The organism is Rhodobacter maritimus, from assembly GCF_058747975.1.
Window position 1 is genome coordinate 2162450 of sequence record NZ_CM179095.1, and the last position, 55994, is coordinate 2218443.

Annotated in this window: 54 protein-coding genes and 1 tRNA gene (2 of these 55 running past the window's edge); 27 read left to right on the forward strand and 28 right to left on the reverse strand. The window is 65.7% G+C overall.

What is annotated here, in order from left to right; all coding sequences use genetic code 11:
* Window positions 1-492, forward strand: partial view of a phospholipase D-like domain-containing protein gene (locus AC4PTO_RS11095; RefSeq protein ID WP_492728439.1) — the end only. The gene continues 867 nt to the left of window position 1, outside the view; the window shows 492 of its 1359 coding nt (coding positions 868-1359); its start codon lies beyond the left edge, outside the window; its stop codon occupies window positions 490-492.
* Between the two features lie 177 nt (window positions 493-669).
* On the opposite strand, the gene AC4PTO_RS11100 is transcribed toward AC4PTO_RS11095, so the two are convergent.
* The 6 genes from AC4PTO_RS11100 to pdxH all read right to left on the reverse strand — a co-directional run bounded on the left by AC4PTO_RS11100 (window position 670) and on the right by pdxH (window position 7845).
* Complete coding sequence (locus AC4PTO_RS11100) at window positions 670-4362, reverse strand: vitamin B12-dependent ribonucleotide reductase (RefSeq protein ID WP_492728441.1); 3693 nt, start codon at window positions 4360-4362, stop codon at window positions 670-672.
* A 686-nt stretch (window positions 4363-5048) separates the two neighbouring features.
* Window positions 5049-5786, reverse strand: a complete 738-nt coding sequence (locus AC4PTO_RS11105; RefSeq protein ID WP_492728442.1) for a class I SAM-dependent methyltransferase — start codon at window positions 5784-5786, stop codon at window positions 5049-5051.
* Window positions 5787-5988: 202 nt separating this feature from the next.
* Window positions 5989-6065, reverse strand: a tRNA-Pro gene (locus AC4PTO_RS11110).
* A 41-nt stretch (window positions 6066-6106) separates the two neighbouring features.
* The gene (locus tag AC4PTO_RS11115; RefSeq protein ID WP_492728444.1) at window positions 6107-6568 is read right to left on the reverse strand and encodes a DUF192 domain-containing protein; all 462 of its coding nucleotides are present in this window, start codon (window positions 6566-6568) and stop codon (window positions 6107-6109) included.
* The gene (locus AC4PTO_RS11120) at window positions 6568-7104 is read right to left on the reverse strand and encodes a cold-shock protein (protein ID WP_492733603.1); all 537 of its coding nucleotides are present in this window, start codon (window positions 7102-7104) and stop codon (window positions 6568-6570) included. Before AC4PTO_RS11120 ends, AC4PTO_RS11115 begins: the two co-directional genes overlap by 1 nt.
* Before the next feature lie 117 nt (window positions 7105-7221).
* Window positions 7222-7845: a pyridoxamine 5'-phosphate oxidase gene (pdxH, locus tag AC4PTO_RS11125; RefSeq protein ID WP_492728446.1), complete on the reverse strand. Its 624-nt coding sequence runs from the start codon at window positions 7843-7845 to the stop codon at window positions 7222-7224.
* A 136-nt stretch (window positions 7846-7981) separates the two neighbouring features.
* Here pdxH and fabI point away from each other — a divergent pair, with 136 nt between their 5' ends.
* The 6 genes from fabI to trpE all read left to right on the forward strand — a co-directional run bounded on the left by fabI (window position 7982) and on the right by trpE (window position 14630).
* The gene (gene fabI / locus AC4PTO_RS11130; protein WP_492728447.1) at window positions 7982-8803 is read left to right on the forward strand and encodes an enoyl-ACP reductase FabI; all 822 of its coding nucleotides are present in this window, start codon (window positions 7982-7984) and stop codon (window positions 8801-8803) included.
* 1 nt (window position 8804) lies between these two features.
* On the forward strand, window positions 8805-9422 hold the full coding sequence (locus AC4PTO_RS11135) for a LysE family translocator (protein WP_492728449.1): 618 nt from the start codon (window positions 8805-8807) through the stop codon (window positions 9420-9422).
* 10 nt (window positions 9423-9432) lie between these two features.
* Window positions 9433-9936, forward strand: a complete 504-nt coding sequence (gene gpt / locus AC4PTO_RS11140) for a xanthine phosphoribosyltransferase (RefSeq protein WP_492728451.1) — start codon at window positions 9433-9435, stop codon at window positions 9934-9936.
* Between the two features lie 69 nt (window positions 9937-10005).
* Entirely contained in the window at window positions 10006-11187 is a 1182-nt protein-coding gene (locus tag AC4PTO_RS11145; protein WP_492728453.1) for an aminotransferase, read from the forward strand.
* Between the two features lie 66 nt (window positions 11188-11253).
* On the forward strand, window positions 11254-13104 hold the full coding sequence (locus AC4PTO_RS11150; protein ID WP_492728454.1) for a peptidyl-prolyl cis-trans isomerase: 1851 nt from the start codon (window positions 11254-11256) through the stop codon (window positions 13102-13104).
* An 11-nt stretch (window positions 13105-13115) separates the two neighbouring features.
* Window positions 13116-14630, forward strand: coding sequence for an anthranilate synthase component I (gene trpE, locus AC4PTO_RS11155; RefSeq protein WP_492728456.1), 1515 nt, complete (start codon window positions 13116-13118; stop codon window positions 14628-14630).
* 18 nt (window positions 14631-14648) lie between these two features.
* Here trpE and AC4PTO_RS11160 read toward each other — a convergent pair whose 3' ends face one another.
* Window positions 14649-16640, reverse strand: a complete 1992-nt coding sequence (locus AC4PTO_RS11160; protein WP_492728458.1) for a divergent polysaccharide deacetylase family protein — start codon at window positions 16638-16640, stop codon at window positions 14649-14651.
* Window positions 16641-16840: 200 nt separating this feature from the next.
* On the opposite strand from AC4PTO_RS11160, the gene AC4PTO_RS11165 reads away from it, so the two are divergent.
* The 6 genes from AC4PTO_RS11165 (at window position 16841) to lexA (ending at window position 21637) form a co-directional block, all read left to right on the forward strand.
* The gene (locus tag AC4PTO_RS11165) at window positions 16841-17434 is read left to right on the forward strand and encodes an anthranilate synthase component II (RefSeq protein WP_492728461.1); all 594 of its coding nucleotides are present in this window, start codon (window positions 16841-16843) and stop codon (window positions 17432-17434) included.
* Window positions 17431-18441 carry an anthranilate phosphoribosyltransferase gene (gene trpD / locus AC4PTO_RS11170; protein ID WP_492728463.1) on the forward strand — a complete coding sequence of 337 codons (1011 nt, stop codon included), beginning with the start codon at window positions 17431-17433 and terminating at the stop codon, window positions 18439-18441. Before AC4PTO_RS11165 ends, trpD begins: the two co-directional genes overlap by 4 nt.
* Window positions 18438-19229: an indole-3-glycerol phosphate synthase TrpC gene (gene trpC, locus AC4PTO_RS11175; protein ID WP_492728465.1), complete on the forward strand. Its 792-nt coding sequence runs from the start codon at window positions 18438-18440 to the stop codon at window positions 19227-19229. Before trpD ends, trpC begins: the two co-directional genes overlap by 4 nt.
* Window positions 19226-19702, forward strand: coding sequence for a cyclic pyranopterin monophosphate synthase MoaC (moaC, locus tag AC4PTO_RS11180; protein WP_492728467.1), 477 nt, complete (start codon window positions 19226-19228; stop codon window positions 19700-19702). The genes trpC and moaC overlap by 4 nt, the downstream gene beginning before the upstream one ends.
* Window positions 19699-20880 (forward strand): molybdopterin molybdotransferase MoeA, encoded by a 1182-nt coding sequence (locus AC4PTO_RS11185; protein WP_492728469.1) that lies wholly within the window; start codon window positions 19699-19701, stop codon window positions 20878-20880. The genes moaC and AC4PTO_RS11185 overlap by 4 nt, the downstream gene beginning before the upstream one ends.
* A gap of 70 nt (window positions 20881-20950) precedes the next feature.
* The gene (gene lexA / locus AC4PTO_RS11190; protein ID WP_492728471.1) at window positions 20951-21637 is read left to right on the forward strand and encodes a transcriptional repressor LexA; all 687 of its coding nucleotides are present in this window, start codon (window positions 20951-20953) and stop codon (window positions 21635-21637) included.
* Here the strand turns inward: lexA and AC4PTO_RS11195 are convergent.
* On the reverse strand, window positions 21631-23760 hold the full coding sequence (locus AC4PTO_RS11195) for a ComEC/Rec2 family competence protein (RefSeq protein ID WP_492728473.1): 2130 nt from the start codon (window positions 23758-23760) through the stop codon (window positions 21631-21633). The genes lexA and AC4PTO_RS11195 overlap by 7 nt on opposite strands.
* A gap of 81 nt (window positions 23761-23841) precedes the next feature.
* On the opposite strand from AC4PTO_RS11195, the gene gltX reads away from it, so the two are divergent.
* From gltX to AC4PTO_RS11210, 3 genes are all read left to right on the forward strand, one after another.
* Window positions 23842-25242 (forward strand): glutamate--tRNA ligase, encoded by a 1401-nt coding sequence (gene gltX / locus AC4PTO_RS11200; protein WP_492728475.1) that lies wholly within the window; start codon window positions 23842-23844, stop codon window positions 25240-25242.
* An 80-nt stretch (window positions 25243-25322) separates the two neighbouring features.
* The gene (locus tag AC4PTO_RS11205) at window positions 25323-26618 is read left to right on the forward strand and encodes a citrate synthase (protein WP_492728477.1); all 1296 of its coding nucleotides are present in this window, start codon (window positions 25323-25325) and stop codon (window positions 26616-26618) included.
* A gap of 99 nt (window positions 26619-26717) precedes the next feature.
* Entirely contained in the window at window positions 26718-27137 is a 420-nt protein-coding gene (locus AC4PTO_RS11210; protein WP_492728479.1) for a DUF1284 domain-containing protein, read from the forward strand.
* Between the two features lie 48 nt (window positions 27138-27185).
* Here the strand turns inward: AC4PTO_RS11210 and AC4PTO_RS11215 are convergent, their stop codons facing one another.
* Complete coding sequence (locus AC4PTO_RS11215; protein ID WP_492728484.1) at window positions 27186-27749, reverse strand: biotin transporter BioY; 564 nt, start codon at window positions 27747-27749, stop codon at window positions 27186-27188.
* 218 nt (window positions 27750-27967) lie between these two features.
* On the opposite strand from AC4PTO_RS11215, the gene AC4PTO_RS11220 reads away from it, so the two are divergent.
* From AC4PTO_RS11220 to AC4PTO_RS11235, 4 genes are all read left to right on the forward strand, one after another.
* Window positions 27968-28645, forward strand: a complete 678-nt coding sequence (locus tag AC4PTO_RS11220) for an SDR family NAD(P)-dependent oxidoreductase (RefSeq protein WP_492728486.1) — start codon at window positions 27968-27970, stop codon at window positions 28643-28645.
* Window positions 28646-28742: 97 nt separating this feature from the next.
* Window positions 28743-29528, forward strand: a complete 786-nt coding sequence (surE, locus tag AC4PTO_RS11225; protein WP_492728488.1) for a 5'/3'-nucleotidase SurE — start codon at window positions 28743-28745, stop codon at window positions 29526-29528.
* Window positions 29525-30187 (forward strand): protein-L-isoaspartate(D-aspartate) O-methyltransferase, encoded by a 663-nt coding sequence (locus tag AC4PTO_RS11230; RefSeq protein WP_492728490.1) that lies wholly within the window; start codon window positions 29525-29527, stop codon window positions 30185-30187. The genes surE and AC4PTO_RS11230 overlap by 4 nt, the downstream gene beginning before the upstream one ends.
* A 66-nt stretch (window positions 30188-30253) precedes the next feature.
* Window positions 30254-31438: a peptidoglycan DD-metalloendopeptidase family protein gene (locus tag AC4PTO_RS11235; RefSeq protein ID WP_492728493.1), complete on the forward strand. Its 1185-nt coding sequence runs from the start codon at window positions 30254-30256 to the stop codon at window positions 31436-31438.
* A 40-nt stretch (window positions 31439-31478) separates the two neighbouring features.
* Here the strand turns inward: AC4PTO_RS11235 and AC4PTO_RS11240 are convergent, their stop codons facing one another.
* Genes AC4PTO_RS11240 through AC4PTO_RS11255 form a run of 4 tightly spaced genes read right to left on the reverse strand, consistent with a single transcriptional unit; the run spans window position 31479 to window position 33984 of the window.
* The gene (locus AC4PTO_RS11240; protein WP_492728495.1) at window positions 31479-32318 is read right to left on the reverse strand and encodes an ATP-binding protein; all 840 of its coding nucleotides are present in this window, start codon (window positions 32316-32318) and stop codon (window positions 31479-31481) included.
* Window positions 32315-33181 (reverse strand): twin-arginine translocase subunit TatC, encoded by an 867-nt coding sequence (gene tatC / locus AC4PTO_RS11245; protein WP_492728497.1) that lies wholly within the window; start codon window positions 33179-33181, stop codon window positions 32315-32317. The genes AC4PTO_RS11240 and tatC overlap by 4 nt, the downstream gene beginning before the upstream one ends.
* Window positions 33178-33717: a Sec-independent protein translocase protein TatB gene (tatB, locus tag AC4PTO_RS11250; RefSeq protein WP_492728499.1), complete on the reverse strand. Its 540-nt coding sequence runs from the start codon at window positions 33715-33717 to the stop codon at window positions 33178-33180. Before tatB ends, tatC begins: the two co-directional genes overlap by 4 nt.
* 51 nt (window positions 33718-33768) lie before the next feature.
* Entirely contained in the window at window positions 33769-33984 is a 216-nt protein-coding gene (locus AC4PTO_RS11255) for a twin-arginine translocase TatA/TatE family subunit (RefSeq protein ID WP_492728501.1), read from the reverse strand.
* A 177-nt stretch (window positions 33985-34161) separates the two neighbouring features.
* Between AC4PTO_RS11255 and AC4PTO_RS11260 the strand changes: the two genes are divergently transcribed.
* The 3 genes from AC4PTO_RS11260 to AC4PTO_RS11270 all read left to right on the forward strand — a co-directional run bounded on the left by AC4PTO_RS11260 (window position 34162) and on the right by AC4PTO_RS11270 (window position 35649).
* Entirely contained in the window at window positions 34162-34782 is a 621-nt protein-coding gene (locus AC4PTO_RS11260; RefSeq protein WP_492728503.1) for a MarC family protein, read from the forward strand.
* Window positions 34783-34849: 67 nt separating this feature from the next.
* Window positions 34850-35428, forward strand: a complete 579-nt coding sequence (locus AC4PTO_RS11265; RefSeq protein ID WP_492728505.1) for a retropepsin-like aspartic protease family protein — start codon at window positions 34850-34852, stop codon at window positions 35426-35428.
* Between the two features lie 86 nt (window positions 35429-35514).
* Window positions 35515-35649 (forward strand): hypothetical protein, encoded by a 135-nt coding sequence (locus AC4PTO_RS11270; RefSeq protein WP_492728507.1) that lies wholly within the window; start codon window positions 35515-35517, stop codon window positions 35647-35649.
* A gap of 184 nt (window positions 35650-35833) precedes the next feature.
* On the opposite strand, the gene AC4PTO_RS11275 is transcribed toward AC4PTO_RS11270, so the two are convergent.
* From AC4PTO_RS11275 to AC4PTO_RS11325, 11 genes are all read right to left on the reverse strand, one after another.
* Complete coding sequence (locus tag AC4PTO_RS11275) at window positions 35834-37096, reverse strand: FCSD flavin-binding domain-containing protein (RefSeq protein WP_492728510.1); 1263 nt, start codon at window positions 37094-37096, stop codon at window positions 35834-35836.
* A gap of 33 nt (window positions 37097-37129) precedes the next feature.
* Window positions 37130-37870, reverse strand: a complete 741-nt coding sequence (locus AC4PTO_RS11280; protein WP_492728511.1) for a c-type cytochrome — start codon at window positions 37868-37870, stop codon at window positions 37130-37132.
* Window position 37871: 1 nt separating this feature from the next.
* On the reverse strand, window positions 37872-38972 hold the full coding sequence (locus tag AC4PTO_RS11285) for a c-type cytochrome (protein WP_492728514.1): 1101 nt from the start codon (window positions 38970-38972) through the stop codon (window positions 37872-37874).
* Complete coding sequence (gene soxC / locus AC4PTO_RS11290) at window positions 38956-40239, reverse strand: sulfite dehydrogenase (RefSeq protein ID WP_492728518.1); 1284 nt, start codon at window positions 40237-40239, stop codon at window positions 38956-38958. The genes AC4PTO_RS11285 and soxC overlap by 17 nt, the downstream gene beginning before the upstream one ends.
* Window positions 40240-40288: 49 nt before the next feature.
* Window positions 40289-41980 (reverse strand): thiosulfohydrolase SoxB, encoded by a 1692-nt coding sequence (gene soxB, locus AC4PTO_RS11295; RefSeq protein WP_492728520.1) that lies wholly within the window; start codon window positions 41978-41980, stop codon window positions 40289-40291.
* 146 nt (window positions 41981-42126) lie between these two features.
* Window positions 42127-42987, reverse strand: a complete 861-nt coding sequence (soxA, locus tag AC4PTO_RS11300; protein ID WP_492728523.1) for a sulfur oxidation c-type cytochrome SoxA — start codon at window positions 42985-42987, stop codon at window positions 42127-42129.
* A gap of 96 nt (window positions 42988-43083) precedes the next feature.
* Window positions 43084-43413: a thiosulfate oxidation carrier complex protein SoxZ gene (soxZ, locus tag AC4PTO_RS11305; RefSeq protein ID WP_492728525.1), complete on the reverse strand. Its 330-nt coding sequence runs from the start codon at window positions 43411-43413 to the stop codon at window positions 43084-43086.
* Between the two features lie 25 nt (window positions 43414-43438).
* On the reverse strand, window positions 43439-43858 hold the full coding sequence (soxY, locus tag AC4PTO_RS11310) for a thiosulfate oxidation carrier protein SoxY (protein ID WP_492728527.1): 420 nt from the start codon (window positions 43856-43858) through the stop codon (window positions 43439-43441).
* A 31-nt stretch (window positions 43859-43889) separates the two neighbouring features.
* Window positions 43890-44366: a sulfur oxidation c-type cytochrome SoxX gene (gene soxX / locus AC4PTO_RS11315; protein ID WP_492728529.1), complete on the reverse strand. Its 477-nt coding sequence runs from the start codon at window positions 44364-44366 to the stop codon at window positions 43890-43892.
* A 112-nt stretch (window positions 44367-44478) separates the two neighbouring features.
* Window positions 44479-45036, reverse strand: a complete 558-nt coding sequence (locus AC4PTO_RS11320) for a thioredoxin family protein (RefSeq protein ID WP_492728531.1) — start codon at window positions 45034-45036, stop codon at window positions 44479-44481.
* A 21-nt stretch (window positions 45037-45057) separates the two neighbouring features.
* Complete coding sequence (locus AC4PTO_RS11325) at window positions 45058-45795, reverse strand: cytochrome c biogenesis CcdA family protein (RefSeq protein WP_492733605.1); 738 nt, start codon at window positions 45793-45795, stop codon at window positions 45058-45060.
* 86 nt (window positions 45796-45881) lie between these two features.
* Between AC4PTO_RS11325 and AC4PTO_RS11330 the strand changes: the two genes are divergently transcribed.
* From AC4PTO_RS11330 to AC4PTO_RS11340, 3 genes are all read left to right on the forward strand, one after another.
* Window positions 45882-46256, forward strand: coding sequence for a hypothetical protein (locus AC4PTO_RS11330; RefSeq protein WP_492728533.1), 375 nt, complete (start codon window positions 45882-45884; stop codon window positions 46254-46256).
* Between the two features lie 78 nt (window positions 46257-46334).
* Window positions 46335-46727, forward strand: a complete 393-nt coding sequence (locus AC4PTO_RS11335) for an ArsR/SmtB family transcription factor (RefSeq protein WP_492728535.1) — start codon at window positions 46335-46337, stop codon at window positions 46725-46727.
* Window positions 46728-46773: 46 nt separating this feature from the next.
* Window positions 46774-47820 carry a YeeE/YedE family protein gene (locus AC4PTO_RS11340; RefSeq protein ID WP_492728537.1) on the forward strand — a complete coding sequence of 349 codons (1047 nt, stop codon included), beginning with the start codon at window positions 46774-46776 and terminating at the stop codon, window positions 47818-47820.
* A gap of 76 nt (window positions 47821-47896) precedes the next feature.
* Here AC4PTO_RS11340 and AC4PTO_RS11345 read toward each other — a convergent pair whose 3' ends face one another.
* Together AC4PTO_RS11345 and AC4PTO_RS11350 are read right to left on the reverse strand one after the other, a co-directional pair.
* Window positions 47897-51100 (reverse strand): efflux RND transporter permease subunit, encoded by a 3204-nt coding sequence (locus AC4PTO_RS11345; protein ID WP_492728539.1) that lies wholly within the window; start codon window positions 51098-51100, stop codon window positions 47897-47899.
* The gene (locus AC4PTO_RS11350; RefSeq protein WP_492728541.1) at window positions 51090-52070 is read right to left on the reverse strand and encodes an efflux RND transporter periplasmic adaptor subunit; all 981 of its coding nucleotides are present in this window, start codon (window positions 52068-52070) and stop codon (window positions 51090-51092) included. Before AC4PTO_RS11350 ends, AC4PTO_RS11345 begins: the two co-directional genes overlap by 11 nt.
* Window positions 52071-52268: 198 nt before the next feature.
* Between AC4PTO_RS11350 and serS the strand changes: the two genes are divergently transcribed.
* On the forward strand, window positions 52269-53558 hold the full coding sequence (serS, locus tag AC4PTO_RS11355) for a serine--tRNA ligase (protein ID WP_492728543.1): 1290 nt from the start codon (window positions 52269-52271) through the stop codon (window positions 53556-53558).
* Window positions 53559-53685: 127 nt separating this feature from the next.
* Here the strand turns inward: serS and der are convergent, their stop codons facing one another.
* Entirely contained in the window at window positions 53686-55185 is a 1500-nt protein-coding gene (gene der / locus AC4PTO_RS11360; RefSeq protein WP_492728545.1) for a ribosome biogenesis GTPase Der, read from the reverse strand.
* 49 nt (window positions 55186-55234) lie between these two features.
* Window positions 55235-55994, reverse strand: partial view of an outer membrane protein assembly factor BamB family protein gene (locus AC4PTO_RS11365; RefSeq protein WP_492728547.1) — the 3' portion only. 557 nt of this gene lie beyond the right edge of the window; the window shows 760 of its 1317 coding nt (coding positions 558-1317); its start codon lies off the right edge, out of view; its stop codon occupies window positions 55235-55237.

Here is a 55994-nt window from a genome sequence, read left to right on the forward strand (position 1 = left end):
GACGATCCGCTGCATGACGCACTGGTCCATAGCTGCCATACCGCGCGCGAGAGGATCTGGATCGTCACCCCCTACTTCATCCCGACCGAGGGACTGATTGCCGCGCTGTCCATGGCCGCGCGCCGCGGTGTCGACGTGCGCATCGCGCTGCCCGCAACCTCGAACCAGCGGCTGGCCGACCTTGCGCGTGGCGCCTATATGCGCGCGCTTGCGGCCGACGGCTGCCGCTTCTTCATGATTGGGGGCACGATGGTGCACGCCAAGGCCGTTCTGACGGACGCACGAGCTTTCGTAGGTTCGGCCAATTTCGATGCACGCTCGCTTTTGCTAAATTTCGAACTCATGGTGCTGCTGGAGAGCGCCGAACATCTGGTCGAGCTGGAAGGCTGGGCTGCCGACCTGATGGCCACGGCAGACCAGACCATCCCGCAAAGCCACGGCCTGCGTCGCCTCGCAGAAGCGATCTTCCGCCTGACCTCGCCTATCTTGTGAAGCCCCTCGCGGCGCAGCCGGCCGAAGCCTGCCCGCAAGGCTTTCAATAAAATTGGCCCCCTCCGCGATGGAGGGGGCCAGTTTCGCCGATCAGGCTCATTCGTTGACCGCCCGAGCTTTCTCGTTTCACCTGGGCCTTCTCGGCGTCAGGGGCGAGCGCACCCGCCCCGGATAGGATCAGCTGCAACCGCTCGTGGCGCCGCAGGTATTGCATTTCATGCAGGTGCCGTTGCGCACCAGCGTGTAGTTGCCGCATTCGCCGCAGGGATCGCCTTCATAGCCCTGCATCTTGGCCTTGGCGCGCGCGTCCATCGTCACCGTGCCCGAGCCAAGCGCGGTCGAGCTGCCGCCGCCCGCGGCCGCCATCGCGGTTTCCGGCACCAGCGTGCTCAGCGCCGCGACCGGGTCTTCGGCACCGGCGAAGGCCGTGGCCCCCACGCCGCCCTGCAACACCACAAGCTCTTGCGGCAGCCGCTTGCGCAGATAGCCGGTCGAAGAGATCTGGCGCAGCACCTCAAGCGATTTCGACGCGGCGCTTTCGCTGACGGGTTCCAGGTTGCGCTTGCCCTCGTCGGCACCGCCGCCCAGATCGTCGAAGCTTGCGCCTTGCGGCTTCACATGGGCCAGATCGGTGCGGTCGAGATAGCTGACCGCCAGTTCGCGGAAGACGTAATCGAGGATCGAGGTCGCGTTCTTGATCGAGTCGTTGCCCTGCACCATGCCGGCGGGCTCGAACTTGGTGAAGGTGAAGGCATCCACGAACTCTTCCAGCGGCACGCCGTATTGCAGGCCCACGGACACGGCGATGGCGAAGTTGTTCATCATCGCGCGGAAACCCGCACCTTCCTTGTGCATGTCGATGAAGATCTCGCCCAAGGTGCCGTCGCGGTATTCGCCGGTGCGCAGATAGACCTTGTGCCCGCCCACGACCGCCTTCTGGGTATAGCCCTTGCGGCGTTCGGGCAGCTTTTCGCGGTGCGAGCGCACGATCTCCTTGACGATGACCTTCTCGATCACCTTCTCGGCCAGCATCGCGGCCTTTTCCTGCTGCGAGCCGGTGGCAAGGATTTCCTCGGCCTCCTCGTCATCCTCGACCAGCGCGGATGCCAGCGGCTGGCTGAGCTTGGAGCCGTCGCGGTAAAGCGCGTTGGCCTTGATGCCAAGGCTCCAGGACAGTTCATAGGCCGCCAGCGTTTCCTCGATCGTGGCCGCGTTCGGCATGTTGATCGTCTTCGAGATCGCCCCCGAGATGAAGGACTGCGCAGCCGCCATCATGCGGATGTGGCTTTCCACCGAAAGATAGCGCTTGCCCTTCTTGCCGCAGGCATTGGCGCAGTCGAACACGGCGTAATGCTCGGCCTTGAGGAACGGCGCGCCCTCAAGCGTCATCGTGCCGCAAACATGGTCATTGGCCGCGTCGATCTGCGCGCGGGTAAAGCCCAGGTGGCGCAGCATGTCGAAGGTGGGATCGCTCAGCTTCTCGGCGGGAATGCCAAGGGTTCTGGTGCAGAACTCCTCACCCAGCGTCCACTGGTTGAACACGAAGCGGATGTCGAAGGCCGAGGGCAGCGCCGCCTCGATCTTCTCGATCTCGCGCGGGCCGAAGCCGTGGCCGATCAGCGCGGTGTGATTGATGCCCGCGCAGTTGCCAAGGCTGCCATGGCCCACGGCATAGGCGATGATCTCTTCGATCTGGGCCGAGCCGTAACCAAGCTGTTCCAGCGCGGCGGGAACCGAGCGGTTGATAATCTTGAAGTAGCCCCCACCCGCAAGCTTCTTGAACTTGACCAGGGCGAAGTCGGGCTCGATCCCGGTCGTGTCGCAATCCATCACGAGGCCGATCGTGCCGGTCGGCGCGATGACCGAAACCTGCGCATTTCGGAAGCCGTTTTTGGCGCCCAGTTCCAGCGCATCGTCCCAGGCCGATTTCGCAAGGGAAACAAGCCCCTGGTCGGGACAGTTTGCGTGATCCAGCGCTACGGGAAGCACTTCGAGCGCCTCGTAGCCGTCGGTCTTGCCATAGGCCGCGTTGCGGTGGTTGCGGATCACCCGCAGCATGTGTTCGGCGTTGCGCGCATAGCCCGGAAAGGCGCCCAGCTCCCCCGCCATCTCGGCCGAGGTGGCATAGGACACGCCGGTCATCACCGCCGTCAGCGCGCCGCAGAAGGCGCGGCCTTCGTCGCTGTCATAGCCAAGGCCCATGTTCATCAGAAGGCCGCCGATATTGGCATAGCCAAGGCCGAGGGTGCGGAAATCATAGGAGCGCTGCGCGATCTCCTGGCTGGGGAACTGCGCCATCAGCACCGAGATTTCCAGCGTCACGGTCCACAGGCGGGTCGCATGCACATAGGCCTCGGCGTCGAACTTGCCGTCCTTGTGGAAGGTCAGCAGGTTCATCGAGGCAAGGTTACATGCCGTGTCGTCAAGGAACATGTATTCCGAGCACGGGTTCGAGCCCCGGATCGGCCCGTCCGCCGGGCAGGTATGCCATTCGTTGACGGTATCGTGGAACTGGATGCCCGGATCGGCGCAGGCCCAGGCGGCATGGCCCACCTGCTCCCACAGCTCGCGCGCCTTCACGGTCTTGGCGACCTTGCCATCGGTGCGGCGCACCAGTTCCCAGTCGGCATCGTCCTTCACCGCCTTGAGGAAGGCGTTGGTCACCCGCACCGAGTTGTTCGAGTTCTGGCCCGAAACCGAGATATAGGCATCCGAATCCCAGTCGGTGTCGTAGGTGGGAAATTCGATGCTGGCATAGCCCTGGCGCGCATATTGCAGCACGCGGTTGATATAGGTCTCGGGGATCATCACGCGCTTGGCGGATTTGATCGCCTCTTTCAGCGCAACGTTGGCGGCGGGATCGACCGCCCCTTCTTCAGAGCCGTCGAACAGGCGGATCGCCTCGAAGATCCCGTTCAGCTCGCGCTCATGCAGCTTGGAGCCGGCCACGAGGCTTGCGACCTTCTGCTCTTCGATGACCTTCCAGTTGATGAATTCCTCGATGTCGGGGTGATCCATGTCGCAGATCACCATCTTGGCCGCGCGGCGCGTGGTGCCGCCCGACTTGATCGCGCCGGCCGCGCGGTCGCCGATCTTGAGGAACCCCATCAGCCCCGAGGACTTGCCGCCGCCCGAAAGCTTTTCGCCCTCGCCCCGCAGCGAGGAAAAGTTGGTGCCGGTGCCCGAGCCGTATTTGAACAGCCGCGCCTCGCGCACCCACAGGTCCATGATGCCGCCATCGCCCACCAGGTCGTCCCTGACCGACTGGATGAAGCAGGCATGCGGCTGCGGATGCTCATAGGCCGAGGCGGATTTGGTCAGTTCGCCCGTCTTGAAATCGACATAGTAGTGCCCTTGCGACGGGCCGTCGATGCCATAGGCCCAGTGCAGCCCGGTGTTGAACCACTGGGGCGAGTTCGGCGCGGCCATCTGTTCGGCCAGCATGAAGCGCATCTCGTCGTAATAGGCGCGCGCATCTTCCTCGGTCGAGAAATAGCCGCCCTTCCAGCCCCAGTAGCACCAGGCACCGGCCAGACGGTCGAACACCTGTTTGGCCGAACTTTCGCCCGTAAAGCGCTGATCTTCCGGTAGTTTCTCAAGTTCTGCCTGATCGGGAACCGAACGCCACAGGAAAGAGGGCACGCCCTTTTCACGCACGCTCTTGACCCGCGCCGGAACGCCTGCCTTGCGGAAATACTTCTGCGCCAGAACGTCCGAGGCGACCTGGCTCCAGCCCTCCGGAACCTCGACCGCCTCGTTGCGGAACACGATCTTGCCGTCAGGATTGCGAATCTCGGAAACGGTGGTGGTGAAGGAAAGCTCACCATAGGCCCCGGTTTTCGCCTTCGTGAACTTGCGTTCGATTTTCATATCTGCCCCTGCCTCGTAACGTTTTTGACCAAGCGCCTTGGGGCATGCGATGGGCAAAACTTCTCCGGCCCGCGAAATTGCGGGGTATTGGCCCGACACGGCCATCCCATCCGGAGTATTTCGCCCTGCACGCTAACCACTATATCTGGTGGACCCGCGGCCGACCTGCACAAACTGACGTATGAACGCCCCTTCCGTCAACGGAATTTTCACGCGCCGGTGATCGTTTTTCCAGTTGACTGCGCATGGCGCAAGGCAGGGCCGACGCAGGGGATGATTCATCCACAAGCTGAACCGGCGGCAGCGCCGCAAACGGGCATCGCGTTTTCTGCTGTTATCCGGCCATTTTGCAACATGTAGATGACAATCCGGTTTAATTTCATCCACAGCCTACCAGATGTAGTAGATCGTCATCCTGCCTCCGGGCTGTTGCCAAACTGTCGCAGAAGCGGCCCGCGCCAAATCGTCAGGCGCTGCGGCGCGCTGCCGCCAGGGTTGTTCACCCCGCGCCGACAAACCCTGTGGATGTGGCGAACTGTTTCCCCACAAGGCCCACGATCCCCAGCCGAACCAATGACGGTTTCGACTTGGGTAAGCCACGGGACCGGGGGGAACAGGAAGCGACTTCACCGGCCTAGCAGTCTGTTGCGAAAGCCTGTCGAATATCTGCTATCGCAGCGGTCCCGTTAACTTTGCTGAACCACAACCAGCCTGTATCCGCAGTCACGCTCATCGAGGTCAAACACGTCCCCATATTGCCTTTTCCAGGCACCGGTTTCGAGATCGCGCTTCAGACGTTCCAGACCCGGAGTGACATCGCCCACCTTCCAAAACGAAGAAATCGCGGCACGAACGCGAGGATCAAGATATGCAGCGGGACGTCGCCAGTAGGCAGCCAGGAAGCCGTCCGAACAGTCATGCGGAACAAGGATCGGAGATACGCTCACAGGGCCGAGCCATTTCGAATAATCGTCGATCGGCGGCATCTGGCTTTCACCAAGTGCGGAAAGTTCCGGAAAGTAGTCGAAAAGCCAAAGATCGCGGAATGCGGGATCGTAAGTCAGAATCACGATGGGGCCGCACGAGACACGACGCATTTCGGCCATACCCTTCGGCTTGTCGCTCCAGTGATGCACAGTCAAGACTGCCATCACCGCGTCAAAACTCTGATCGTCGAACGGTAGGTTTTCAGCACTGCCTTGCAGCACTTTCGTATCGGATACAGGTCTCTGCGCTATCATTTCAGCCGAGGGTTCGAGTGCCGTGATGGCGCGATCCTTCGGCTCGTAAGAGCCTGCGCCTGCACCGACGTTCAGCACAGTCTTGCTATCGCCAAGCGCCGCATGGATCGACCTTGCGATCCGCGCATCGGCCTGACGCAATTCGGCGTAGTTCAACCCGATCGTGTCATAGCTCGCTTTCATCGCCAAACGTTCCTCAAATCTAGGGTCAAGGCGACGATAGCCGGCATTCATGTTTCACGCAGCATTTGGAAGATAGGTCTTCCAACAGACCTTCTGCTTCCCACCGAAAACCTGCGGCTGGAGCAACAGGCCCCCCGGCCAACAGACACCAGAACGCCCCGGCCGCGAAGGGCGCGCCCGGACTCTCACCAAGAAGCAAGGATGGTCGGGGCGAGAAGATTCGAACTTCCGACCTACGGTACCCAAAACCGTCGCGCTACCAGGCTGCGCTACGCCCCGATGTCCCCTTCCTAGCGCCGGGATGGCGGAAGGGAAAGGGGTCACTCGCAGGCAAGGGCGGCAAGCGCGGGATCAAGGCGGGGATGGATCAGTTGCGCGCCTTCGGAAATGCCGATGCGCCGGGCAAGACCGCCGCGAATCTCCAGCACCATCAGGACCGGCTGCCCAGAGGGGATCGGCGTCTCGTCGAAGGGCACCGCATTTTCGTGCACCCGCACCACGGTGCCGGTCTCGTCGATGAAGATCATGTCGAGCGGAAGCGGCGTGTTGCGCATCCAGAAGGAAACCGGGCGGGCGCTGTCGTAGATGAACAACATCCCCGCACCGCCCGACAGGTTCTTCCGGCCCATCAGGCCCTGCGCGCGTTCGGCCTCGTCATCGGCGATCTCGACGCTGAAACGCGCCTCGCCCGTCGGGAATTTCAGGCGCGCAAGATCCTCGCGGCATTCGGCAAGGGCGGGGCCGGCCGCCAGCAGCGCAAGCAGCAGCGCCGCGGCGCGCATCAGCGCGCGGCCTCGCGCAGCGCGGCTTCCCAGGACAGGACCTGTGCGGCCATGCGGCCCCGCTTGCCCTCGATCACGCGCAGGCAGACCGCCTCGCCGGGGGCAAGGTCGGCAAAGCCCGAGCGGCGCAGCACCTCAATATGGATAAAGACATCCTCGCCGCGCGAAAAGACATTGGCGAAGCCGAAGCCCTTGCCCTTGTCGAACCATTTGACCCGCGCCGGCTCCAGCGGCAGCGCGGCGATGGTCTCGGCATCGCTGTCGCCCAGATCCTCGATCGGGGCGCTTTTCTCCCCCTCGGGCGGCTGGATCGAGAGGACTTCGACCGCCTGCGCCCCGCGCGGCGTCACCTGCACGCTGACAGTGATCGAGGCGTTGTCCGCCACCGAGCCCTGGCCAAAATTGCGCAGCACATTCGCATGCAGAAGGATGTCTGGCCCGCCTTCGGTATCAAGTATGAACCCGAATCCCTTGGCTGGGTCGAACCACTTCACGCGCCCCGAGACCTGTTTGTATTCGGATTGGTCGTCCGTCATCGTTGTCATTTCCTGTATCCTGCCCGCGCAAGGCGCGACAAATGTCACACAGAGCCGGGCGGCTTCAAGAGTAAAAAGTCAGGTATTCCTTACCATACAAGTTCCAGTGCCGCCGCGTCATGGGTTGAGGCGCAGAATTTCCCACGCCTGCCTGGGCCCGTCCCGGCGCCAGCGAAAACGGTCGTGCAGGCGAAAGGCCCCGTCGGCCCAGAACTCGATCTCCTGCGGCACAATCCGGATACCTCCCCAGAAGGGCGGGCGCTTTGGATTGGGCCCCTGGCGGGCCGTGACCTTGGCCACCTCGGCCATCAGCGCCCCCCGCGAGGACAGCGGCGCGCTTTGCTGCGAGGCCCACGCCCCGAGCCTGCTTTTGAGCGAGCGCGAGGCGTAATATTCGTCCGCCTGCGGCCCCTCTTCGCGGCTGGTCAGCCCCCGCACCCGAATCTGGCGACGCAGGGATTTCCAGTGCAGGACGAAGGCCGCCTTTTCGGAAAGCGCGATCTCCTGTCCCTTTGCCGATCCGTAATTCGTGTAGAAAACGAACGCGCCCCCCGAGGGCGCATCGGCCGCCTCGATCTCCTTCAGCAGCACCATGCGCACATTCGGCATGCCGGTGCCGTCCACGGTCGCAAGGGCGATGGCGTTGGGATCGTTGGGCTCGGTGCCTTCGGCCTCATCCAGCCAAGACCTGGCTATGGCGAACGGATCGTCGCCCGCAAAAATCCCGCTTCGGTCGGTCATTCTCTGTCCTGTCTTCTTCGGAGCGCCACGCTGCGGCCCAACCCCACGATAGTCTCTGTGCCGCTCTCGGCCTTGATGCGCGTCAAGCTTTCGCCTAATGCTGGCGCTCTATCAAAGGGAGACATGAGGGGTGTCGATGTCAAGCAATCTGATGGCAGGCAAACGCGGGCTGATCATGGGGCTCGCCAATGACAAGTCGATTGCCTGGGGCATTGCGAAGGCCTGTGCCGATGCCGGTGCCGAGCTTGCCTTTTCCTATCAGGGCGATGCGCTGAAAAAACGGGTGGAGCCGCTGGCCTCCTCGATCGGCTCGAACCTTCTGGTGGAATGCGATGTCGCGGATGAAGGCTCGCTCGACCGGCTGTTCGACACGCTGAAGGCCGAATGGGGTACGCTGGATTTCGTCGTGCATGCCATCGGGTTTTCCGACAAGGCCGAACTGCGCGGGCGCTATGTGGACACCACGCGCGGCAACTTCACCATGACGATGGACATCTCGGTCTACAGCTTCACCGCCGTCTGCGCGCGTGCCGCCGCGATGATGCCCGAAGGCGGCAGCCTTCTGACGCTGACCTATTACGGCGCCGAACAGGTCATGCCGCATTACAACGTGATGGGCGTGGCCAAGGCCGCGCTGGAAGCCTCGGTCAAATATATCGCGGAAGACCTCGGCAAGGTCGGCATCCGCTGCAACGCGATCTCGGCCGGGCCGATCAAGACGCTGGCGGCCAGCGGCATCGGCGATTTCCGCTATATCATGAAGTGGAACGAGCTGAACTCGCCGCTGCGGCGCAACGTGACGCAGGAAGAGGTCGGCAAGGCCGCGCTTTACCTTCTGTCGGATCTGGGCTCGGGCACGACGGGCGAGAACCTGCACGTCGATGCGGGCTATCATGTCGTGGGCATGAAGGCCGTCGATGCCCCCGATATCGACGTCGTGACCGGCCGGAAGGACTGAGATGAGCCTCGCCGCCTTCGCCGCGATCTATTTCGTGCATCTGGCGGCGGCCATCTCGCCCGGTCCGGCGGTTCTTCTGGCGGCCCGCACCAGCCTGCGCGAGGGCATGGCGCGCGGGGCATGGCTGGCCGTGGGGATCGGCATCGGCGCCTGCCTGTGGGCGCTTGCGGCGCTGTTCGGGCTGGCCGTGCTGTTCCGGCTGGCGCCCTCGTTGCTGACGGCGCTGAAATTCCTGGGCGCGGCCTATCTGCTTTATCTTGCATGGAAAATGTGGCGCCACGCGCCTGACCCGCTGGACACCGCGCTGCCGGAAACCGCGAAGGCGCGCTCCAATCTCGGTTATGTCTGGCTGGGGATTCTGGCGCAGCTGGCCAACCCCAAGCCCGCGGTCTTCTTCGGCACGATCTTCCTGACCTTCGTGCCCCCGGCCGCGCCGCTTTGGGCCTATGCCGCGATTCTGGCCATCGTCTTCATCAACGACACCGGCTGGAACGTCATCGTCGCGCGCATCTTCTCGTTGCAGCGCACGCGGGCGGGCTATCTGAACCTGAAATCCACCATCGAGCGCGTCTTCGGAGGGCTGCTGGCCCTTCTGGGGCTCAAGCTGGCCCTGACCTGAGGAGGATACCATGACCGACCGCCTGCCCCATGAAAAAGGCTTCCATGTCAGCTGGGACCAGCTGCACCGCGATGCGCGCGCGCTTGCCTGGCGGCTGGACGGCAAGGGTCCGGGCGATGGCACCTGGCGCGCGGTGGTGGGCATCACCCGCGGCGGGCTGGTGCCCGCGATGATCGTCGCGCGCGAGCTGGACATCCGCGTGGTCGACACGATCTCGGTCAAGTCCTACTCGCATCAGGAACAGCGCGAAGCGCAGGTCACCAAACATCCGCAGGACGCGCTGATGGGCGATGGCGAGGGCATCCTGATCGTCGACGACCTTGTCGATACAGGCAAGACGCTGGAACTGGTGCGCAAGCTTTACCCCAAGGCGCATTTCGCCACGGTCTATGCCAAGCCCAAGGGCAAGCCGCTGGTCGAGACCTATATCACCGAGGTCAGCCAGGACACCTGGATCTTTTTCCCGTGGGACATGGCGCTGCAATATGTCCAGCCCTTCCGCGGCACCGACTAGGCCGGCGCAAGCCCCCTTGCCACCCGCCCCCGTCTCTGCTGATCTGGCCCGACCCAGCCGGAGGATGCCATGACGCCCGCCCCCCTCAACCAGGCCTTCGCGGCAACCTTCGCCCCCCCGGTGATGGAGGCCCGCCGCTGGCTTGAAGGCGTCAGCTTTCCTCCCGAACGCCCGCTGATCAATGTCAGCCAGGCGGCCCCCGTCGATCCTCCGCCCGAGGCGCTGCGCAAGGCCATCGCCGAGGCAGCACTTGGCGATCCGCAGGCGCATCTTTACGGCCCGGTCCTCGGCCTGCCCGCCCTGCGGGCAGAGCTGGCCGCGCAATGGTCGGCTGCCTATGGCGGGCAGATCGAGGCCGCGCAGGTCGCCATCACGCAAGGCTGCAACCAGGCCTTCTGCGCGATCATGGCCACGCTTGCCGCCCAAGGGGATGAGGTGATCCTGCCGACGCCCTGGTATTTCAACCACAAGATGTGGCTGGACATGCAGGGCGTGAAGGCCGTGCCCCTGCCCACCGGCGCGGGCCTTCTGCCCGACGCCGACGCGGCCGCAACGCTTGTCACCCCGCGCACGCGCGCCATCGTTCTGGTCAGCCCGAACAACCCCGGCGGGGCGGAATACCCCGCCGAGACCCTGCGCGCCTTCCTTGCCCTTGCCCGCGCGCGCGGCCTTGCGCTGATCGTGGACGAGACCTACCGCGATTTCGATGCGCGCAGCGGGGCGCCGCACGATCTTTTTGCCGATCCCGACTGGGACGACCGCTTCATCCACCTCTACTCCTTCTCCAAGGCCTACCGGCTGACCGGGCATCGCGTGGGCGCCATCGTCGCCTCGGCCGAACGGCTGGCCGAGGTCGAGAAGTTCCTCGATACGGTCGCCATCTGCCCCAATCAGCTTGGCCAGATCGCGGCGCTGTGGGGGATGCGCAACCTTGCGCAATGGGTCGCGGGCGAACGCGACGAGATCCTTGCCCGCCGCGCCGCCATGCGCGCGGGGCTGGCCACGCTGCCGGGGTGGAAGACGCTTGGCTGCGGGGCCTATTTCGCCTATGTCGAGCATCCCTCGCCCCTGCCCGCGCCGGAATTCGCCCGCAGGCTGGTGCGCGAGGCGGGCGTCCTGCTGTTGCCCGGCACGATGTTCATGCCCGCCGCGGATCCGGCCGGCGCGCGCCAGTTGCGCATCGCCTTCGCCAATGTCGACGCCACCGGCATCGCGCATTTGATGGAGCGCTTCCGCAGCCTGACGTTCTGAGCCTTGCGGGCCTGCCGCCAAAGCCCTAAACACCCCCAAACGGCCTGATTTATGGGAGGCATGTCGATGTCGAGCAGTTTTCGCAGCCACGGCAAGAACACGGTGGTCTGGATCCTGATGGCGCTGCTGATCCTCGGGCTTGGCGGCTTCGGGCTGACCAATTTCTCGGGCACGATCAGTTCGATTGGCGCGGTTGGCAAAACCGAAATCGACGTGAACGACTATGCCCGCGCGCTGCGCAGCGAAATCGACGCGACCTCGGCCCAGATCGGACGGCCGCTGAGCATGCCCGAAGCCCTGTCGCTAGAGCTTGACAAGAAGGTCCAGGCGCAGCTTCTGGGCCTTGCCGCGCTGGACGAACAGGCACGCCAGATCGGTATTTCAGTGGGTGATGAACAACTGCATACGCAGGTCGTCGCGGCCCGCGCCTTCCAGGGGCTCGATGGCAAGTTCGACCGCGAAACCTACAAGCTGGCCCTGCGCCAGCAGGGGCTGAGCGAAACGCAATACGAAACCAAGCTGCGCGCCGAGATGGCCCGCGCGATCCTGCAAGGGGCCGTGGCCGGCGGCACCCCTGCCCCCGAGGCCCTGACCGCCGCCTATACCGCCTTCGTGACCGAGACGCGCTCGATCTCTCATGCCGAGATCACCGAGGCCGATCTGACCGAAAGCGTCGGCCCCCCCGACGAGGCCGCGCTGCGCGCTTATCACGAGGCCAACCCCGAGGCCTTCACCCGCCCCGAGACGCGCAAGATCACCTATGTCTGGCTTTCGCCCGAGATGCTTTTGCCCGAGGTTCCGATGGACGAGGCCGCGCTGCGCGCCAGCTATGAAGAGCGCATCGACGAATTCGTCCAGCCCGAGCGGCGCCTTGTCGAGCGGCTGGTCTACCCCTCGGCCGAAGAGGCCGAAGCCGCGCGCGCGAAGTTCGACGCGGGCGAGGCGAGCTTTGCCGACCTGGCCGCCGAACGCGGCCTGACGCTGAGCGATGCCGACCTGGGCGAACCCTCGAAGGCCGAGCTTGGCGCGGCGGGCGAGGCCGTCTTCGCGCTGACCGAACCCGGCGTCGTCGGCCCGGTCGAAACCGATCTCGGCCCCGCGCTCTATTCGATGAACGCGATTCTTGCCGCCCAGGAAATCACCTTCGAGGAGGCCCGCGAAGAGCTGTCCTCCGAAGTGGCGATGGACCGCGCGCGCCGCATGATCCTTGATCAGTCCGCCGATCTCGAAGACCTGCTGGCAGGCGGCGCCACGCTGGAAGAGGTGGCCGCGGAAACGCCGATGGAACTGGGTCAGATCGATTTCACCGCGCAAAGCGATCAGGGGATCGCAGGCTACACCGCCTTCCGTGAAGCCGCGGAAAAGGTGACGCAAAGCGATTTCCCCGAACTCGCCGATCTGGACGATGGCGGCGTCTTCGCGCTGCGCCTCGATGCCATCAACCCGCCCGAGGTGATCCCCTTTGAGGAGACCCGCGATCAGGTAGCCGAGGCCTGGGCCGCGTCCGAGCTTCTGCGCCTCAAGCGCGACCGCGGAGCCGAGGTGATGGCCGCGCTTGCCAATGGCGCGACGCTGGCCTCCGAGGGGCTTCTGGTCTCGACCGTGGGCAGGCTGCCGCGCGGTGGTTTTCTGGAAGGCCAGCCCGCCGCCCTTGCCCAACGCGCCTTCGATCTGGCCGAGGCAGAGGCCGGCGTGGTCGATGCCGAAGGCCGCGTGATCGTGCTGCGGGTGGATGCGGTCCACCCTTCGGACCCCGAAGACGGCGACGTGATCGCGGTGCATGACGTCATGGCCCGCTCGGTCTCGCAGTCGCTGGCGGGGGATCTTCTGGATTTCTACGCCCGCGCCGCGCAATCCGAGGCCCGCATGACATTCGACAGCACGGCGGTGAACGCCGTGCACGCGCAGATGCAGTAACGGAGGCTTTCGTGGTCGCGCTTTCGCCCAGCTTCGAAGAGTTCGAGTCCGCCTGGAACGAGGGCCGGAACCAGCTGGTCTATGCCCGGCTGGCCGCCGATCTGGACACGCCGGTTTCGCTGATGCTCAAACTGGCCGATGCCGCGCCCAACTCCTTCATGCTCGAAAGCGTGACGGGCGGCGAGGTGCGGGGCCGCTATTCGATGGTCGGGATGAAGCCCGACGTGATCTGGCAGTGCCATGACGCGCAGGCCCGCATCAATCGGCAGGCCCGTTTCGAAGACCGGTTCGAGGATCTGCCCGGCCATCCGTTCGAATCCCTGCGCGCGCTGATCGCGGAAAGCCGCATCGACATGCCCGAGGGGCTTCCGGCCGCGGCGGCAGGGCTTTTCGGTTATCTCGGCTATGACATGATCCGCCTGGTCGAGCGCCTTCCCGACGTGAACCCCGATCCCATCGGCGTGCCCGATGCGGTGCTGATCCGGCCTTCGGTCGTGGCGGTTCTGGACGGGGTGAAGGGCGATGTGACGCTGTGCGCCCCGGCCTGGCAATCGGCCGGCCAGGGCGCGCGCGCGGCCTATGCCCAGGCGGCCGAGCGCGTGATGGACGCGCTGCGCGACCTGGACCGCCAGCCCTCGATGGCGCGCGACCTGGGCGATGTCGCGCAGGTCGGCCCGATGGTGTCGAACTTCTCGCCCGAGGGCTACAAAGCCGCCGTCGAGAAGGCCAAGGACTATATCCGCGCCGGCGACATCTTTCAGGTGGTGCCCGCGCAGCGCTGGACGGCGGATTTCCCGCTGCCGCCCTTCGCGCTTTATCGCAGCCTGCGGCGCACGAACCCCTCGCCCTTCATGTTCTTCCTGAATTTCGGCGGCTTCCAGATCGTCGGCGCCAGCCCCGAGATCCTCGTGCGGCTGCGCGAGGGCGAGGTTACTGTGCGCCCGATCGCGGGCACGCGCCCGCGCGGGGCAACCCCGGACGAGGATCGCGCGCTGGAAGCGGACCTTCTGGCCGACAAGAAGGAACTGGCCGAACACCTGATGCTTCTCGATCTGGGCCGCAACGATGTGGGCCGGGTGGCGAAGATCGGCACCGTCCACCCGACCGAGAAATTCGTGATCGAGCGTTACAGCCATGTCATGCATATCGTCTCGAACGTGGTGGGAGAACTGGCCGAGGGCGAGGACGCCCTGTCCGCGCTGCTGGCCGGTCTGCCCGCGGGCACGGTTTCGGGCGCGCCCAAGGTCCGCGCGATGGAGATCATCGACGAGCTGGAGCCCGAGAAACGCGGCGTCTATGGCGGCGGCGTGGGTTATTTCGCCGCCAATGGCGAGATGGACATGTGCATCGCGCTGCGCACCGCGCTCGTGAAGGACAGCAAGCTTTATGTCCAGGCTGGCGGCGGGGTGGTCTTCGATTCCGACCCCGAGGCCGAGTTCCAGGAAACCGTCAACAAATCCAAGGCATTGCGCAAGGCGGCCGAGGATGCGGGCCTGTTCGTGCGGCGCGGAAACCAGACCGGCTGAGGCGTTCCGGGTGGCGTCTTACTCGGGTGCCGCCTGTCCCAGGATCATCGCCGAGACCGGCGCGAAGGTCACCTCGGGCGGCAGGCCCGGCGCCCAGGCGATCAGCCCCGCTACCGATTGCGGCCAGCCGCTCAGCATGACCGTCACACCCTGATCGCGGGTCGCCTCGAAGGCGGCGCGGCCCAGCATCCGCTCGATCGTCGCGGATTTGTCGCGCGCGGTATCCAGCACGCGCCAGACCCTGGCCTGCGGCACCTGCGCGCTTTGCGCGATCTGTGCGGCGGCGTTCAGCCCCTGTGCCTGACTGACAAGTCCCAGCCCCTCGCGCGCAAGGATACGCACCACATCCTGCGCCAGCCGCCGGTTACCCTGAAAAACCGGCGGGGTGCCGTCTACCAGCGCGATGGCCTCGGGGACGGCCTGGCGCCAGGCCTCGATCGTCACCTCAAGATCGGAGGGCGTCGCCGAGGGTGGGAACGGCGCTGCCAGGATCGCCACCTCGAAACCGGCGGCGCGGAAATCCCTGGCCGCCTCGGCCGCATCGGCGCGGCGCGGGTCGATGGCGATTGTAACCGGCATGCCAAGCGTCTTGAGGGTGGCACGGTCCAGCCCGCCCGCCGCGGTGCCGGTGTCGATCAGCACAACCGAGAAAAGCGCCTTGCCCTCGGGCCGGTCGAAGGGCTGGGCATGGGCTTGCAAGGGCGGCAACGGACCGGCGGGAACGGGTTCGGTGGCTTCGACGGGAAGATCGCCCGGCGCCGCCTCGGCCGGGGCGGGCTCTGCACCGATCGTCGGCAGGCGCCCGACACGCACGCCAGGCGCATTGGTGAACCCCGCCGAACGCCCCGACGGACCGGCAGGCGAGGACGGAGAGAATACGCGCGGCAGGACCCGCGGCTGTTCCGCCGCCGGACCCTCTTGCGAGGGCGCGCCATCGGGCTCGACCGGGTCGGCCGGCAGGGATTCGTCTGCGCCCATCTGGGGGAATTCGGCCGGTTCCTCGGCCTGCGCGATCGGCGCGGGGATGTCCTGTGGCTCGGGGGCGGCAATCTCGGGCTGCGGGATCACGGTCATCGGGATCTGAGGCTGCGGCGCGGTGGCGCGCCGGGCGGCGACCCCCGCCCCGGCAACGGGCACGCCCTGCCCTCTGGTCGCGGTGCGCTGAGAGGTGGCGGCGTCGGCGTCGGCGTCGGCTTCGGCTTCGGCTTCGGCTTCGGCTTCGGCTTCGGCTTCGGCTTCGGCTTCGGCTTCGGCTTCGGCTTCGGCTTCGGCTTCGGCTTCGGCTTCGGCTTCGGCTTCGGCTTCGGCTTCGGCTTCGGCTTCGGCTTCGGCTTCGGCTTCGGCTTCGGCTTCGGCTTCGGCTTCGGCTTCGGCTTCGGCTTCGGCTTCGGAAACCTGCATCCCTTCGCCGGTCTCAGGCAAGGCCGTCATGCCTTGCGCCACCTGCCCCGGCGCGCCGGGTGCGGGCACGGGCGACAGCGCGGGCGCCTTAACTTCGCCGGCAGGCGGGACGGGCACGGGGGTTTCGGCCTCGGGCGGATCGTCAAGGGCGGCTGCCTCGGTTTCCGGCATCGCCTGCGGCTCAGGCGCGGCGGCAGGGGCTTCGGGGCGGGCAGCAGGCTCGGTATCGGGCGCAGCCGCGACCGGCGCATCGCCCGGTCGCGCGACCTCAGGCGTGGCCGAGGCCGAAACCTGCGGCGCAGGCTGTTCGGGCGGCGGGGCGGGCAGACGATCCTCGGCTCCGCGGGCAAATTCCGAACCGGCCGGGATCTCGACGATCCCCGGCAACGATCCCGTGGCCGCATCCGGTGCCGCGGTCACCGGCGCGTCGGGCGGCGAGGGTGGCGCCGGATCGGGCATCGCGGGGGCCGCCACGCGCGGCGGCGCCACCGGCGCATCGGGGCGCGCGGGGGCCAGCACAGGCGGCGGCAGCATCAGCGACACGGCCGCAAGACCCAGAACCGCCACCAGCGCGCCGAACACGATTCCCGTCAGAATGCCCCGCCCCATGCCATCCGCCTCTTCTGCCGCCCGCCGTCATTGCCGGCCGGTCTGTCCATATATCCCGCGCGCAGGCCCCCCGCGACATCGAAACGGCGCCAAACCCGTCCCAACGCCCTTGACCCCGGCACGCCGCTCTGAGCATCTATACCGCGACGAAATCCCCGGTTCACCCCCTGAATCCGGGCGGCGAAAGGGAAAAGCGGCCCATGCTTCTGCTGATCGACAACTACGACAGCTTTACCTACAACCTCGTGCACTATTTCGGCGAACTCGGGGCCGAGGTCACCGTGCGGCGCAACGATGCGCTGAACGTGCAGGAAGCGATGGGTATGGGTGCCGAGGCGATCGTGCTGTCGCCGGGCCCCTGCGATCCGGCGCAGGCCGGGATCTGCCTGCCGCTCACGCTGGCCGCGGCCGAGGCGAAGCTGCCGCTTCTGGGGGTCTGCCTGGGCCATCAGACCATCGGAGAGGCCTTTGGCGGCCGCGTGGTCCGTGCCGCCGAGATCGTGCATGGCAAGATGGGCGTGATCCATCACAACGGCCAAGGCGTCTTCGCGGGCCTGCCCTCGCCCTTCCAGGCCACGCGCTATCACAGCCTGATCGTGGAGCGCGAAACCCTGCCCGATTGCCTGGAAGTGACCGCCTGGCTTGAAGACGGCACCATCATGGGGCTGCGCCACCGCAGCCTTCCGATCGAGGGCGTGCAGTTCCACCCCGAATCGATTGCCTCCGAGCACGGCCACCAGATGATCCGCAATTTCCTGACCTCGGCGGCCGTAAAGCTGAGGGTGCCGGCGTGAGCATCGACATCCGCCCCCTGATCGGCATCGCCGCCGAGCGCCCCCTGACCCGCAATGAGGCCGAGACGGCCTTCGAGGCCCTGTTCGAAGGCGCCGCGACCCCCTCGCAGATGGGCGGGCTTCTGATGGCGCTGCGCACCCGCGGCGAAACCGTGGACGAGATCGCGGCGGCCGCGAAGGTGATGCGCGCCAAGATGAACAAGGTGCGCGCACCCGAAGGCGCGATCGACATCGTGGGCACCGGCGGGGATGGCAAGGGCACGCTGAACATCTCGACCGCGACGGCCTTCGTGGTGGCGGGCGCGGGCGTGCCGGTGGCCAAGCACGGCAACCGCAACCTGTCGTCGAAATCGGGCGCGGCGGATGCGCTGACCGCCATGGGAATCGACGTGATGAAAGGCGTGGAAATTGCCGAACGCGCGCTGTCCGAGGCCGGCATCGCCTTCATGATGGCGCCGATGCACCACCCCGCGATCCGCCATGTCATGCCCACCCGGCAAGAGCTGGGCACGCGCACCGTCTTCAACCTTCTCGGCCCGCTCACGAACCCCGCGGGCGTGCGCCGCCAGTTGACCGGCGCCTTTTCGCGCCAGTGGATCCGCCCGATGGCCGAAGTGCTGCGCGACCTGGGGTCCGAGGCCGCGTGGCTTGTCCATGGCGGCGACGGCACGGATGAGCTGTCGATCGCGGGCATCAGCTGGGTTGCGGCGCTTGAGAACGGCACGGTGCACGAATTCGAGGTGCACCCCGAAGACGCTGGCCTGCCCGTGCATCCGTTCGAAGACCTCGTGGGCGGAGAACCGGCCGAGAATGCCGCGGCCTTCCACGCGCTTCTTGACGGGGCGCAAAGCGCCTACCGCGATGCGGTTCTTCTGAATGCGGCGGCGGCGCTTTTGCTGGCCGGTCGCGCGGCCGATCTGAAAGAGGGCGCGGCGCGCGCGGCCGAAAGCCTCGACAGCGGGGCGGCAAAGGGCAAGCTTGCCGCACTGAAGGCGGTGACGGCATGAACGTTCTGGACCGCATCAAGGCCTACAAGCTTGACGAGATCGCGGCCGCCAAGGTGGCCCGCCCGGTCTCGGCCATCGAGGCCGAGGCCCGCGCGGCCGGGCCCGTGCGCGGCTTTGCCGACGCCCTGTCCCGGCAGGTTGCGGCCACCGGCTACGGGCTGATTGCCGAGATCAAGAAGGCCAGCCCCTCGAAAGGGTTGATCCGCCCCGATTTCGACCCGCCGGCCCTTGCCCGTGCCTATGAGGCCGGCGGCGCCGCCTGCCTGTCGGTGCTGACCGATACGCCCTCGTTCCAGGGCGCACCGGACTACCTGGTCGCCGCGCGCGCGGCCACGTCATTGCCCGCGCTGCGCAAGGATTTCATGTATGACCCCTACCAGATCGCCGAGGCGCGCGCCTGGGGGGCGGATTGCATCCTGATCATCATGGCCTCGGTCGAGGACAGCCAGGCGGCCGAACTTGAGGATGCCGCGACGGGCTGGGGCATGGACGTGCTGATCGAGGTCCATGACCGGGCCGAGCTGGACCGCGCGCTTGCCCTGCGCTCGCCCCTGATCGGGGTAAACAACCGTAATCTCAAGACCTTCGAGGTTTCTCTTGATGTGACCCGCGAACTTGCGCCGCATCTGCCGGCGGGGCGCGATCTGGTCTGCGAAAGCGGGTTGTTCACCCCGGCGGATCTGGCGGCCATGGCCGATGTCGGCGCGCGGCGCTTCCTGATCGGCGAAAGCCTGATGCGGCAGGCCGACGTGACCGCGGCCACGCGCGCAATTCTGGAGGTGGCATGAGCCTGACGCATTTCGACGAACAGGGGCAGGCCCATATGGTCGATGTCTCGGACAAGGCGGTGACGGATCGCGTGGCTACGGCCGAGGGCGCCGTGGTGATGCTGCCCGAAACGCTGGACCATGTGATGGCGGGCACGGCGAAGAAGGGGGATGTCCTGGGCATCGCCCGCATCGCGGGGATCATGGGGGCCAAGAAGGCCTCGGATCTGATCCCGCTCTGCCATCCGCTGCCGATCACCAAAGTCAGCCTCGATCTGGTGGCCGATCCGGCACTGCCGGGGGTGCGGATCACGGCCACGGTCAAGACCTCGGGGCAGACCGGGGTCGAGATGGAGGCCCTGACGGCGGTCAGCGTGGCGGCCCTGACGGTCTATGACATGCTCAAGGCCGCAGAGAAATCCATGCGCATCGAGGGCATTCGCGTAACCCTGAAAGACGGCGGAAAATCAGGCCGTTACGAGGCGGAATTATGATATCTGTTGAAGAGGCCCTTGCCCGCGTTCTGGCGCTTGCCGAACCTTTGGACAGCGAAACCGTCACGCTGCGTGCGGCCCTTGGCCGGGTGCTGACCGTCCCTGCGACCGCGCGGCTGAACCAGCCGCCCTTCAGCGCCTCGGCGATGGACGGTTACGCCCTCCGCGCCGAGGATCATCGCCCCGGCGCCGTGCTCGAGGTCCGGGGAGAGGCCGCCGCGGGGCGCGCGCATGGGGCCGCCATCGCCCCCGGACAGGCGGTGCGGATCTTCACCGGCGCCCCCGTGCCCGAAGGTGCCGCCGTCGTCGTGCTGCAAGAGAACGTGACGCGCGACGGCGACCGCATCACGCTTTCCGACAGCCTTGAGAGCCATGACAATATCCGCCCCCTGGGGCAGGATTTCCGCAAGGGCGCCGCACTTTTCCCACCGCGCCGGCTGGGCGCGCGGGATCTGGCCCTGCTGGCCGCGATGAACCTGCCCGAGGTCGAGGTGCGCCGCCGGCCCGTCGTTGCGATCATCGCCACGGGGGACGAGCTTGTGATGCCCGGCGAAGAACCCGGCCCCGGACAGATTCTGTGCTCGAACTCTTTCGCGCTTGCCGCGATGGCCGAAGAGGCGGGCGCCGAGGTGCGCATGCTTCCCATCGCGCGCGACAACGAGGACAGCCTGCGCATGGTTTTCGGCCTGGCCGAAGGCGCGGACCTGATCGTGACCTCGGGCGGGGCATCGGTCGGCGATCATGACCTTGTGGCCAAGGTGGCGGGCGATCTGGGGCTTGAGCGGTCCTTCTACAAGATCGCCATGCGGCCGGGCAAACCGCTCATGGCGGGGCGGATAGGCGGCGCGGCGATGCTGGGCCTGCCGGGCAATCCGGTCTCGGCCGTGGTCTGCGCGCATCTGTTCCTGCTACCGCTTCTGGCCGCGTTCCAGGGCCTTCCGGCGGGGCATGCGCCGCGCAACGCGGTTCTGGGCGCGGATTGCGCCCCAAACGGACCGCGGACGCATTTCATGCGCGCCCGCCTGAGCCATACCGAGGCCCTGCCCGTCATCACCCCCTTCGACAGCCAGGATTCCGCGATGCTGAGCCTCCTGTCCGAGGCCGACGCCCTGCTGATCCGCCCGCTCGGCGACGGGGCGCGCAAGGCCGGCGAACTGGTCAGCTATCTGCCGATCTGAGTGTTCCGCGTTGACACGAAAGGGGAACATGACTAGAACTTAGGGTGAACCTTTGCCTTGAGGGACCGTCATGCTGACCCGTAAACAGTTGGAACTGCTGGATTTCATTCAGAAACGGCTGGCCCGTGACGGTGTCCCGCCCTCTTTCGACGAGATGAAGGAGGCGCTCGACCTGCGGTCGAAATCCGGCATCCACCGGCTGATCACGGCGCTGGAAGAGCGTGGCTTCATCCGTCGCCTTGCCCACCGCGCCCGCGCGATCGAGATCGTGAAACTGCCCGACGCGATGGAGAAACCGGGCTTCTCGCCCAGGGTGATCCGGGGCGACAAGGTCGATCCGCCGCGCGGCGCCATGCCGGTCGAGGCGGTGCATGCGCTGGAACTTCCGGTGATGGGGCGAATTGCGGCCGGTGTCCCGATCGAGGCGATCTCGGAAGTGTCGCATCACGTCGCGGTGCCGGGCTCCATGCTGTCGGGCCGGGGCGAGCATTACGCGCTTGAGGTCAAGGGCGATTCGATGATCGAGGCCGGGATCAACGATGGCGATATCGTGGTGATCCGCGAACAGGGCACGGCCGAGAACGGCGATATCGTCGTGGCGCTTGTCGACGGACACGAGGCGACGCTGAAACGCTATCGCCGCAAGAACGGCATGATCGCGCTGGAGGCCGCGAACCCCGCCTATGAAACGCGGATGCTGCGCGAAGATCAGGTCAAGGTGCAGGGACGGCTGGTGGGGCTGATCCGCAGCTACTGACGGCCCGCCCCGGACCAGAGGCGCGCGCCGCCCTGCCCGGCCGCCGTCTGCACGCGCCCGTCGGCCCGGATCCCGACCGATCCGGTCCTGCGCAGCCGCGCCAGATCCCAAAGATCGCATTCCGCCGCCCCGCCGGGCGGGGCCACGGCGGCCAGAATGACGATGGCGCCATCGCGGCAATGCTCTGCCAGGCGCTCTGCGGCCCCCTTCCCGGTCAGATGCACCACCCTGCGCCCCGCAAGGCGGGCCTGCCGCGCGCCCTTCGGCCCCTCGAACCCCGGCCGCGCGGCGGCCTCGGCCGGGGGGGCGGTATCGCCATCGGCCTCAAGCCAGTTCGTGGCGACGAAACCCGCCCCGGTTTTCGACAGGGCGCGCCCGGCCGGGGTGATCAGGCCCGCAAGCTCTCCCTCTGGCGCGATCAGCAGATCGGGCCGGGTGGCGGGCTGCCAAAGCGCGAAGGCGACCAGAACCGCCCCGATCCCGGCGCTGCGCGCCGCCCCCCGCGCCAGCACCGCCACGACCGCGCCGATGGCCATCAGCGGCAGCACGGGGGGCGGCGGCGCATGCACCGCGATCACCGCCCCCTCAAGCCCCGCGACACGGTCCGACACGGCGATCATCCAGGCGGTTCCAAGCTGCATGACCCACAGCGCGGGCCCGGCAAGACCAAGCGGCGCAAGAAGCGCCGCCACCACCCCCGCGGGCATCACCAGAACCCCCATCACGGGCACCGCCAGAAGGTTGGCGATCAGCCCGTATTCCGACATGCGCCCGAAATGCGCGGCCGCGATCGGCGCCGTGGAAATCCCCGCCGCAAGGGAAGAGACCACGAGCATGGCGACCGGCCGCAAGAGCACCGGAAGGTGCGGGCCGATCCGCGACCAGGGCCGATAGCTGAGGATCAGCGCGATCGTCGCTCCGAACGACATCTGGAAGCCCGGCTCGGTCAGGCTCTCGGGTTCGAGCACGAGAAGGATCAGGGCGGCAAGGGCCACGCTGCGCAGCGAAAATGCCCGCCGGTCCAGCAGCACCGCAAGCAGCATCACCGCCGCCATCAGATAGGCGCGCTGCGTGGCCACCTGCGGCCCGGCCAGCCACAGATAGACGCTTGCCGCCAGCAGCGCCGCGACGGCCGCGATCTTCTTGGTGGGCCATCGCAGCGCAAGGCTGCCGACGGCCGCAAGCCCGTAGCGCAACGCGGCGAAGACAAAGCCCGCCAGCATGCCCATGTGAAGGCCCGAAATCGAGATGATGTGGTAAAGGTTCGAGGCCCGCATCGAGACATTGGTCGCCTCGGCAATGCCCGACCGGTCGCCCGTCATCAGCGCCGCGGCCACCGCCCCCGGCTGGCCGGGGATCCGCGCCTGGATCGCGGCCGACAGGCGCATGCGCGCGCGGTGGCCCGCCATCGCCCAATGCCCGGCCTCGGGCGGGGCGGCCACCATCACCGGCGCGCGCGCATAGCCCACCGCACCCAGCCCGGCAAACCAGGCGTGGCGGCGAAAGTCGTAGCCGCCGGGAAGCGCGGGCCCCGAGGGCGGGGACAGATGCGCCGTGGCCATCACCCGCAGCCCCGGCACCGGGTCCAGATGCGACTGATCGCCATGCAGCGCGATGCGCACCCTTTCGGGCGTCCGCGCGGGGGGCATGCGCTCCAGCACCACCTGATCCAGCGTCAGGCGGATGCGGTCGGTGCCCGAGCGGTCGATCTCGACGATGCGCCCCTCGACCGGGCCGTAGTAGCGAAAGCCCAGGACCGGCGCGGAAACGGCCTGGGCGCGCGCCTCGGCCAAAAGCAGGCCACAGGCCGCAAGCGCCAGCAGCGCGGCCGGAAAGCCAGCCGCTTCCGGCCCGCGCCACCACAGCAGCGCGCCCAGCACCGCGACAAGGGCAGCCGCCATGCGCATGCCGATGCCCGGCTCTGCCGGCCAGGCGAAATAGGCCCCGATGCCGAGGGAAAGCGCCACGGGCACCCAAAGGAACATCCCGGCGCGCGCCGCCACCATCGCCGCGCGCGGCGCCCCCAGCCCGCCCAGGGCCGACCGCCCAAGCACCGCGCCCGCGCGTGCCAGCCGCACAAGGGGCGCCGGCCCCGCGCTGCCCGTTCCGGCCAGACTTGCCACGCTTGTTTCTCCGCCCGTCCCTGCTTATGGATCACGGGGAAAGCCTACGGGCTGCATGGTTTCCGAAAGGTTAACGCCCCTATGACCCAACAGATCGTCACCCGCTTCGCCCCCTCGCCCACGGGCTACCTGCATATCGGCGGCGCCCGGACGGCGCTTTTCAACTGGATCTACGCCCGTGGCCGCGGGGGCAAGTTCCTGCTGCGGATCGAGGATACCGACCGCGACCGCTCGACCCCCGAGGCGACGGCGGCGATCCTGAAGGGGCTGACCTGGCTTGGCCTCGACTGGGACGGAGAGGCCGTCAGCCAGTTCGCCGGGCGCGACCGCCATGCCGAAGTGGCCCATGAGATGCTGGCCCGCGGCAATGCCTACAAGTGCTTCTCCACGCAGGAAGAAATCGACGCCTTCCGCGCGGCCGCCCGCGCCGAGGGGCGTTCGACCCTGTTCCAGAGCCCGTGGCGCGATGCCGCCCCCGCCAGCCACCCAGATGCCCCCTATGTGGTGCGCCTGAAGGCCCCCAGGGAAGGCGTGACCGTGATCGCCGATCAGGTGCAGGGCGACGTCACCTTCCGTAACGACCAGCTTGATGACATGGTGTGTTTACGTTCGGATGGGACACCTACCTACATGCTTGCCGTGGTTGTCGATGACCATGACATGGGCGTGACCCATGTGATCCGGGGGGATGACCACCTGACCAATGCCGCACGCCAGGTCCAGATCTATCACGCGATGGGATGGGACGTGCCGGTCTTTGCCCATATCCCGCTGATCCACGGCGTGGACGGCAAGAAACTGTCCAAGCGCCACGGCGCGGTCGGGCTCGAGGAATATCAGGCCATGGGCTTTCCCGCCGCCGGGATCCGCAACTATCTGTGCCGCCTTGGCTGGAGCCATGGGGACGACGAATTCTTCACCGACGCCCAGGCCCGCGAATGGTTCGATCTGTCGGGAATCGGGCGCGCTCCGGCGCGGCTCGACTTCAAGAAACTCGAGAATATCTGCGGCCAGCACATCGCCGCGATGTCCGATGCCGGGCTTCTGCCTGAAATTGAGGCATATTTGGAGGCCTCCGGCCAGCCCCCGCTGAACGAGAAACAGTGCGACGGGCTGGCCCGCGCGCTTTACTGCGTGAAGGAGCGCGCCAAGACGTTTCCGGAACTCCTTGAAAAGGCTCACTTCGTTTTGACATCGCGGCCGATTTCGATGGACGAGAAGGCGGCGAAAGCCCTCGATCCGGTATCCCGTGGTATACTGAAAGAATTGACGCCGCAGATGCAAAATGCTAGCTGGACGCGCGAGACACTGGAAGCCACCGTGCAACAGGTCGCACAGGCGCATGGGACGGGTCTTGGCAAGCTTGCCGCCCCCCTGCGTGCCGCCCTTGCGGGACGCGCGGTCACACCCAGCGTATTCGACATGATGCTTGTTCTTGGTCCGGACGAAACCCTGGCCAGGTTGAATGATCAGGCGGCCTGAGGCCTGGCCGCACTTTCCCGGTGACACCGGTAGCAAGACACGCCGGCGCGGCCCAGCCGGACCACAGGAAAGGGATATAAATGGCTGAATCGAAAAGAACCGCCACGCTGACGCTCGACGGGAAAAGCTATGATCTTCCGGTTCTTAGCCCGACCGTGGGCCCGGATGTCCTCGACATCCGCAAGCTTTACGCACAGGCGGATGTTTTCACCTACGATCCCGGCTTCACCTCGACCGCAGCCTGCGATTCCGCGATCACCTATATCGATGGCGACAAGGGAGAGCTTCTCTATCGCGGCTATCCGATCGAGCAGCTGGCGGACCACTCGCACTATCTCGAGGTGTGCTACCTGCTGCTGAACGGCGAGCTGCCGGACGAGGCCGCGATGCTCGATTTCGAGAACCGCATCACTCGCCACACGATGCTGCACGAGCAAATCCACAACTTCTTCCGCGGGTTCCGCCGCGACAGCCACCCGATGGCGACCATGGTCGGCGTGGTCGGCGCGATGTCGGCCTTCTATCACGACAGCCTTGACATCAACGATCCCTGGCAGCGCGAAGTGGCCGCGATGCGCATGATCGCCAAGCTGCCGACGATCGCGGCGATGGCCTACAAGTATTCGGTCGGCCAGCCCTTCGTCTATCCGCGCAACGATCTCGATTACGCTTCGAACTTCCTGCACATGTGCTTCTCGGTCCCGGCCGAAACCTATCATGTGGAGCCCGCGCTTGCGAAGGCGATGGACCGCATCATGATGCTGCACGCCGATCACGAACAGAACGCCTCGACCTCGACGGTGCGTCTGGCCGGTTCGTCGGGCGCGAACCCCTTCGCCTGCATCGCGGCCGGCATCGCCTGCCTCTGGGGTCCGGCACATGGCGGCGCCAACCAGGCCTGCCTGGAAATGCTGCGCGAGATCGGCACCGTCGAGCGTATCCCCGAATTCATCGCGCGCGCGAAGGACAAGGACGATCCGTTCCGCCTGATGGGCTTTGGCCACCGGGTCTACAAGAACTTCGACCCCCGCGCCAAGGTGATGAAGGAAAGCGCCGATGAGGTGCTGGACCTTCTGGGCATCCACAACAACCCGACGCTTCAGGTCGCCAAGGAGCTGGAGCGGATCGCGCTCGAGGACGAGTATTTCGTTTCGAAAAAGCTCTACCCGAACGTCGATTTCTACTCGGGCATCATCCTCGAGGCGATGGGCTTCCCCACCTCGATGTTCACGCCGATCTTCGCGCTGTCGCGCACCGTCGGCTGGATCGCGCAATGGAAAGAGATGATCTCGGACCCGCAGAACAAGATCGGCCGCCCGCGTCAGCTTTACACCGGCCTGACCAAGCGCGACTATCTCCAGGTTGCGGCCCGCTAAGCGGCCTGCACCGCGGATTTGCGGGGCCGGGACGACAAGTCCCGGCCCCGTGCCGTTTCGGCGCCCCGGCCGGGCGCCATATCCCGAAGGATGCCCGCGATGACCGATCAGCCGATCCGCTTTCGCCCCCATCATTTCCTTTGCGCGCTTGGCTTCGAGGGCAAGGGATATTCGGCCGGGTTCACGCAGAACATGGCCGGGATCGTGGTCGGACGTTTGCGCGCGCCGGGGGGCGGCACGACCGAGATCGAGGTGGTGGGCGCGGCGGACGACATCTGCGCGCCCTGCCCCTCGCGGCGCGGGACGGGGTGCGAAAGCGCCGCGCGGATCGGCTGGCTGGACGCGGCACATGCCCAAGCGCTTGGCCTGGAGCCGGGCACGCGGCTGAGCTGGGCCGAGGCGCAGGCCCGCATGAAAACCCTGCCCGACGACGCGCTGCAACAGATCTGCACCCCCTGCCAATGGCTTGCGCTTGGCATGTGCGAAGCCGCCCTGAAGCGCCTCAAGGCCGGAAAATGAAAACGCCGCCCCGAAGGGCGGCGCTTCCGGATCGGGTTGGACGGGTGCTTAGCCCTTGCGCCCGCCGAGGGCGGCCCAGCCCCCCATCAGCGTGACCGCGGCGATCGCCGCCTTGACCAGCGCGCCCAGAACGAAGGGCGTCATGCCGACGGCAAGCGCCTTGCCCGCGGCCATGCCGGTGACCAGCATCAGCGCGCCCACGCCCGGAACGAACAGCAGCATCGCCGGCACGATTGCCGCCATGAACAGCCGCAAGAAGCCACGGTCCAGACCACGCTCGACCAGCCAGCCGGTCAGCCAGGCCATGCCGACAAAGCCCCACAGGAAGCCCGCCGTCGGGCCCATCAGGTGCTGCGCACCCGCCGCACCGCCGGCAAAGACCGGCAGGCCCATCGCGCCCTCGGCCAGGTAGGCGATCAGCGTCACCGCCGCCAGCCGCGAGCCATAGCTGAGCCCGATGATCGAGATCGCCAGCGTCTGAAGCGTCATCGGCACCGGGAACATCGGCACGCTGACCTGCGCCGACATACCCACCACGAGCGAACCGCCCAGAACCATAAGAGCCTGCGTCAGAAACGACTGACGGGCGAGGAGAGCCTTGGAAAGCGTCATGAGAGGAGCCTTTCACCTGAATGCCGCGTTGGCGTGCACTTTTGCCGCAGGCGCGCGCAATGTCAACGGCGTGACGCAAGCGATGCGCGATGTTGCAAAGCCGTTGCAAGGCCAGGGCTGCAAATTCGCATAACTGCAAACCCCTTCGGCCGCGCCCTCAGGTCGCACCTTCGCGCCGCACTCTTGCGCGGGGCGCGCGGCTGTGCCAAAGCGCCGCCATGGAATCCACAACGCAAACGCCCCCGACGATGCCTTCCCAGAAGATCGCCCTTGTGACAGGTGCCTCGCGCGGGTTGGGCGCAGCACTTTCGTTGGCCCTGGCCCGCGAAGGCTGGCATGTGCTTGCCGTCGCCCGCACCACCGGCGCGCTGGAAGAGCTGGATGACAGGATCCAGGCGGCGGGCGGTTCGGCGACGCTTGCGCCCATGGACGTGACCGAACCCGAGGCGATGGCCCATCTTGCGGCCTCGGTCGCGGGGCGTTGGGGCGGGTTGCAGCTTTGGGCGCATTGCGCGGTGCATGCGGCACCGCTGGCGCCCGCAGGCCATATCGACGCCAAGGACATGACCCGCTCGATCGCCACGAACCTGACGGCTACGGCCACGCTCGTGCCGCTGATCGAGCCGCTCCTGCTGGCCGGAAAGGGCAGCGCGCTGTTCTTCGAGGACGACCACGCCGGCCAGAAATTCTTTGGCGCCTACGGCACCACCAAGGCCGCGCAGATCGCGCTTGCCCGCAGCTGGCAGGCCGAAACCGCGAAGATCGGCCCGCGCGTGCTGATCGACCGACCCGCGCCGATGCCCACCGCGACACGGGCGCGCTTCTTCCCCGGCGAAGACCGCGCAGGCCTTGCCGATCCGCAGGCCGAGGCCGAACGGATCCTGGCCCTGCTTTAGGCCGGGCGCCGAAATCGCACCAAACGCCCGCCATTGACTTTACGCCCCCGTTTGCGCGGGCTAATCAGGGACGACGCGGCACATTCGGGGGGGCGGTATGCGTATTCTCATCACCAATGACGATGGCATCAACGCACCGGGCCTTCAGGTCCTGTCCGAAATCGCGCAGGAGATCGCCGGCCCCGAAGGCGAGGTCTGGACCGTTGCCCCGGCTTTCGAGCAGTCGGGCGTGGGCCATTGCATCAGCTACACCCACCCGATGATGCTCGCCCGGCTGGAGCCGCGCCGCTATGCCGCCGAGGGCAGCCCCGCCGATTGCGTTCTGGCCGGCCTTTACGAGGTTCTGCGCGGGCAGGCGCCCGATCTGGTGCTTTCGGGCATCAATCGCGGCAACAACGCCGCGGAAAACGCGCTTTACTCGGGCACGGTGGGCGGCGCGATGGAGGCAGCGCTTCAGGGCATTCCGGCCATCGCGCTGTCGCAGTTCATGGGGCCGGAAACCGACGATCTGGACGATCCGTTCGACGCCGCGCGCCGGCATGGCGCCGCCATCGTGCGCGCGCTTCTGGACAAGGGGCGTTGGGACGGCGGCGATTACCGCTATTTCTACAACGTGAACTTCCCGCCCATTTCCGGCGCGAAGGTCAGGGGCCACAAGGTCGCGGCGCAGGGCTACCGCACCGACACGTTCTTCGGGGTCGAGCCGCATGTCTCGCCCTCGGGGCGCAAGTTTTTGTGGATCACCGGGGGGCCGCAGCACAAGCCCACCGCCCCCGGCACCGATGTCGCCGTCAACCTCGAGGGTTATATCTCGGTCACGCCGATGCGCGCGGACCTGACCGCGCATGACATCCTGAGCGATCTCGAGGCGCGGCTGGCATGACCGGGAACGCCGAAGGGGAAGAAGGCATCGCCGAACGCAAGATGCGCTTTCTCTTCGCCTTGCGCTCCAAGGGGGTCACGGATGCGCGCGTGCTTTCCGCGATGGAGCGGGTCGATCGCGGCCCCTTCGTCAAGGGCCTGTTCGCCGAGCGCGCCTATGAGGACATGCCCCTGCCGATCGCCTGCGGGCAGACGATCTCGCAGCCCTCGATCGTGGGGCTGATGACGCAGGCGCTCGAGGTCGGGCCGCGCGACACGGTGCTGGAGGTCGGCACCGGCTCGGGCTATCAGGCCGCGATCCTGGCCGAACTCGCGCGGCGCGTCTATTCGGTGGACCGTCACCGCCGCCTCGTGCGCGAGGCCGAAGAGCTGTTCCGCACCCTCCAGATCACCAATATCACCACGATCACCACCGACGGCTCCTTCGGGTTGCCCGAACAGGCGCCCTTTGATCGTATCATCGTGACCGCCGCGGCCGAGGATCCGCCGGGGCCGCTCTTGGCGCAGTTGAAGATCGGCGGTATCATGGTGCTGCCCGTGGGCCAGTCGGACGCGGTGCAAAGCCTGATCCGGGTGCGCCGCCTGGAGAAGGGCTTCGATTACGAGGAACTGCGCCCGGTCCGTTTCGTGCCGCTTGTCGAGGGGCTGGCCAAGGACTGAGGCGGCAAAAGTGAAGCCAAGGCCCGGAAACAGGGCCGCAAGTGAACAAGAACGAGGAACGAGCCGATGACCCTTTCCCTGCCCGCCCGCCTGCGCCACGCCCTGCTTCTGGGGGCAAGCGCGCTTGCCCTTGCCGCCTGCGACCCCGATGGCAGCTTCGACGGCGATCTGCGCAATTTCGGCCGGATCGGCTTTGACACCTCGGATGCCGCGCGGCAGGCCACCGCCGCGCGCCCGCAGCCCGATGCGCGGGGCATCATCTCTTACCCGAACTATCAGGTGGCCGTGGCCAATCGCGGCGATACGGTCGGGGCGGTCGCCACCCGCATCGGCATCGACGCCACGGAACTTGCCCGCTACAACGCCGTTGCTGTCGACGCCACGCTGAACCAGGGCGAGGTGCTGGCCCTGCCCCGCCGCGTGGCCGAGCCCGCGGGCACGATCGGATCGGAACGGATCGACATCACCTCGATCGCCTCGAACGCGATCGACCGCGCCTCGGGCAGCCAGGGCGCGACGGCGGCCCCGGCCCCCACCGCCCCGGCGACCACAGCGCCCAGCAGCCCGGCTGGCCCCGAGCCGCTGCGCCACAAGGTGGCCCGCGGCGAAACCGCCTATTCGATCGCGCGGTTCTACAACGTCAATGTGCGCGCCCTTGCCGACTGGAACGGCCTGCCGTCGGATCTCAGCGTGCGTGAGGGGCAGTTCCTGCTGATCCCCGTCGCCAGCGGCGGCGCGCCCGCTGCATCGGGCACCACGATACCCGGCCAGGGCTCGCCCACGCCGGTGCCGCCGTCGGCCGCCCAGCCCCTGCCCGATGAAAAGACCGCCGCCGCCAACGCGCCGGTGAACAAGCCCGCCTCGCCCGACCTGGGGGCCAGCCGCACCGCGGCCTCGGGGTCGGCGAAGATGCAGATGCCGGTCGAAGGCGCGATCATCCGCCCCTATGTGAAGAAGAAGAACGACGGCGTGGACATCGCCGCAGCCCCCGGCACCGCGGTCAAGGCCGCCGATGCGGGCACGGTCGCCGCGATCACCAAGGATACCGAGCAGGTGCCGATCCTCGTGCTGCGCCACAGCAACGGCCTGCTGACGGTCTATGCCAATATCGACGGGATCTCGGTCAAGAAGGGCGACAGCGTGAAGCGCGGCCAGTCGATTGCCAAGGTCCGCGCGGGCGAGCCCGGCTTCGTCCATTTCGAGGTGCGCAACGGCTTCGAAAGCGTCGACCCGATGAGCTATCTGCAATAAGGCGGCGGCGGCCTTCGGGCCGCCTTCCGGCTGCCGGGGCTTACAGCGCGAGACCGCGCCGGCCGGCCAGATCGGTAAAGAACTGCCACGCCACACGCCCCGAGCGCGCGCCGCGCGTGGCCTGCCATTCGACTGCCTCTGCGCGCAGTTCTTCGGGCGCGATCTCAAGCCCATAGGCGGCGCAATAGCCCTCGATCATCGCCAGATACTCGTCCTGCCCGCAGGGGTGGAAGCCCAGCCACAGCCCGAACCGGTCCGACAGCGAGACCTTTTCCTCGACCGCCTCGGAGGGGTTGATCGCGGTCGAGCGTTCGTTCTCGATCATGTCGCGCGGCATCAGGTGGCGGCGGTTCGACGTGGCATAGAACAGCACATTCGCCGGGCGCCCCTCGATCCCGCCATCCAGCACGGCCTTGAGGGATTTGTAATGCTGATCGTCATGGCTGAAGGACAGGTCGTCACAGAACAGCACGAAGCGGCGCGCGGGGGCGGCGCGCAGATGCGCCAGAAGCCGCCCGACCGAGGGCAGATCCTCGCGGGCCAGTTCAACCAGGATCAGCGGCAGGCTTTGGGCCAGGATCTCGGCATGGATCGCCTTGACCAACGAGGATTTGCCCATGCCCCGCGCACCCCACAACAGCGCGTTGTTGGCCGCCGCGCCGCGGGCGAATTGCAGCGTGTTGGCCAGAAGCGTATCACGCGCCCGGTCGATCCCGTGCAGAAGCGCCAGATCCACCCGGTTGACCTGCGGCACGGGTTCCAGCCGGTCGGGCGCGGTATGCCAGACAAAGGCATCTGCGGCACCGAAATCAGGGGCGGGCTGCGGCGCGGGGGCAAGCCGCTCCAGCGCGGCGGCTATGCGCTCCATCGGATCGTTCATCGCGCGGTCTCTTCGTCGTCGCCGTCCTCATCCTCGTCCTCGACCCAGAGGCCCTCTGCGCGCAGCCGCGCCTCGCGCTGCCGCTCGATCCGGCGCACAAGGAAGATCGACACTTCGTAAAGACCGTAGACCACGGTGAAAAGGATGAGCTGCGTCACCACATCGGGCGGGGTCACGACGGCCGCGACGATCAGGATCATCACGACCGCGTATTTGCGCACCCCCTCAAGCCCCTTGGAAGAGACAAGCCCCGCCTTTCCCATAAGCGACAGCAGCACCGGCAACTGGAAGCACAGGCCGAAGGCCAGGATGAACTTGGTGGTCAGCGACAGGTATTCCTGCGCCGAGCCCTGGAAGGCGATGCCCGCGGTGGCATTGTCGATATCCCCTTCGGACAGGACGCTGCCGGCCTGCTGGAACCCCAGAAAGAAATCGAAGGCCAGCGGGGTCACGATGTAATAGGCGAAGGCCGCGCCCATGACGAACATGATCGGCGAGGCGATCAGGAACGGCAGGAAGGCGTTCTTCTCGGATTTGTAGAGACCGGGCGCGACGAAGCGCCAAAGCTGGTAGGCGATCACCGGGAAAGACAAAGCAAACCCGCCCAGAAGCGAGATGTTGATGGCAACGAAGAAGCCTTCCTGAAGCCGGATCAGGATCAGCCCGCAATCGGGATGGCCCCGCTCGGCCATGGCCGAACACAGGGGCGAGGTCAGGAAGTTGAAGATCGGGTTCCAGACGGTGAAGCAGATCACCATCGCCACGATGAAGGCAAGCGCCGACCAGATGAGCCGCTGGCGCAGTTCGGCCAGATGCTCGATCAGCGGGGCGGCGGAATCCTCGATCTGTTCGTCGGCGCTCATGCGTCACCCTTCTTTGCCGGGGTCTTGCGGGCGGCCTTGGGCTTGGCGCCGGATTTTTCCGCGGCCCTGGCGGGTTTCGCGGCGGCCTTGGCGGCAGGTTTCGCCGCCGGTTTCGCGGCGGTCTTCGGCGCGGCACTTTTGGCCTTGGCCGCGGGCTTGGCCTTCGCGGCGGGCTTGGCCGGCGTCATCGTATCGGGTTTTGCAGGGGCTGCCGGGTCCGGGGTAGCCGCCTTGGTCTTGCCCGGCAGCTTCGGTTCCCATTTCTCGAATTTCGTCGCGGCCTCTTCCAGCGCATCAAGCCCGAGCGACTTCTTCGAGGCCAGCCCCTTGAGATCCTTGAGGCTGCTGCTGGCCTCGTTCAGGCCGCTTTCATTCGCGGCATCCTCCATGGCGCGCGAAAACTCGCGGGCCATGGCCCGCGCCTTGGCGGTGAAGCGGCCAAGCGTGCGGAACATACCCGGAAGATCCTTCGGTCCCACAACGATCAGCGCCACGACGCCGATCAGCAGAAGCTCGCTCCAACCGATATCGAACATTTCTGTCTTGGCCCTCCGACCCCGTTGCCGCCCCCTGCCGGGGCGTCAGGCTCAGGCCTTGTCCTTGTCTTTTTCCGGCGTCACGTCCAGCGCGTCGTTCGCGGCAGCATCCTCGATTTCCTTGCTGCCCTCCTTGACGCCTTTCTTGAACGCCGTGATCCCCTTACCGACTTCGCCCATCAGGGACGAAATCTTGCCGCGGCCGAACAGAACCAGCACCACGACGGCAATCAGAAGAAGGCCGGGAAGGCCGATATTGTTGAGCATCTTTTTCTCCTCGTGACACGGGCCACCAGCCCGGTCAGCTATTCACCCCCTTCATTTATGACCTCTGGGCTGCCGATCAAAGCCCGATTCGACTTTTGGCACATGAATTTTTGGGCATATCCCGGCTGGAAACCCTTTCGCATGCGCTCTAATCTGCGTGCGCAAGCAGGAGGGTGCATGCCAACCGCCGAATATCTCACAGCTTTCGTGACGCTTTTCGTGGTCGTGGACCCGATCGGCCTTGCGCCGCTGTTCATCGCCCTGACGCAGGGGATGGATTCGCGGGCGCGCATGATCATGGGGGTCCGGGCGGTGGCGATCGGGGCCGTGCTGCTGACGCTGTTCGGCCTTTTCGGGGACAAGCTTCTAGGCGCCATCGGCATCTCGATGCCCGCGTTCCGCATCGCGGGCGGGGTTTTGCTGTTCCTGACCGCGCTTGACATGCTGTTCGAGCGGCGAACCGAGCGGCGCGAGGGCCAGCATGCCGAGCCGCATCACGACCCTTCGGTCTTTCCCCTTGCCACGCCACTGATCGCGGGGCCCGGCGCGCTTGCCACGATGATCCTTCTTGCCGGCAAACCGGGCGGGGATTTCGTGCATGTCCTGCTGGTGCACGGGGTGATGCTGTCGGTTCTGGCCTGCGTGCTTGTGCTGTTTGCGCTCTCCACCCCGATCGAGCGCGCGCTTGGCCGCACCGGCACGATGGTGGTGACGCGGCTTCTGGGGATGCTGCTGGCGGCGCTGTCGATCCAGTTCATCCTGGACGGCATGCGGGGGGCCGGCGTCTTCGCGGGCTGAGCCGTCCTTTCGGGGGCTGTAAATCCGCGCAACCGCCCCTATCTGGATGGGGAAAGGATGTCTCTGCATGGCCTCTGACGATACCGCGCGCCTGATCTATCTGATCCTGCTGCTTCTTGCAGTGGGCGGCTATCTGCTGGTCGAATTCCGCCGCCGTCCGGGGCGGTCCTTCCAGCAGCTAGCGGTCTGGGGGCTGATCTTCGTCGGCGTCATGGCGGGTGCGGGCCTGTGGTCGGACATCCGGCGCGATGTGCTGCCGCGCCAGACCGTGCTGGAGGATGGCCGGATCGAGGCCCCTCTGGCCGCCGATGGTCATTACTACCTGATGGCCGAAGTCAACGGCACGCCAGTGCGTTTCGTCGTCGATACAGGCGCGACCGAGGTCGTCCTGACCCTGCGCGATGCCGAGCGCGTGGGCATCGACGCCTCCGCCCTTGCCTATATCGGGCAGGCGCGCACCGCCAACGGGATCGTGGCCACCGCCCCGGTGCGCCTGGACAGCATCAGCCTTGGCCCCGTGCATGACGAAGACCTGCGCGCTGTCGTGAATGGAGGCGAGATGGACACCTCGCTGATGGGCATGGCCTATCTGACGCGCTTCGCGCGGGTCGAGTTCAGCCGCGACCGCCTGATTCTGGAACGCTGACGCGCGGGCCTGCAACTTGCCCTTTCCGGGTCATGTTTACGCCCCAATTGGCTGCAAGAAGAGAAAGACCAGTCGGAGGACTTGATATGGACTTTCTCTCGTTCGATACCATTGCAGTCGGTGTGATCTTCCTTGCCCTCGTACGCGAACTTCTGGTGCGGCAGCGCACGCAGCATCTGCGCGGGCGTTCCGGCAAAGCCGACAATCTGTCGGCTCCGTGATCCGATAGCAGCCCTCTGGCAAGACGCGCCCGACCGCTCCGCCGCACCGGCCTCCGGATGCAGCCGACCGCTGCGGGTTGTGACGTCACCGGATATTTGCAGGCGCGCCGCGGGAAGCCCCCCGCGGCGCGTTTGTCGTTTTCTTCGGGGCCCTGCTGATGCCGCCCTCTCGAGTTAAAGGCGATCAGCCGAAGATGTCGGCCGTGATACCCGCATACCAGCCAAGGCTTTCCTCGTAGGTCGCCTTGCGCAGGTCCGCATCCTCGCCGGTCTGGCTGATGAAGCTTTCCACGCTTGCGATCTTCTCGTCGGTCGGCTCATAGCTGGCGCCGACTTTGACACCGTCATCGGGGGCGATCAGCGACCAGCAGGTGTTCGAGTATTTCGCAGGGAACGCCTTGGAGCCGGTCAGCTCTGCACGGATCACCATGGCCGCGACCTTGGCTTGGCTGTTAGCCGAAAAACCGGATTTCGGCATGTCACCCTGCGCGCTTGCATCGCCCAGAACGAAGACCGCCTCGTCGATGCGCGAACGCATGTCGGCCGGGCTGACCGGGGCCCAGTCCCCGTCAGTGACGCCGGCTGCAGCTGCGATCGTTCCGGCTATCTGCGCGGGGATCACGTTGCAGACATCGACCTTCTCGGCCTCGCCGTCGATCACCACTTCCATCGTGCCGGGGCGGACCTCGAAATCGGTGCCGCCCATGTCGGGCCCGATCCGGGTGATCATGCCGGAATAGTGTTTCTGCCAGCCCTCCTCGAACAGGCCCTGTTTCGAGAACTTGTCCTTCGGATCGACGATCAGGATCTTGGCCGTCGGGTTCTTCTGGCTCAGAAGATGGGCCACCATCGAGATCCGCTCATAAGGGCCGGGCGGGCAGCGATAGGGATTGGGTGGCGCGATCATCGCAAAGACCCCGCCTTCGGGCATCGCCTCGATCTGCGCTTTCAGAAGCTCGGTCTGCGGGCCGGCCTTGTAGGCATGGGGCATGACTTCCGCGTCATCCAGCGTCCATCCCGGCACGGAACCGTCCTTGAAGTCGATCCCCGGCGCAATCACGAGCCGGTCATAGCCGAAGCTTTCCCCGCCCTCGGTGGCGACGGTGCGCGCGGCGCGGTCCACGCCGGCGGCCCGATCGCGCACGACAGTGATGCCGTAGTCGCCCGCCAGCTTGTCATAGCGGTGGGCGAGCGAGTCGAAATCACGAAACCCACCCAGATAGAGGTTGGAGAAGAAGCAGGTATAGTAAACCTCGGAGGGTTCGATCAGCACCACCTCGATCGCGCCATCGCTGTCCTTGGCGATATAGCGCGCGCAGGTAGCCCCACCGGCACCGCCCCCGATCACCACGACCCTGGGCTTGCCCTGCCCCAGCACCATCGGTGCCTGCAACACGGCCGCCCCCGCGGCTGCCCCCCCAAGGAATAACCGTCTGTTGATCTGCATCTCACTCCCTCCTCCCTGTTGGTTTCGCGCCGTTTACTCCTCCAACGACGCGAAATAAGCGGCCAGGGCCGCGATTTCCTCGTCCGACAGGCGCCCAGCCATCATCTGCATTACAGGATGGGGACGCAGTTTCTGTTTATAGGCATGCATGGCAATCACGAAGTCTTCTTCGGGCCATGGCGTGATCGACGGGATCCCCTGGTCCGAGCCATCACGCTGGTGGCAGGTCTGGCATTCCGATGCCAGATATTCGCCCCAGGCCGGGTCCCCCTCAAGCCCGAGAACCGAATCCGGCAGGTCCACTTCGCGCAGGCGCGCGGTCGGCGGGGCTTCCGGAATGTCCTGTGGCCTGTCGGAATAACGGCGCAGGAAGGCGATCAGGTCGGCCCGGTCCTGCGGATCCTTCAGGCCATCATAGGCCATCCGCGTCCCCGACACGAGCGCCTTGGGATTTTCAACATAAGCATCGAGCGTGCGCCAGTCCCATGTCAGACCGTCCGCACCCATGCGCGCCATGCTTTTCGAGTACGAGAATCCGTCGATATTGCCCGCCCGGCGGCCGAAAAGGCCGGTCAGCGGCGGGCCGACACGAATTCCGGCCCCCGGGCCGATTTCATGGCAGCCCGCACACTCGTCCCAGATCCCTGCACCGTGATCTGCATCACCAAACATCTCGGCGCGGGCTTCGGGCGCCTTGAAACTTTCCGCGCCGGCAGACAGGGCCGGCACGGTCAGTAGGGCGGCGAACAGGACCTGTCTGCGCCGCCCTCTCATGTCAGCCGCCGTTGGCAGCGATATAGGCGATCACGGCCGCGATATCATCGTCCTTCTTCAGCCCTGCAAAGGCCATCCTGTTCTTCGGAACAAAGCCCTTGGGGTCTTTCAGATAGGCCGAGATATTCTCGGGCGTCCAGACAAGGCCGCCCTCGCCAGCTTCAAGCATCTGATTGGAATACTTGAACCCGTCGACCGCGCCCGCATGCCGCCCGATCACGCCATTCAGCATCGGGCCGGTCGCGTTCTTGGCACCCTCGCCAACCTTGTGGCAGGCTTTGCACTTCTTGAACACGGCTTCGCCAGCGGCGATCACCTCGGCATCGTCAGATACACCGGCAGCAGCGGCCTCGACAGGGGTTGTCTCTTCCGTGGGGGCTTCCTCGGCGGCGGCCTCCTCGGTGGTCGGGGCCTCGGGCTCGGCCATGGTTTCCTCGGCTGCGGCCGCAGGTTCGACATCGTCCGCCGGATCGCCTGGCGTCACGTCAAGATTGGCCGCATGCATGGTGATCTCAACGCTGTCCTTGCAGTTCTCCATGCAGGGTTCCTGCGTGAACAGCGGCAGTTCCACTGTGTCACGGTCATCGACGATGAAGCCCTCGGCATTGGGCAGGACGACCTCGGTGAAGTTCTCGTTCGAGAGCACGAAGTCATCCTCGACCAGATCGTTCGAGTAAAGCAGGTAGGCCACGATCGCATAGACCTGGTCGGGCTCAAGCGACTGCGCGTTCCCGAACGGCATGGAGCGGTTCACATAGTCGAAGGCGGTCGACAGATGCGGCCAGTAGGAACCGATCGTCTTAAGCGGGTCGGCATGGTCAAGCGTGCCCATGCCGCCGGCCAGCTTGGGCCAGTTATCCACGCCCTCGGCAAATTCGCCATGGCAGGCCGCGCAGTTTTCCGAGAAGGTCATCTCGCCATCCTCGACCGAGCCCGAACCAACCGGAAGACCCGTTCCGTCGGGGCTGACGTCAAGATCCCAGGCGGCAATCTCTTCGGGCAAGGCAGGGCGGCCAAGGCCCATCTTCTCGGCGAAAGCCGGGGCCACGCCAAGCGCGGTCAGAACCGTGGTGCCGATCACCAGTTCACGAAATTTCGACATTCTCGGCCTCCCCGTTCGGCTTGACCCACCAGGTCTGGATGCAGTTGTTGTGATAGATCGAGTTCAGCCCGCGCACTTCGCGCAGTTGCGCCTTGGTAGGCTGGACATAGCCGGTCTCGTCGATCGCGCGCGATTGCAGCAGCATCTCGGAACCGTCCCAGTCGTGATCCAGATAGAACCGGGTCAGGGCCATGGGCTGGCCGGGCGCGGCAAGGCGCGCCTCTTTCCAGGTCTTGCCGCCATCGACGGTCACATGCACCGCCCTGATCGCACCGCGGCCGGACCAGGCAAGCCCGGTAATGACCAACGGTCCCGTTCCATGCTTGATAGGCGCCTGAGGCGAAGGCGAGGTGACGACGGATTTTGCATCCATCACCCAGGTCCATTTGCGGCTGGTGCCGTCGGCCAGCGTGTCGGTGTATTTTGACGTTTCCTCGCGGCTTTCCACGGCCTGATCGGTCACCTCGATCCGGCGCAGCCACTTCACCCACATGTTGCCTTCCCAGCCCGGGACGCACAGGCGCACGGGGTAGCCATGCTCTTTGCGCAGCGCCTCGCCATTGGCCTTGAAGGCGACAAGGCAATCGTCCAGCGCCTTTTCCAGCGGGATCGAGCGTCCATTCGACGAGGCGTCGGCCCCCTCGACATAGACCCATTTGCCCTCGGGCTTGACCCCGGCCTCTTCCAGCAACGTGCGCAGCGTGACCCCGGTATATTCCATGTTGTGGATCATGCCGTGGGTATATTGCGAACCGTTAAGCTGCGCGCCGGCCCATTCCATGCCGGTATTGGCCGCGCATTCCAGGAAATAGGTGCGCGTCACGCGCGGGAAACGTTCCAGATCCTCGTAGGTGAAGATCAGCGGGGTTTCGACGAGGCCGTTGATCATCAGCCGGTAGTCGGGCTTGCTCAGCTCGATCGCACCCGAGTGGTGGCGTTCGAATGCGCAGCCCTGCGGCGTGATCGTACCGTCGAGCGCATGGATCGGCGTGAAGTTGATCGAGCTGATTGTGTCGGCGGTCAGCCAGCTGACATTGCGGCGCACGACGTCGCTTTCGAAGTGGATAGGCAGGCCGTAGGGCGTAGCATCGACGCCATCACCCAACCCCTGCGCCCAAGGCTGCACTTCGGTGATCAGCGGGTCAGGCCCCTTGGCGCGGGCCATGCCGGCACCCGCCACAAGCGCACCCGCCGCCGCACCCGCGCGCAAAAAACCACGCCGGCCCATCGACGCGACCGGGGCGCTTTCGCGTTCCTTCTCGTCCATCGTATTCTCCTTCATTCTCGGTCCCTTGCGGGGATATCGGGCGCCGCCATCACAGACCGGTGACGGTGACGGAATCGTTGGGTTCAAGTTTGACGGTGCCGATCTTGCGGACGTGATCCTCGATCACATCCCAGATCTGCGGGCCCTCGGTGCCTTCGTTGACCGAGGCCCATCCGGCCACCACATAGCTGCGCGCCGGATCAATATCCGAGCCGTCCTTGAGAAGCGTCATGTTCGACACACGCTCGCCGATGGGTCTGGAGATGTCGATATGGTAGCCCATGCCGCCGATCCGCACCATGTCGCCGCCCTGCTGGTAATAGGGGTCGGTGTTGAAGATGTTGTCGGCCACGTCCTCAAGGATCGTGTGGATCGTCTCTCCGGTCATTTCGGTGCGGTAGCACGCGCCATAGGTCATCGAGGTGACGTTGTGGATGTCTTCGCGGGTGATGTTGTCGCCAGGCAGAAGCGTGGTGCCCCAACGCACGCCAGGGCTCATGGCGATCTCGGCGTCGCGCTCGGACAGGATCGCGTCGCAGATCAGGTCATCCCAGCTGCCGTTGAAGTTGCCGCGGCGATAAAGCAGGCTTTCGGTCTGCCCCACCACCTCTTCCAGCTCGGCCTTGAAGGGCGCACGCTCGGCGTCGATCAGCGCGGCCATCTCGGCATCGGGTTCGATCACGTCCGAGAAGATCGGGATCAGCTTGTGGCGGAAGCCCATCATCCGGCCATCACGCACGTCAAGATCCACGCGGCTGACGAATTTGCCGTTCGACCCCGAGGCGATCAGGATCGTCTCACCCACCAGAACGGGTTCGGGAACCGCGTCATGGGTATGGCCCGTCAGGATCACGTCGATCCCCTTCACGCGGCTGACCATCTTGCGATCCACGTCGAAGCCGTTATGCGACAGGCACACGACCAGATCGACGCCCTCGGCGCGGACCTCGTCCACCACTTCCTGCATGCGTTCCTCGCGGATGCCGAAGGAGTAGTCGGGGAACATCCATTTCGGGTTCGCGATCGGCATATAGGGGAAGGCCTGGCCGATCACCGCAACGCGCACGCCGCCGGTCTCGAAGATCTTGTAGGGTTCGAAGGCGGGCTCGTCCCACTCGGCATCGAAGATGTTCGCGCCGAGGAAGGCGAAGGGCAGCGCCTCGACGATCTCGTTCACGCGTTCCTGGCCGAAGGTCCATTCCCAATGCGAGGTCATCGCATCGACGCCCAGCTTGTTCATGATGTTGACCATGTCCTGACCGTTCGTCTTGAACGACGTCATCGAGCCATGCCAGGTATCTCCGCCGTCCAGAAGCAGCGCATCGGGGCGTTCGGCCTTGATGGATTTAACCACGGTAGCCACCCGATCCATGCCGCCCATCCGCCCGTAGGATTTCGCCAGATCGGTGAAGTTTTCGTAGGTCAGCGCATAGGCATCGGGGCTTGCAGGGGCGATGTTGAACATCTTGAGGAAATCGCCGCCGACCACATGGGGCGGCACGCCCTTCGCCTCGCCCACGCCGATATTCACCTCGGGCTCACGGAAATAGATCGGCTTTGCCTGGGCGTGGATGTCGGTGATGTGGATCAGCGTCACGTTACCGAAGGCGTCGAACTGAAGCAGCTGATCCTGCGTCAGCGCCTGCTGCGCCATGACCCGCGACCAACGTGACAGCCCCGACGTCCCGAGGATCGTCGACGCCGCAAGGCTTGCCTGTAGAAATTCCCGCCGCGAAATCATCCGCCTTTTCTCCTTCCTGGGGCGCCTGCCCTGCCGGCGCCGGTCGTACCTGAAAATTTACAAACGAATACAGTCAGATATAAAATTTTGAATGTGTGAGAGTTGAAAAATGCGGGGCACGGCCAGCCATGCCCCGCATTCCTGAATCAGGGACGAACGCCCGCACCTTCGATGTCCAGCCCAAGGCCACGCGAAGCCACATAAAGCTCCAGTTCGCGGAATTCCTGGCTACCGGCGCCGAAGGTTTCGGCGCGGGTGTCGCGCACGCAACCCACAAAACGCTGATGGATCGACACGACGCCCGCATCCTTCAGGCGATAGACCGGGAAGCCGTTGACCTGGCCTTGGCTAAGGTGGTCCGCACGGATGTAGTTGCCGAAATTGTCCTCATGGCAATTCGCGCAGGACATCTCGAGCTGACCGAAGCGGGTGTAATACATCTGCTTGCCGCGCTCCCAGAACTCGGCCGCGGGGCCGTCGATCTCAACCGCGACAGGCATGCCGCGCGACTGGAGCGAAATCGCCAGGGTCATGTTCTTCATGTCCTGGCTGTTCCACTTCCAGGCCTCGGCGCCCATGCGATTGGTGCGGCAATCGTTGACGAAATCTTCCATCGACCACAGATTGCCGGCCGCATTCACCTTGGGCAGCGTGGCGCGCAGGCCCTTCATGCTTTCGGTGATGTCGCCGTGGCAGTCGGCGCAGGACTTGTTCTCGGTTCCCTCGGCGGTATCCCAGGTTTCCAGACCCTGCTCGACGAACACGAAGTTCGGGTTGTCGAAATCATCGCGCTGCATCTTGCGCGTCTCGTCCTCGCGGAAGAGCCAGCCCGAATAGATCTCGGACAGATGGCCGTCCAGATGGGCGGCCGCCGGAGCCTTGGTGGTGATGGTCATTTCCTCGTTCACGACCAGCTCGTCTTCGGCCGGATTGGCCATCGCGGGGCCGCAGGCAAGCGCCAGCGCGGCGGCGGCGAACATCGTGGTGCGGCTGTAACGCAGCGTCATTCCTATGATCCTCCCTGGGTGTCTGCCGCGCGCGTTACGCCGCGCGCGGAGCTTTCCTAGCCCCCGCACTCCCTGACGCGCGGGGATGTTCGCCGCTCAGGCAACCTCGATCGACTTGGCGTCTTCGTAGACCGAGCCATCGTCGTCATACCAGGTGAACTTGAACTCACCCGATGCGTCGACCTTGGCGTCGAACTCGAAATAGGGGTTGGTCGAGACCGCCGGTTCGATGGTGACATCGACGACGCTGGCGCCGTTGAACTCACAGGTGAAGCGGTTGATGATCGAACGCGGGATCAGGTTGCCTTCCTTGTCCTTGCGTTGCCCCGATTCCATCGGGTGCGAGATCAGGGTCTTGATCGTGACCACTTCGCCGGCCGAGGCCTTCGAGGGCACTTTCACGCGCGGTTTGACGTTATCTGCCATTTTCGTTCTCCTCGAAACTCTGGGATCAGCCGCCGCAGCCGCCGATGGTGACCTTCACCGTCGACGAGGCCTGCACGAAGCTGCCATCGGCCATCTTCGCCACGGCGACGACATCCTGGGTCTGCGACAGGCGGATCCGGGTCGAGGCCATTTGCGAGCCCGCGGCCGGACCGAAGTTGAAGGTCGCAACGCCCGGGGTCGGGTTGCCGCTTGCATAAAGCGCGATCGCAACCGCGCCGGGGGCATCAACGGTGACCGGAACGGTGTTGCCGTTTTCTGCGATCTCGGGCGCGGTCAGGGTCAGCCCACCGGTGCCGACGGCCGCGCCGCCGGTGAATGCGGCAATCGCCTCTTCAGCACCCGCCGCCATTGCGCGCAGGGGCAGCATCGAGGCAGCCACGCCGCCGATGGCAAGCCCGAGCGCTTTGCGTCTGGAAAGTTGCATCGTCATCTCCTCTCGATATACGTCGAACCGATCACTCTTTGAGTGTCAGCAGATAAGCGACCACATCCTCGACCTGCTGGGCGGTCAGGATGGGCGGAAGATCGGCAGGCGCAGCCTTGCCGGTATAGGCGTCCCCCGGCCGGATAAAGGGCCCGGTCTTGTACATGCCGGGCATGAACGTGCCCTCGAACGTGTGCTTGGCATCTACCACGAGCCCGCGCAGCTGCGCCTCGGTCCAGCGGTCGGCGGCACCATCAAGCGCCGGGCCGATATTGCCCTGGAACGGTACGTCGGGCATGGCCGAGATCTCGTGGCAGGCCACGCAGTTGCCAAGGGCGTTCGTCGTCATGATCTTGGCGCCCGAAGCGGGATCGCCCGCAGTGCCGGTCAGCGATTCCGCGATCGCACCGTCTTCAGCCCAGGTGACATCGGTGGGCGCAACTTCGGCAAAAGCGGCACCGGCGGTAAGTGTGGCAACGGCAGCAGCCATCACGACGTAACGTGTCATAGAAGACCTCCCTCTTCTTCTTTCGAATCCCATGTAACCGAGTGCGGCGTTTGGACGCAATACTATAATTCAAATATCTGCATGTGTAATCGACACAAACAGATCTGAACGATTATTGCGTCGCCATCTGGCTAGCGAGAAATTTTTGGAAATTTTCTCCACTTTCATAGCCATGATCTTTCACCCAGGTCAACAGCGCCTTTGTTGTCCCCTTCCCGAACGCGCCCGGCATGGTGGCCACGGCGGCACGCGCGGCGGTTGCATCTTCGGGCACTTCTTCGGGCAGGAACATCATCGTGGGGGTGAACATGACGCCCCATTTCATGGCCATGTCTTTCTCGGGCATGGCCCCGCCGTCGAAATCGGTCACCTCGACATCGCCGAACAGATTCAACTGCACGACGAAATAGTTATCCTCGATCAGCTGCGTGATCTCGGGGTCGGGAAAGACCTCTTCGTGCATCTTGGTGCAATAGATGCAGCCGCGCTGTTCGAAGATCACCAGAAGGCGCTTGCCCTCAGCATTTGCCTCTTGCAGGTCTTCGCGCAGATCCTTGAACGTATCGCGCATCCAAGGCGTCTTGTGCAGCCCGTCATCGCCAAGCTCGGCCGCGCCCAGGGGTAGGGCCAGGGCAAGAACGGTCAGGGCGGCGGTCAGGATGTGTCGCATTCTTCTCTCCTCCGTCTTCGCTCAGCCCAGCGAGGTGATGCCGGGCATCCAGCGGATCATGAAATCGGCAATATAGCTTAGCGTGTCGGTAGCGATCAGGACCGCGAACAGGATCAGCATGACCCCCATGACCTTTTCCACATACATCAGCTTACCCCGATGGCGGTTCATGAAGGCGAGGAAGGGGCGCGCGAAAAAGGCCGCGACGATGAAGGGCGCGGTCATGCCGATGCCGTAGAAGAACAGCAACAGCGCCCCGCGCGACAGATCCCCCATCCCCGAGGCAACCATCAGGATCGCCGCCAGCGCGGGGCCTACACAGGGCGTCCAGCCGAAGCCGAAGGCAAGGCCCATGACATAGGCCCCGATCACGTTCGAGGGATCGGCCTTGGATTCAAGCCGGGCCTCGCGGTAAAGGAACGGAATGCGGAGGACACCCAGGAAATGCAACCCGAACACGAACAGGATCGCGGCCGCAACATAGGACAAGGGTTGCATCCATTGCCGGAACGCCTGGCCCAGTGCGGTGGCGCCCATTCCCATCAGCATGAATATCGTTGTCACACCAAGAGCAAAAGCGATGGCCGAAAAGACCAGCCTTCGCTGCGCCCCCGGCGCGATCTGGCCGTTGCCACGCAGCTCGGCCATCGAAATTCCGCCCATGTAGGACAGGTAGAACGGCACCATCGGCAGGATGCAGGGCGTCAGGAACGACAGGATGCCCGCAAGAAGCGCGCCCCCGTAGGTCGGGTCCATTATCATGCTTTCTCCCTTGCGGATCGATTCCTTGATCCGCACACCAAAACACATTACGATTTTTATATGTAAAGGAAGGTGCGTCAATCATGCGTCTTGCACTTTCGGCCATTTTCATTCTCGCGATGCAGTTTCTGGCTGGTCCGGCCGGGGCCGAGGCGTTTCGCCTGCTCATGGTGGAGCAGCCCGGATGCGCCTATTGCGAGCGTTGGAAGGCCGAGATCGGCCCGATCTATCCGAAGACACCCGAGGGTACGGCCGCACCGTTGGAGCATGTGCAACTGCGCGGGGACTGGCCCGAAGGCATCACCATCGGAAGCCGGCCGGTCTTCACCCCCACCTTCCTTTTGCTGAAGGATAACGTCGAAGTCGGACGGATCGAGGGCTATCCGGGTGAAGATTTCTTCTGGGGCTTGCTTGGCATGGCCCTGAAAGATGCCGGTGCGCTGCTTCCCCCGACCTGAACGGGGCCGCGCTTGAGGCTCGATTCCGGCGAATTCGCGTGGTAAGGCAGCCAAGCGCGCCTATCGAACGGGCGCCCGATGCAAGGGAAGGACGCGGTGCAGCAGATGGCACCTGACGGACAGGACAAGGCAACCGACCCGACGCCCGTGGCGACGGACCGTTGTCTGCGTCTTCAGGCGGACGAACTTATGGTTCGTGCACAAGAGGCATCGAACCTGCTTAAGGCCCTCGCGCATGAGGGGCGGCTGATGATCATGTGTCACCTGGCCTCGGGCGAGAAATCGGTGACCGAGCTGGAGATCCTGCTGGAATCGCGGCAGGCGGCGGTCAGCCAACAACTGGCGCGGCTTCGTCTGGAAAACATCGTGACCTGTCGACGCGAAGGCAAGGCAATCTATTATTCGTTGCGCGACCCCAAGGCCGCCCGGATCGTCGAGCTGGTCTACGACATGTTCTGCGGCGGCGACTGATCGGCACGAGGCGGCCGGTTTCCGGCCACGGGGAGGAGAGGGACGGATGGACAGCATCCCGATGGAGGCACTTTCGGCGCTTGTCGGCCTTGGCGGCGGGCTTGTGCTGGGGTTGGCCGCGCGGCTGGGGGATTTCTGCACGCTCGGCGCGCTGGAAAGCGCGGCCTACGGCGCCGACCAGCGGCGGCTGCGGCTTTGGGGCGTGGTTCTGGGTGTGGCCATCGCCGGCGCCTTCCTGGCCGAGATGCTGGGCTTTGCCGATCTGGGGGCCACCTTCTATCTGACGCTGGAATGGAATCCGCTGGCCTCGATCTTCGGCGGGCTGCTGTTCGGCTACGGCATGGCGATGGCGGGGAATTGCGGCTTCGGGGCGCTGGTGCGTTTTGGCGGCGGAGATCTGCGCAGCCTTGTGGTCGTGGTGGTGATGGGCATCTTCGCCTTCGTCACGCTGTCGGGCCCCCTTGGCCCGCTGCGCACGCTTCTCTTCGAACAGATCGAGACGCCCGAACCGCAAGGCATCGCGCATTGGCTGGCCGCGCAGACGGGCCTTGCGCCGATCACCTTCGCCCTGCCCGTCGCCGCCGCGCTGATGGTGTGGGCGCTGGTCCATGCCCCGCTTCGGCGCGATCCGCGCCGTATCCTGTGGGGCGTGGCGGCGGGGCTGGCCATCGTGTTCTGCCTTGTCGGCACGACGGCGGTCTACCGCGAATCCCTTGGTGCCGTCGGGGTCGAGGCACCGTCCTTCACCGCCCCGCTTGGCCGCACGATCCTGTATTTCATGACCTCGACCGCAGGCGGCATCACCTTCTCGGTCGGGCTGGTAGCGGGGGTTTTGGCGGGGGCGTTCTCGGGTTCGCTGCTGCGCGGGATGTTCCGCTGGGAAGCCTGCGAAGACCCGCGCGAACTTGGCCGCCAGGTCTCGGGCGCGGCGATGATGGGGATCGGTGGCACCGTGGCGATCGGTTGCTCGATCGGCCAGGGCGTGTCGGCCATGTCGGTTCTGGCCTTCTCGGCGCCCGTCACGCTTGGCGCCATCGTCGTAGGGGGGCTTGTCGGGCTGCGCCACCTGATCGGCGGCTTCCAGCCCGAATGATCCCTGCCCCGCACCGCGGGACGGAACAGGCCGCGCAACCGGAGTTGCGCGGTCCTCGTAGTCCCATGGCCCCGGCTCAGGTGCGGAACACGCGATAGATCGCGGGGATCACCAGCACCGTCAGCAGGGTCGAACTGAGCAGCCCGAACAGAAGCGAGATCGCCAGCCCCTGAAAGATCGGGTCGGCCAGGATCACCACTGCGCCGATCATCGCCGCGATCGCGGTCAGCAGGATCGGCTTGAAGCGGATCGCCCCCGCCTCGATCAGGATGTCGAGCTTGGTCTTTCCCGTGCTGTCGGCATGGCGAATGAAATCCACCAGCAGGATCGAGTTGCGCACGATGATCCCGGCAAGCGCTATGAATCCGATCATCGAGGTGGCCGAGAATGGCGCGGCGAAAAGCCAGTGCCCCAGCATGATCCCCAGGAAAGTCAGTGGAATCGGCGTCAGGATCACCAGCGGCAGCTTGAAGCTGCCGAACTGCGCGACCACAAGGATGTAGATGCCCAGAAGCGCCACCGCAAAGGCCGCGCCCATATCGCGGAAGGTCACCCAGGTCACCTCCCACTCGCCATCCCAAAGCAGGGTGACGTGGCTTTCGTCCTCGGGCTGGCCGTGCAGGCGGATCACGGGCTTTTCGCCTTTGGGCCAGTCCATCGCCTCCAGCGCATCCGACACGGCGATCATGCCGTAAAGCGGCGCCTCGAAACTGCCGGCCAGTTCGGCCTGCACCATTTCGGCCGCGCGGCCATTATGACGGAAGATCGCGTAAGAGGCACGCTCTTCATCGACCGAGACGACATCGCCCAGTTCGACCACCCCACGCGCACCGGGAAGCAGGTTCTGCGGGATCGGGGTGGACAGGGTCGCCTCGTCCATCACGCGCGCACCCAGCGGGCGCTCCATGACGATGGGCAGCGGCGCACGGCCGCCGCCGCGATGCGAATAACCCACCGTGGTCGCGCCGTTCAGCAGCGCAAGCGTGTCGAAGACATCGCTTTCCTGCACCTCGAAGAACTCGATATCGTCGGCATTCACCGTGGCGCGCAACCGCCGCGCCTGCGTGCCGAAGCTGTCGTCCACATCCACGATGAAGGGCACGCTTTCAAAGGCCTTGCGGATCTGCGTGGCCGCACGGCGGCGCGTTTCGGCATCGGGGCCATAGACCTCGGCCAATAGCGTTGCGATCACCGGCGGCCCCGGAGGCGGCTCCACCGTCTTGAGGCTGGTGCCTTCGGGCACCGGTAGCGCCAGCACGCGCGCGCGCACATCCAGCGCGATTTCATGGCTGGAACGGTCGCGCGCCTCTTTCGAGGTCAGGTTGATCTGCACATCGCCCTGATGCGGCTCTGCCCGCAGGTAATAGTGCCGCACGAGCCCGTTGAAATTGAACGGTGCCGCCGCCCCGGCATGGGTTTGCACGCTGACCACCTCGGGCAGTTCGGTGACGGCCCCGGCCACCAGCTGGGCCACGGCATCGGTATCCTCCACGCTGGCCCCTTCGGGCAGGTCCAGCACCACCGACAGTTCGGACTTGTTGTCGAAAGGCAAAAGCTTGACCGTCACGTCCTTGGTGTAAAGCAGGCCGAGCGAGCCGAAGGACAGGACAATCGTGGCGATCAGGAAGGCCCAGGCCGATCCCTTGCTGGCCAGCACCCGGCGCGCGACCCGCTCATAGATCGCGCCCAGCCTGCCGCCGTGATGGCCCGCGTCGTGATGCAGCGGCGCGTTGCCCGCGATCTTCACCATCAGCCAGGGCGTGATGATCACCGCGACGAAGAACGAAAAGATCATCGCGGCCGAGGCATTGGCCGGAATCGGCGACATGTAGGGCCCCATCAGCCCCGAGACGAACAGCATCGGCAACAGCGCCGCCACCACGGTCAGCGTGGCCACGATGGTGGGGTTGCCCACCTCGGCCACGGCGGCAATCGCCTTCTGCATCCGGGTTCCGGGGGTTTTCAGCCCCCAGTGACGGGCGATGTTCTCGATCACCACGATGGCATCGTCGACCAGAATCCCGATCGAGAAGATCAGCGCGAACAGGCTGACCCGGTTCAGCGTGTAGCCCATGACCCAAGCCGCAAACAGCGTCAGAAGGATCGTGACCGGAATGACGATGGCCACCACGATCGACTCACGCCAGCCGATGGCAAACAGCACCAGCGCGATGATCGACACCGTGGCAAGGCCAAGGTGGAACAGCAACTCGTTGGCCTTCTCGTTCGCGGTCTCGCCATAATCGCGCGTGACCTGAACCTCGATGCCTTCGGGGATCAGATGGCCCTTCAGCTCTTCGACGCGGTGCAGGATCTGTTCGGCCACGACAACGGCGTTCGCGCCGGCCCGCTTGGCCACCGCAAGCGTCACCGCAGGCGCCCGCACCAACCCCTCGGGGCCGCGCGTCACATTGGCCACGATGTGATCTGTGGTGTCGGGCACATAGCTGACATCGGCCACATCGGCCACATAGACGGGCCGGCCGTCGCGCGCCGTCATCAAAAGCCCCGCCACCTCGGAAGGCGCGGTCAGCGTCTGCCCTGCCACAAGGCCGATCTGCTCGCCCCCGTCGCGCAGCTTGCCGGTCGAGAAGGTCCGGTTCGCCTGCTGCACCTTGTAGGCAAGCTGCTGAAGCGTGATGCCGTAAAGCGCAAGCTTTTCGGGGTTCGGCGCGATGCGGATCGCCTCGGTCGCATCGCCCACGATATAGGTCAGGCCGACATCCTCGATCTTGGTGACCTCGGCCTGCAATTCGCGGGCGATGCGGGTCAGTTCGTTGGCCGCGACACCCGCGCCCGACAGGGTCAGCGATACGATGGCCACATCGTCGATGCCGCGCCCCACGATCATCGGCTCGGCGATGCCCACGGGCATGCGGTCGAAATTGGCGCGCACCTTCTCATGCACGCGCAGGATCGCCGCGTCGGACGAGGTGCCCACCACGAAACGCGCCATCACCAGCGCGTAATCGTCGAAGGTCTGGGAATAGACGTGCTCGACCTCGTTGATGCCCTTGACGATGGTCTCCATCGGCTCGGTCACCAGCTTCACCGCATCCTCGGCCTTCAGGCCCGGCGCCTGGATATGGATGTCGACCATCGGCACCGAAATCTGCGGCTCTTCCTCACGCGGGAGGCTGACGAGCGCCACAAGCCCGACGGCAAGCGCCGCGAGGATCATCAGCGGCGTCAGGGCCGAGGCGATGAACCCGCGCGTCAGCCGCCCGGCGATACCAAGGTTTTCCTGTGCCATTTCATCGCCCTGCTGGTCACTGCTCATGTGAGACCACCGTTTCGCCGCCATGCAGGCCGGTCACGATCTCGACCATCTCGACGCCGTCGACCATGCTGCGCGCGCCCGGAACCACGGCCCGCTCCATCCGCGTTCCATCCCGCTCGATCCACAGGAAATCGAGGCCCGAACGGGTCTGCAACAGGGCGGCGGGCACCAGGATCGCCGCGCGCCGGCCAAGCGGCAGACGCACCAGCACGCGCGCATCGACAAAGGCATCGTCCAGCCCCGACACCTCGACATCGGCCACGACACGCCCGTTCTCGATCTGCGGATAGACCTTGGCAAGCGTGCCCTTCGCGGCGCCGCCCTCGGTCTCGATCGCGATCTCGTCCCCTTCGCGCATCTGGCCCGCATGGCGTTCGGGCACGGCAAGGCGCAGGAACACGCCGCCACCGCCGATCGTTGCGACCACCTCGCCCGGCATCACGACGGCCCCCACCGCAACCGGCACATCCAGAACCCGCCCCGAGATCGGCGCCAGAACCCTGCCCTCGGCCGCCTGCTGCTCGATCACCTGCCGCTGCGCGCGCTGCGCCTCGATCTGGCCCTTGACCACATCGACCTGCGTGCGCAGCGCATCCAGCCGCTGCGCGGTCGTCACGCCGCGCGACAACAGCTCTTCGCCCCGCTTCAGCTCGGCCTCGGCATTCTCCAGCTGCGCACCAAGCGCCTGAAGCTGCGCGTCGATCGCGCCGATCTGGAAATCGAGCTTCTCGTCCACGATCCGCCCAAGCACCTGCCCGGCCTGAACGTGATCGCCCTCGACCACCTCCAGCCCGACCAGCGTGCCCCCCAGCCGCGCGCGCGCGGGGATCGTATCCTTCGCCTCGACCCGGCCATAGACGGCCTTCCAGTCCGTCACCTCCACCGGGGTCACCAGCAGGCTTCCCTCGGCCCGCGCCATCATCGGCAGGCAAAGCGCGCAAAGCGCAAGCGGCAGAAACACGGATCTCATCGGTTTGTCCCTCCGTCCGGGTGGCCGGTCCGCTGCGGACCATATAACATTCCGGTTTTTGAATATGAGACTGTTACACCACAAATCAACCCCTTCGCAAGGATGGATGCAATGATCTCGATCATCCCTCTTCTTGCGGGCCTTTCACGCCACACACCAATGCGCTAAACGCTGAGCGCAGGAACAAGAGGTGACACCATGCACGACATCCGCGCCATCCGCGAAAACCCCGCCGCCTTCGACGCCGCCCTCGGCCGCCGGGGTCTTGCACCGATGTCGTCCGGGATCCTTGCCCTCGACGAAGCCCGCCGCGCAGCGATCCTTGCAGCGGAAACCGCCCAGGCCGCGCAGAACGCCGCCTCGAAAGAGGTCGGCGCGGCCAAGGCGCGAGGCGATGACGCCGAGTTCGAACGCCTGCGCGCCCTCGTGGCCGAAAAGAAGACCGAGGTCGCCGCGATGACCGCCGAAGCCGGCGCGAAAGACGCGGAACTGCGCGACATCCTGCTGCGCATCCCGAACCTGCCGCTCGACGAAGTGCCCGAGGGTGCGGACGAGGGCGACAATGTCGAAATCCGCCGCCACGGCACGCCCCGCACCCTTGGCTTCGACGCGCTCGAACATTTCCAGCTGCCCGCGGTGCAGGGCGGGATGGATTTCGAAACCGCCGCGAAACTGTCGGGCGCGCGCTTCGTGCTGATGTCCGGGGGGGTCGCACGGCTGCACCGGGCGCTTGCGCAATTCATGCTCGACCTGCACACCGGCGAACACGACCTGATCGAAACCATCACCCCCGTCCTTGTGCGGGACGAGGCGATGATCGGCACCGGCAACCTGCCCAAATTCGCCGAAGACAGCTACCAGACGACCAATGGCTGGTGGCTGATCCCGACGGCCGAGGTGACGCTGACCAATATCGTCGCGGGCTGCATCGTCGAGGACAGCTACCTGCCCCGGCGCTATTGCGCGCATACCCAGTGCTTCCGCTCCGAGGCGGGCTCGGCCGGCAAGGACACCACCGGCATGCTGCGCCAGCACCAGTTCGAGAAGGTCGAGATGGTGACGATCTGCCGCCCGGAAGAGGCCCTTACCGAACACGAACGCATGACGCGCTGCGCCGAAACCGTGCTCGAACGGCTGGAACTGCCCTACCGGCGCATCGTCCTTTGCACGGGCGACATGGGCTTCGGATCGCAGAAGACCCATGACCTCGAAGTCTGGCTGCCGGGCCAGAACACCTACCGCGAGATCTCGTCGGTCTCGACCTGCGGCACCTTCCAGGCGCGGCGCATGAACGCCCGCTACAAACCCGCCACGGGCGGCAAGCCGGAATTCGTCGCCACGCTGAACGGCTCGGGCCTGGCGGTGGGGCGCTGCCTGATTGCGGTGCTGGAAAACGGCCAGGAGGCCGATGGCTCGGTCACGCTGCCCGCGGCCCTGCACCCCTATCTGGGCGGCAAGACGCGGCTGGTGGAGAACCGGCTGGTCTGACGAAATCCGGCGCGCGGATGGCCGGCCCTTTCGCGCGCCTGCTTCTTCAGAGAAACAAATATCCCCGCCGGAGGCTTCCGGCCTCGGCGTCGAAGCCTCCGGCGGGGATATTTTCACAAAGGTGAAATCAGCCTTTCGGCTTGCTCGACAGCCCGCGCGACTTTCGGTCCTCGTGCTTTTTCGCGTCGACATGCTTCTTGAGGCGCGACGGGATCGATTTCTTGCGGTCCTTGTAGGGGTTCTTTGCCCCCTGGTCGCGGAATGTCAGGCGGATCGGCGTGCCCGGCATGTCGAAGGATTCGCGCAAGCCGTTGATCAGATAGCGCGCATAGCTTTCGGGCAGCTTGTCGACATGCGTGGCCATCACCACGAAACCCGGCGGGCGGGTTTTCACCTGGGTCATGTAGCGCAGCTTGATCCGGCGTCCGCCGGGGGCGGGCGGGGGGTGCGCCTCGGTCATCGCGCCAAGCCACTGGTTCAGCTTGGCGGTCGGCACGCGCCGGTTCCAGACCTGATGCGCCTTCAGGATGGCGGCATGCAGCCGGTCAAGCCCCTTGCCCGTTTTGGCCGAAACGGTCACGAGGGGCGCGCCACGCAGCTGCGGCAAGAGGCGTTCGAACGCCTCGCGCAGCTCTTTCAGCTTTGCGGGCTTGTCCTCTTCCAGATCCCATTTGTTCGCCGCCACCACGACCGCGCGGCCCTCGGTTTCGGCGAAATCGGCGATGCGCAGGTCCTGCTGCTCGAAGGGGATGTCCACGTCGAGAAGCACCACCACCACCTCGGCAAAGCGCACCGCGCGCAGCCCGTCGGCCACCGAGAGCTTCTCGAGCTTGTCGGCGACCTTGGCGCGCTTGCGCATGCCCGCGGTGTCCCAGATCCGCATCGGCGTGCCCATATATTCGGTCGTGACCGAGATCGCGTCGCGCGTGATCCCCGCCTCGGGCCCGGTCAGCAGGCGGTCCTCGCCGATGATCTTGTTGATCAGCGTGGACTTTCCGGCATTGGGGCGCCCGATCACGGCAAGCTGGAGGGGCTTTGTCTTCGTCGGGGGCTGATAGACCCCCTCGTCTTCCGAGCCCTCCTCGATATCGACATCGGTCTCGGGGGCGTCGGCGGCGTGGCGGGCCTCGAACGCATCGGCCAGCGGGCGCAGCATGGCATAGAGATCGTCGAAGCCCTCGCCATGCTCGGCCGAAAGCTTCAGCGGTTCGCCCAGGCCAAGGCTCCAGCCCTCGGTCGCGCCGGCATCGCCGGCATGGCCTTCGGCCTTGTTGGCGGCCAGGATCACATGGGCGTTCTTGCGCCGCAGGATATCGGCGAAAATCTCGTCCGCGGGGGTGACGCCGGCGCGCGCGTCGATCACGAAGAGGCAGATGTCGGCCTCTTCCACGGCGCGTTCGGTCAGGCGGCGCATGCGGCCCTGCAGGCTGTCATCCTCGGCCAGTTCCAGCCCGGCCGAGTCGATCACCACGAAGCGCAGGTCGCCCAGGCGTGCCTCGCCCTCACGCAGGTCACGCGTGACGCCGGGGGTGTTGTCGACCAGCGCAAGGCGCTTGCCGACGAGGCGGTTGAACAGCGTGGACTTGCCCACGTTGGGGCGGCCGACAATGGCCAGCGTAAAGCTCATGACGCCCTCCTTGGGCAGAGACAAGCGGCCCCTTTACACCGCTTTGGCGTCAACGGAAAGCGTGAAGCTGCCCGTTGGTGCCGACGACATAAAGCGTGCCGCCCGCGACCACCGGGGCAGAGGCCGCGCCGCCCGGAATCTCGGCCTGGCCGACCAGCGCGCCGGAGGCCGGGTCAAACACCCGCAAAAGCCCGTCGGACGAGGCGACGAACAGCCGCCCCCCGGCCAGGACCGGGCCGTAATTGGCATGGATCGCCTTCTGGCGCTTGGGCTTGTCCTTGACGAAATAGGGCAGATCGACCGCCCAGATCGTGCCGCCGGTCTCTGCGTCAAGGCGCACCAGCTGCGCCTCGTCCGAGACGAGGAAAACCGAGCCGCCGGCAACCTGCACCGGCGAATTGGCCCCTTCCGTCGCGGTCCAGAGCCGCTCGCCCGAATTGACCCCAAGCGCCACGAGCTTGCCCGCCGAAGATCCGGCATAAAGCGTATCGCCCGCGATCACCGGATCGCCCGTCAGGTCCACCACCGTGGCATAGGCGCGGCCAAGGCGCGTGCCTGCGACCCGTCCCTGCCACAGGGTCAGCCCGCCCTGGCGCAGCGCGGCGATCATGTCGCCCGAGGGGAAGGGAAAGACCACCAGCCGGTCATTGACCGCCGGCGCCGAGACCCCCGTCACGCCCGTAGGCGAGGGCGTGCCCGGCAGTTGCCATTGCACCTTGCCGTCGCTTGCGCGCACCGCCCAGGCCGAGCTGTCGCGCGCCACGACATAGACGATCCCGCCCGAAACCGTCGGCGCACCGCCCACGGCC

Coding starts and splice junctions, on each gene's coding strand:
- AC4PTO_RS11120 (WP_492733603.1), bottom strand. CDS start 7,104: ATGACGGACGACCAATCCGAATACAAACAGGTCTCGGGGCGCGTGAAG.
- tatC (WP_492728497.1), bottom strand. CDS start 33,181: ATGAGCGCCGACGAACAGATCGAGGATTCCGCCGCCCCGCTGATCGAG.
- trpC (WP_492728465.1), top strand. CDS start 18,438: ATGAACGTTCTGGACCGCATCAAGGCCTACAAGCTTGACGAGATCGCG.
- AC4PTO_RS11115 (WP_492728444.1), bottom strand. CDS start 6,568: ATGCGCGCCGCGGCGCTGCTGCTTGCGCTGCTGGCGGCCGGCCCCGCC.
- AC4PTO_RS11330 (WP_492728533.1), top strand. CDS start 45,882: ATGCGTCTTGCACTTTCGGCCATTTTCATTCTCGCGATGCAGTTTCTG.
- AC4PTO_RS11285 (WP_492728514.1), bottom strand. CDS start 38,972: ATGTCGAAATTTCGTGAACTGGTGATCGGCACCACGGTTCTGACCGCG.
- AC4PTO_RS11145 (WP_492728453.1), top strand. CDS start 10,006: ATGACGCCCGCCCCCCTCAACCAGGCCTTCGCGGCAACCTTCGCCCCC.
- soxZ (WP_492728525.1), bottom strand. CDS start 43,413: ATGGCAGATAACGTCAAACCGCGCGTGAAAGTGCCCTCGAAGGCCTCG.
- AC4PTO_RS11265 (WP_492728505.1), top strand. CDS start 34,850: ATGGCCTCTGACGATACCGCGCGCCTGATCTATCTGATCCTGCTGCTT.
- AC4PTO_RS11150 (WP_492728454.1), top strand. CDS start 11,254: ATGTCGAGCAGTTTTCGCAGCCACGGCAAGAACACGGTGGTCTGGATC.
- gpt (WP_492728451.1), top strand. CDS start 9,433: ATGACCGACCGCCTGCCCCATGAAAAAGGCTTCCATGTCAGCTGGGAC.
- AC4PTO_RS11135 (WP_492728449.1), top strand. CDS start 8,805: ATGAGCCTCGCCGCCTTCGCCGCGATCTATTTCGTGCATCTGGCGGCG.
- AC4PTO_RS11205 (WP_492728477.1), top strand. CDS start 25,323: ATGGCTGAATCGAAAAGAACCGCCACGCTGACGCTCGACGGGAAAAGC.
- AC4PTO_RS11335 (WP_492728535.1), top strand. CDS start 46,335: ATGCAAGGGAAGGACGCGGTGCAGCAGATGGCACCTGACGGACAGGAC.
- AC4PTO_RS11260 (WP_492728503.1), top strand. CDS start 34,162: ATGCCAACCGCCGAATATCTCACAGCTTTCGTGACGCTTTTCGTGGTC.
- serS (WP_492728543.1), top strand. CDS start 52,269: ATGCACGACATCCGCGCCATCCGCGAAAACCCCGCCGCCTTCGACGCC.
- AC4PTO_RS11230 (WP_492728490.1), top strand. CDS start 29,525: ATGACCGGGAACGCCGAAGGGGAAGAAGGCATCGCCGAACGCAAGATG.
- soxC (WP_492728518.1), bottom strand. CDS start 40,239: ATGGACGAGAAGGAACGCGAAAGCGCCCCGGTCGCGTCGATGGGCCGG.
- soxA (WP_492728523.1), bottom strand. CDS start 42,987: ATGACGCTGCGTTACAGCCGCACCACGATGTTCGCCGCCGCCGCGCTG.
- AC4PTO_RS11100 (WP_492728441.1), bottom strand. CDS start 4,362: ATGAAAATCGAACGCAAGTTCACGAAGGCGAAAACCGGGGCCTATGGT.
- AC4PTO_RS11210 (WP_492728479.1), top strand. CDS start 26,718: ATGACCGATCAGCCGATCCGCTTTCGCCCCCATCATTTCCTTTGCGCG.
- AC4PTO_RS11255 (WP_492728501.1), bottom strand. CDS start 33,984: ATGCTCAACAATATCGGCCTTCCCGGCCTTCTTCTGATTGCCGTCGTG.
- AC4PTO_RS11220 (WP_492728486.1), top strand. CDS start 27,968: ATGGAATCCACAACGCAAACGCCCCCGACGATGCCTTCCCAGAAGATC.
- der (WP_492728545.1), bottom strand. CDS start 55,185: ATGAGCTTTACGCTGGCCATTGTCGGCCGCCCCAACGTGGGCAAGTCC.
- AC4PTO_RS11105 (WP_492728442.1), bottom strand. CDS start 5,786: ATGAAAGCGAGCTATGACACGATCGGGTTGAACTACGCCGAATTGCGT.
- AC4PTO_RS11185 (WP_492728469.1), top strand. CDS start 19,699: ATGATATCTGTTGAAGAGGCCCTTGCCCGCGTTCTGGCGCTTGCCGAA.
- fabI (WP_492728447.1), top strand. CDS start 7,982: ATGTCAAGCAATCTGATGGCAGGCAAACGCGGGCTGATCATGGGGCTC.
- soxB (WP_492728520.1), bottom strand. CDS start 41,980: ATGATTTCGCGGCGGGAATTTCTACAGGCAAGCCTTGCGGCGTCGACG.
- lexA (WP_492728471.1), top strand. CDS start 20,951: ATGCTGACCCGTAAACAGTTGGAACTGCTGGATTTCATTCAGAAACGG.
- AC4PTO_RS11320 (WP_492728531.1), bottom strand. CDS start 45,036: ATGCGACACATCCTGACCGCCGCCCTGACCGTTCTTGCCCTGGCCCTA.
- AC4PTO_RS11215 (WP_492728484.1), bottom strand. CDS start 27,749: ATGACGCTTTCCAAGGCTCTCCTCGCCCGTCAGTCGTTTCTGACGCAG.
- tatB (WP_492728499.1), bottom strand. CDS start 33,717: ATGTTCGATATCGGTTGGAGCGAGCTTCTGCTGATCGGCGTCGTGGCG.
- AC4PTO_RS11270 (WP_492728507.1), top strand. CDS start 35,515: ATGGACTTTCTCTCGTTCGATACCATTGCAGTCGGTGTGATCTTCCTT.
- AC4PTO_RS11235 (WP_492728493.1), top strand. CDS start 30,254: ATGACCCTTTCCCTGCCCGCCCGCCTGCGCCACGCCCTGCTTCTGGGG.
- AC4PTO_RS11280 (WP_492728511.1), bottom strand. CDS start 37,870: ATGAGAGGGCGGCGCAGACAGGTCCTGTTCGCCGCCCTACTGACCGTG.
- surE (WP_492728488.1), top strand. CDS start 28,743: ATGCGTATTCTCATCACCAATGACGATGGCATCAACGCACCGGGCCTT.
- AC4PTO_RS11275 (WP_492728510.1), bottom strand. CDS start 37,096: ATGCAGATCAACAGACGGTTATTCCTTGGGGGGGCAGCCGCGGGGGCG.
- soxY (WP_492728527.1), bottom strand. CDS start 43,858: ATGCAACTTTCCAGACGCAAAGCGCTCGGGCTTGCCATCGGCGGCGTG.
- AC4PTO_RS11345 (WP_492728539.1), bottom strand. CDS start 51,100: ATGAGCAGTGACCAGCAGGGCGATGAAATGGCACAGGAAAACCTTGGT.
- soxX (WP_492728529.1), bottom strand. CDS start 44,366: ATGACACGTTACGTCGTGATGGCTGCTGCCGTTGCCACACTTACCGCC.
- pdxH (WP_492728446.1), bottom strand. CDS start 7,845: ATGACCGACCGAAGCGGGATTTTTGCGGGCGACGATCCGTTCGCCATA.
- AC4PTO_RS11350 (WP_492728541.1), bottom strand. CDS start 52,070: ATGAGATCCGTGTTTCTGCCGCTTGCGCTTTGCGCGCTTTGCCTGCCG.
- AC4PTO_RS11240 (WP_492728495.1), bottom strand. CDS start 32,318: ATGAACGATCCGATGGAGCGCATAGCCGCCGCGCTGGAGCGGCTTGCC.
- gltX (WP_492728475.1), top strand. CDS start 23,842: ATGACCCAACAGATCGTCACCCGCTTCGCCCCCTCGCCCACGGGCTAC.
- AC4PTO_RS11340 (WP_492728537.1), top strand. CDS start 46,774: ATGGACAGCATCCCGATGGAGGCACTTTCGGCGCTTGTCGGCCTTGGC.
- AC4PTO_RS11160 (WP_492728458.1), bottom strand. CDS start 16,640: ATGGGGCGGGGCATTCTGACGGGAATCGTGTTCGGCGCGCTGGTGGCG.
- AC4PTO_RS11165 (WP_492728461.1), top strand. CDS start 16,841: ATGCTTCTGCTGATCGACAACTACGACAGCTTTACCTACAACCTCGTG.
- moaC (WP_492728467.1), top strand. CDS start 19,226: ATGAGCCTGACGCATTTCGACGAACAGGGGCAGGCCCATATGGTCGAT.